Source organism: Solibacillus sp. FSL R7-0682, from assembly GCF_038005985.1.
Lineage (GTDB): Bacteria > Bacillota > Bacilli > Bacillales_A > Planococcaceae > Solibacillus.
The window spans coordinates 1,006,747-1,064,417 of the sequence record NZ_JBBOUI010000001.1 but is presented as its reverse complement, the minus strand read 5'-3'; the positions used below and the strand labels follow the sequence as shown (position 1 = coordinate 1,064,417).

At 36.0% G+C, this 57,671-nt stretch carries 53 protein-coding genes and 1 other annotated feature (2 of these 54 only partly in view); of the genes, 15 read left to right on the top strand and 38 right to left on the bottom strand.

Annotation, left to right across the window (positions count from 1 at the left end):
• Positions 1-1,065: the 5' portion of a DRTGG domain-containing protein gene (locus tag MKZ17_RS05475; protein ID WP_340725499.1), read on the bottom strand. It extends 243 nt beyond the left edge of the window; the window shows 1,065 of its 1,308 coding nt (coding positions 1-1,065); it begins with the start codon at positions 1,063-1,065; its stop codon lies beyond the left edge, outside the window.
• 168 nt (positions 1,066-1,233) lie between these two features.
• The gene (locus tag MKZ17_RS05470; RefSeq protein ID WP_340722752.1) at positions 1,234-1,914 is read right to left on the bottom strand and encodes a metal-dependent hydrolase; all 681 of its coding nucleotides are present in this window, start codon (positions 1,912-1,914) and stop codon (positions 1,234-1,236) included.
• A gap of 132 nt (positions 1,915-2,046) precedes the next feature.
• On the opposite strand from MKZ17_RS05470, the gene MKZ17_RS05465 reads away from it, so the two are divergent.
• Together MKZ17_RS05465 and MKZ17_RS05460 are read left to right on the top strand one after the other, a co-directional pair.
• Entirely contained in the window at positions 2,047-3,135 is a 1,089-nt protein-coding gene (locus MKZ17_RS05465; RefSeq protein ID WP_340722751.1) for a M24 family metallopeptidase, read from the top strand.
• A 495-nt stretch (positions 3,136-3,630) separates the two neighbouring features.
• Positions 3,631-4,398 carry an SH3 domain-containing protein gene (locus MKZ17_RS05460; protein WP_340722750.1) on the top strand — a complete coding sequence of 256 codons (768 nt, stop codon included), beginning with the start codon at positions 3,631-3,633 and terminating at the stop codon, positions 4,396-4,398.
• A gap of 83 nt (positions 4,399-4,481) precedes the next feature.
• On the opposite strand, the gene ald is transcribed toward MKZ17_RS05460, so the two are convergent.
• Positions 4,482-5,618, bottom strand: a complete 1,137-nt coding sequence (gene ald / locus MKZ17_RS05455) for an alanine dehydrogenase (protein WP_340722749.1) — start codon at positions 5,616-5,618, stop codon at positions 4,482-4,484.
• A 327-nt stretch (positions 5,619-5,945) separates the two neighbouring features.
• On the opposite strand from ald, the gene MKZ17_RS05450 reads away from it, so the two are divergent.
• The gene (locus MKZ17_RS05450) at positions 5,946-6,392 is read left to right on the top strand and encodes a universal stress protein (protein ID WP_340722748.1); all 447 of its coding nucleotides are present in this window, start codon (positions 5,946-5,948) and stop codon (positions 6,390-6,392) included.
• Positions 6,393-6,480: 88 nt separating this feature from the next.
• Here the strand turns inward: MKZ17_RS05450 and MKZ17_RS05445 are convergent, their stop codons facing one another.
• The 9 genes from MKZ17_RS05445 to ezrA all read right to left on the bottom strand — a co-directional run bounded on the left by MKZ17_RS05445 (position 6,481) and on the right by ezrA (position 16,436).
• Positions 6,481-7,410, bottom strand: coding sequence for a class I SAM-dependent methyltransferase (locus MKZ17_RS05445; RefSeq protein WP_340722747.1), 930 nt, complete (start codon positions 7,408-7,410; stop codon positions 6,481-6,483).
• Positions 7,411-7,552: 142 nt separating this feature from the next.
• Entirely contained in the window at positions 7,553-8,059 is a 507-nt protein-coding gene (gene tpx, locus MKZ17_RS05440; RefSeq protein WP_340722746.1) for a thiol peroxidase, read from the bottom strand.
• Between the two features lie 180 nt (positions 8,060-8,239).
• Positions 8,240-8,731 (bottom strand): RDD family protein, encoded by a 492-nt coding sequence (locus tag MKZ17_RS05435; protein ID WP_340722745.1) that lies wholly within the window; start codon positions 8,729-8,731, stop codon positions 8,240-8,242.
• Positions 8,732-8,745: 14 nt separating this feature from the next.
• Complete coding sequence (gene sppA, locus MKZ17_RS05430) at positions 8,746-9,756, bottom strand: signal peptide peptidase SppA (protein ID WP_340722744.1); 1,011 nt, start codon at positions 9,754-9,756, stop codon at positions 8,746-8,748.
• A 233-nt stretch (positions 9,757-9,989) separates the two neighbouring features.
• The gene (gene mbcS / locus MKZ17_RS05425; RefSeq protein WP_340722743.1) at positions 9,990-11,561 is read right to left on the bottom strand and encodes an acyl-CoA synthetase MbcS; all 1,572 of its coding nucleotides are present in this window, start codon (positions 11,559-11,561) and stop codon (positions 9,990-9,992) included.
• Positions 11,562-11,742: 181 nt separating this feature from the next.
• Positions 11,743-11,949, bottom strand: coding sequence for an alpha/beta-type small acid-soluble spore protein (locus MKZ17_RS05420; RefSeq protein WP_340722742.1), 207 nt, complete (start codon positions 11,947-11,949; stop codon positions 11,743-11,745).
• 113 nt (positions 11,950-12,062) lie between these two features.
• Complete coding sequence (gene thiI, locus MKZ17_RS05415; RefSeq protein ID WP_340722741.1) at positions 12,063-13,274, bottom strand: tRNA uracil 4-sulfurtransferase ThiI; 1,212 nt, start codon at positions 13,272-13,274, stop codon at positions 12,063-12,065.
• A gap of 3 nt (positions 13,275-13,277) precedes the next feature.
• Complete coding sequence (locus MKZ17_RS05410; protein WP_340722740.1) at positions 13,278-14,420, bottom strand: cysteine desulfurase family protein; 1,143 nt, start codon at positions 14,418-14,420, stop codon at positions 13,278-13,280.
• 309 nt (positions 14,421-14,729) lie between these two features.
• A complete protein-coding gene (gene ezrA, locus MKZ17_RS05405; RefSeq protein WP_340722739.1) occupies positions 14,730-16,436 on the bottom strand; it encodes a septation ring formation regulator EzrA in 1,707 nt (568 codons plus the stop codon).
• A 140-nt stretch (positions 16,437-16,576) separates the two neighbouring features.
• Between ezrA and hisJ the strand changes: the two genes are divergently transcribed.
• Both hisJ and MKZ17_RS05395 read left to right on the top strand, forming a co-directional pair.
• Positions 16,577-17,380, top strand: coding sequence for a histidinol-phosphatase HisJ (gene hisJ / locus MKZ17_RS05400; RefSeq protein ID WP_340722738.1), 804 nt, complete (start codon positions 16,577-16,579; stop codon positions 17,378-17,380).
• A gap of 13 nt (positions 17,381-17,393) precedes the next feature.
• The gene (locus MKZ17_RS05395; protein ID WP_340722737.1) at positions 17,394-17,873 is read left to right on the top strand and encodes a GAF domain-containing protein; all 480 of its coding nucleotides are present in this window, start codon (positions 17,394-17,396) and stop codon (positions 17,871-17,873) included.
• 59 nt (positions 17,874-17,932) lie between these two features.
• Here MKZ17_RS05395 and MKZ17_RS05390 read toward each other — a convergent pair whose 3' ends face one another.
• Positions 17,933-19,807 (bottom strand): sensor domain-containing diguanylate cyclase, encoded by a 1,875-nt coding sequence (locus MKZ17_RS05390; RefSeq protein ID WP_340722736.1) that lies wholly within the window; start codon positions 19,805-19,807, stop codon positions 17,933-17,935.
• A 470-nt stretch (positions 19,808-20,277) separates the two neighbouring features.
• On the opposite strand from MKZ17_RS05390, the gene rpsD reads away from it, so the two are divergent.
• Positions 20,278-20,880 carry a 30S ribosomal protein S4 gene (rpsD, locus tag MKZ17_RS05385; RefSeq protein WP_340722735.1) on the top strand — a complete coding sequence of 201 codons (603 nt, stop codon included), beginning with the start codon at positions 20,278-20,280 and terminating at the stop codon, positions 20,878-20,880.
• Between the two features lie 397 nt (positions 20,881-21,277).
• On the opposite strand, the gene MKZ17_RS05380 is transcribed toward rpsD, so the two are convergent.
• A complete protein-coding gene (locus MKZ17_RS05380; protein ID WP_340722734.1) occupies positions 21,278-21,706 on the bottom strand; it encodes a hypothetical protein in 429 nt (142 codons plus the stop codon).
• Between the two features lie 273 nt (positions 21,707-21,979).
• Between MKZ17_RS05380 and MKZ17_RS05375 the strand changes: the two genes are divergently transcribed.
• Entirely contained in the window at positions 21,980-22,321 is a 342-nt protein-coding gene (locus MKZ17_RS05375) for a hypothetical protein (protein WP_340722733.1), read from the top strand.
• A 207-nt stretch (positions 22,322-22,528) separates the two neighbouring features.
• On the opposite strand, the gene MKZ17_RS05370 is transcribed toward MKZ17_RS05375, so the two are convergent.
• The 5 genes from MKZ17_RS05370 to MKZ17_RS05350 form a co-directional block, all read right to left on the bottom strand.
• Positions 22,529-22,726, bottom strand: coding sequence for a hypothetical protein (locus MKZ17_RS05370; RefSeq protein ID WP_340722732.1), 198 nt, complete (start codon positions 22,724-22,726; stop codon positions 22,529-22,531).
• An 86-nt stretch (positions 22,727-22,812) separates the two neighbouring features.
• Positions 22,813-23,181 (bottom strand): hypothetical protein, encoded by a 369-nt coding sequence (locus MKZ17_RS05365; protein WP_340722731.1) that lies wholly within the window; start codon positions 23,179-23,181, stop codon positions 22,813-22,815.
• Position 23,182: 1 nt separating this feature from the next.
• Entirely contained in the window at positions 23,183-23,404 is a 222-nt protein-coding gene (locus MKZ17_RS05360) for a transcriptional regulator (protein WP_340722730.1), read from the bottom strand.
• Positions 23,405-23,635: 231 nt separating this feature from the next.
• Complete coding sequence (locus tag MKZ17_RS05355) at positions 23,636-23,980, bottom strand: hypothetical protein (RefSeq protein WP_340722729.1); 345 nt, start codon at positions 23,978-23,980, stop codon at positions 23,636-23,638.
• A gap of 313 nt (positions 23,981-24,293) precedes the next feature.
• A complete protein-coding gene (locus MKZ17_RS05350; protein WP_340722728.1) occupies positions 24,294-24,476 on the bottom strand; it encodes a hypothetical protein in 183 nt (60 codons plus the stop codon).
• Between the two features lie 460 nt (positions 24,477-24,936).
• On the opposite strand from MKZ17_RS05350, the gene MKZ17_RS05345 reads away from it, so the two are divergent.
• On the top strand, positions 24,937-25,833 hold the full coding sequence (locus tag MKZ17_RS05345) for a YncE family protein (protein ID WP_340722727.1): 897 nt from the start codon (positions 24,937-24,939) through the stop codon (positions 25,831-25,833).
• A gap of 737 nt (positions 25,834-26,570) precedes the next feature.
• Positions 26,571-27,821: a dicarboxylate/amino acid:cation symporter gene (locus MKZ17_RS05340; protein WP_340722726.1), complete on the top strand. Its 1,251-nt coding sequence runs from the start codon at positions 26,571-26,573 to the stop codon at positions 27,819-27,821.
• Positions 27,822-27,881: 60 nt separating this feature from the next.
• On the opposite strand, the gene MKZ17_RS05335 is transcribed toward MKZ17_RS05340, so the two are convergent.
• The 3 genes from MKZ17_RS05335 to tyrS all read right to left on the bottom strand — a co-directional run bounded on the left by MKZ17_RS05335 (position 27,882) and on the right by tyrS (position 31,214).
• Positions 27,882-28,514 carry a Yip1 family protein gene (locus MKZ17_RS05335; protein ID WP_340722725.1) on the bottom strand — a complete coding sequence of 211 codons (633 nt, stop codon included), beginning with the start codon at positions 28,512-28,514 and terminating at the stop codon, positions 27,882-27,884.
• 100 nt (positions 28,515-28,614) lie between these two features.
• Positions 28,615-29,784 (bottom strand): PstS family phosphate ABC transporter substrate-binding protein, encoded by a 1,170-nt coding sequence (locus MKZ17_RS05330; RefSeq protein ID WP_340722724.1) that lies wholly within the window; start codon positions 29,782-29,784, stop codon positions 28,615-28,617.
• Positions 29,785-29,945: 161 nt separating this feature from the next.
• The gene (tyrS, locus tag MKZ17_RS05325; protein ID WP_340722723.1) at positions 29,946-31,214 is read right to left on the bottom strand and encodes a tyrosine--tRNA ligase; all 1,269 of its coding nucleotides are present in this window, start codon (positions 31,212-31,214) and stop codon (positions 29,946-29,948) included.
• Between the two features lie 75 nt (positions 31,215-31,289).
• Positions 31,290-31,498 (bottom strand) — a binding site (T-box leader).
• A 101-nt stretch (positions 31,499-31,599) separates the two neighbouring features.
• On the opposite strand from tyrS, the gene MKZ17_RS05320 reads away from it, so the two are divergent.
• Complete coding sequence (locus tag MKZ17_RS05320; RefSeq protein ID WP_340722722.1) at positions 31,600-34,455, top strand: transglycosylase domain-containing protein; 2,856 nt, start codon at positions 31,600-31,602, stop codon at positions 34,453-34,455.
• Positions 34,456-34,504: 49 nt separating this feature from the next.
• Here the strand turns inward: MKZ17_RS05320 and MKZ17_RS05315 are convergent, their stop codons facing one another.
• From MKZ17_RS05315 to acsA, 5 genes are all read right to left on the bottom strand, one after another.
• Positions 34,505-35,638, bottom strand: a complete 1,134-nt coding sequence (locus MKZ17_RS05315; RefSeq protein ID WP_340722721.1) for an acetylornithine transaminase — start codon at positions 35,636-35,638, stop codon at positions 34,505-34,507.
• A complete protein-coding gene (gene argB, locus MKZ17_RS05310) occupies positions 35,635-36,411 on the bottom strand; it encodes an acetylglutamate kinase (protein WP_340722720.1) in 777 nt (258 codons plus the stop codon). The genes MKZ17_RS05315 and argB overlap by 4 nt, the downstream gene beginning before the upstream one ends.
• On the bottom strand, positions 36,374-37,597 hold the full coding sequence (argJ, locus tag MKZ17_RS05305; protein ID WP_340722719.1) for a bifunctional ornithine acetyltransferase/N-acetylglutamate synthase: 1,224 nt from the start codon (positions 37,595-37,597) through the stop codon (positions 36,374-36,376). The genes argB and argJ overlap by 38 nt, the downstream gene beginning before the upstream one ends.
• 45 nt (positions 37,598-37,642) lie before the next feature.
• Positions 37,643-38,677 carry an N-acetyl-gamma-glutamyl-phosphate reductase gene (gene argC, locus MKZ17_RS05300; RefSeq protein ID WP_340722718.1) on the bottom strand — a complete coding sequence of 345 codons (1,035 nt, stop codon included), beginning with the start codon at positions 38,675-38,677 and terminating at the stop codon, positions 37,643-37,645.
• A gap of 414 nt (positions 38,678-39,091) precedes the next feature.
• A complete protein-coding gene (acsA, locus tag MKZ17_RS05295) occupies positions 39,092-40,819 on the bottom strand; it encodes an acetate--CoA ligase (RefSeq protein ID WP_445326898.1) in 1,728 nt (575 codons plus the stop codon).
• 163 nt (positions 40,820-40,982) lie between these two features.
• Between acsA and MKZ17_RS05290 the strand changes: the two genes are divergently transcribed.
• The 4 genes from MKZ17_RS05290 to MKZ17_RS05275 all read left to right on the top strand — a co-directional run bounded on the left by MKZ17_RS05290 (position 40,983) and on the right by MKZ17_RS05275 (position 44,010).
• Complete coding sequence (locus MKZ17_RS05290) at positions 40,983-41,615, top strand: GNAT family N-acetyltransferase (RefSeq protein WP_340722716.1); 633 nt, start codon at positions 40,983-40,985, stop codon at positions 41,613-41,615.
• A gap of 25 nt (positions 41,616-41,640) precedes the next feature.
• Complete coding sequence (locus tag MKZ17_RS05285; protein ID WP_340722715.1) at positions 41,641-42,288, top strand: CBS and ACT domain-containing protein; 648 nt, start codon at positions 41,641-41,643, stop codon at positions 42,286-42,288.
• The gene (locus tag MKZ17_RS05280; protein WP_340722714.1) at positions 42,285-43,448 is read left to right on the top strand and encodes an acetoin utilization protein AcuC; all 1,164 of its coding nucleotides are present in this window, start codon (positions 42,285-42,287) and stop codon (positions 43,446-43,448) included. Before MKZ17_RS05285 ends, MKZ17_RS05280 begins: the two co-directional genes overlap by 4 nt.
• 148 nt (positions 43,449-43,596) lie before the next feature.
• The gene (locus MKZ17_RS05275; RefSeq protein WP_340722713.1) at positions 43,597-44,010 is read left to right on the top strand and encodes a universal stress protein; all 414 of its coding nucleotides are present in this window, start codon (positions 43,597-43,599) and stop codon (positions 44,008-44,010) included.
• 48 nt (positions 44,011-44,058) lie between these two features.
• Here MKZ17_RS05275 and ccpA read toward each other — a convergent pair whose 3' ends face one another.
• The 3 genes from ccpA to MKZ17_RS05260 all read right to left on the bottom strand — a co-directional run bounded on the left by ccpA (position 44,059) and on the right by MKZ17_RS05260 (position 47,003).
• Positions 44,059-45,060 (bottom strand): catabolite control protein A, encoded by a 1,002-nt coding sequence (gene ccpA, locus MKZ17_RS05270; protein ID WP_340722712.1) that lies wholly within the window; start codon positions 45,058-45,060, stop codon positions 44,059-44,061.
• A gap of 272 nt (positions 45,061-45,332) precedes the next feature.
• Positions 45,333-45,770: a MarR family winged helix-turn-helix transcriptional regulator gene (locus tag MKZ17_RS05265; RefSeq protein ID WP_340722711.1), complete on the bottom strand. Its 438-nt coding sequence runs from the start codon at positions 45,768-45,770 to the stop codon at positions 45,333-45,335.
• A 147-nt stretch (positions 45,771-45,917) separates the two neighbouring features.
• A complete protein-coding gene (locus MKZ17_RS05260) occupies positions 45,918-47,003 on the bottom strand; it encodes a bifunctional 3-deoxy-7-phosphoheptulonate synthase/chorismate mutase (protein WP_340722710.1) in 1,086 nt (361 codons plus the stop codon).
• Between the two features lie 176 nt (positions 47,004-47,179).
• Here MKZ17_RS05260 and MKZ17_RS05255 point away from each other — a divergent pair, with 176 nt between their 5' ends.
• A complete protein-coding gene (locus MKZ17_RS05255) occupies positions 47,180-49,339 on the top strand; it encodes a cell division protein FtsA (RefSeq protein ID WP_340722709.1) in 2,160 nt (719 codons plus the stop codon).
• Positions 49,340-49,386: 47 nt separating this feature from the next.
• On the opposite strand, the gene MKZ17_RS05250 is transcribed toward MKZ17_RS05255, so the two are convergent.
• The 8 genes from MKZ17_RS05250 to MKZ17_RS05215 all read right to left on the bottom strand — a co-directional run.
• On the bottom strand, positions 49,387-49,803 hold the full coding sequence (locus tag MKZ17_RS05250; protein ID WP_340722708.1) for a YtxH domain-containing protein: 417 nt from the start codon (positions 49,801-49,803) through the stop codon (positions 49,387-49,389).
• A 33-nt stretch (positions 49,804-49,836) separates the two neighbouring features.
• The gene (locus MKZ17_RS05245; protein ID WP_340722707.1) at positions 49,837-50,346 is read right to left on the bottom strand and encodes a DUF948 domain-containing protein; all 510 of its coding nucleotides are present in this window, start codon (positions 50,344-50,346) and stop codon (positions 49,837-49,839) included.
• A gap of 256 nt (positions 50,347-50,602) precedes the next feature.
• A complete protein-coding gene (murC, locus tag MKZ17_RS05240; RefSeq protein ID WP_340722706.1) occupies positions 50,603-51,904 on the bottom strand; it encodes a UDP-N-acetylmuramate--L-alanine ligase in 1,302 nt (433 codons plus the stop codon).
• A gap of 157 nt (positions 51,905-52,061) precedes the next feature.
• The gene (locus MKZ17_RS05235) at positions 52,062-55,331 is read right to left on the bottom strand and encodes a DNA translocase FtsK (protein ID WP_340722705.1); all 3,270 of its coding nucleotides are present in this window, start codon (positions 55,329-55,331) and stop codon (positions 52,062-52,064) included.
• A gap of 193 nt (positions 55,332-55,524) precedes the next feature.
• Positions 55,525-56,139 (bottom strand): YtpR family tRNA-binding protein, encoded by a 615-nt coding sequence (ytpR, locus tag MKZ17_RS05230; protein ID WP_340722704.1) that lies wholly within the window; start codon positions 56,137-56,139, stop codon positions 55,525-55,527.
• A complete protein-coding gene (locus tag MKZ17_RS05225; protein ID WP_340722703.1) occupies positions 56,136-56,951 on the bottom strand; it encodes a DUF1444 domain-containing protein in 816 nt (271 codons plus the stop codon). Before MKZ17_RS05225 ends, ytpR begins: the two co-directional genes overlap by 4 nt.
• Before the next feature lie 114 nt (positions 56,952-57,065).
• Positions 57,066-57,593, bottom strand: coding sequence for a hypothetical protein (locus MKZ17_RS05220; RefSeq protein WP_340722702.1), 528 nt, complete (start codon positions 57,591-57,593; stop codon positions 57,066-57,068).
• Between the two features lie 62 nt (positions 57,594-57,655).
• Positions 57,656-57,671 carry the 3' portion of a DUF84 family protein gene (locus MKZ17_RS05215; RefSeq protein ID WP_340722701.1) on the bottom strand. The gene runs 518 nt beyond the window's last position, so the window shows 16 of its 534 coding nt (coding positions 519-534); its start codon lies beyond the right edge, outside the window; it ends in the stop codon at positions 57,656-57,658.

Genomic DNA, 57,671 nt, shown 5'->3' with positions numbered 1-57,671 from the left:
CCCATAAGATATAGCCCCAAAATGGTTTGTCATTTGTGGCGTTACCGTAAATTCTACGACAATTTCCTCATCACCAAGCACACGCATTTCATTTTTGACTAAATCATCAATTGTTTCACCATGCTGTGGCTGACGTTGTGCTAGTTGTAACGCTTTTAATACATCTTGACGACTAATAACACCTTTTAAAATCCCATCCTCATCGATAACAGGGAGTAAATCGATTCCTTCCCAAATCATACGATGTCCCGCTGATGCAACACTTGTTTTCATTGATGCAGCAATTGGATTTTTCGTCATTACTTTATCGATCGGCTCCAATTCATCTTTACCAATAACATCTTTACTTGTAATCATTCCGACAAGCTTATTTTGAGCTGTAACAACTGGAAATGCTCCGTGCGTTGTACGTTGATTTTCTTTATGGAAATCTGCTAAAGTATGCGTATTTTTCAACACAGCCGTATCTTCCATTGGCACATAAATATCTTCAATTAACAAAATATCCTTCTTAATTAATTGGTCATATATTGCACGGTTAATCATTGTCGCTACAGTAAATGTATCATAGCTTGTTGAAATAATAGGTAAATCTAATTCATCTGCTAAATTTTTATTGTCATCTGTCGTATCGAACCCACCAGTAATTAATACAGCAGCCCCTGTTTTTAAAGCGTATTCATGAGCTTGTGTACGGTTCCCGACAATTAATAAACTTCCCGCGTCCGTATAACGCATCATATCGTCTAGCTTCATTGCGCCTATTACGAATTTTGTTAAAGTTTTATGTAAGCCCGATTTCCCACCTAAAACTTGACCATCGATAATATTTACAATTTCTGCAAATGTAAGACGTTCGATATTCTCTTTCTTTTTCTTTTCTATACGAATTGTACCTACACGTTCGATTGAGCTAACTAGTCGGCGATTTTCCGCTTCTTTAATTGCACGATAGGCTGTCCCTTCACTTACTTGCATTTCTTTAGCAATTTGACGGACAGATATTTTATCGCCTACTGGTAGGGATTCGATGTATTGTAATATTTTTTCATGTTTTGTTGACAACTTTATCACCTATTTCCCATCTTTCATTTCTGTATTTAGTGTAACACATTTAAGCCCCTAAATTATACAATTTTAACTATGTATTGCTTGCTTTACTCCATTCACTGTACGAAATTTAACATAAAACGGTCCAATAAGAAAAATCTTATTGGACCACATCATTTCGTATTAAAACTTCACTGTTTCTCCTGGACTTACTATTTGTACTTCTGCTTCCTGTACTAAGTCTGCAAATTGTTGTGGATCTTGCTCGATTGGTGGGAATGTATTGTAATGAATTGGGACTACAATTTTCGGCTTTAATAAGGATACCGCGTAAGCTGCATCCTCAGGACCCATTGTAAAATTATCACCGATTGGTAAAAAGGCAATATCAATTGGATGACGTTTCCCAATTAACTCCATATCACCAAACAATGCTGTATCTCCTGCATGATAAATTGTCTTTCCTTCTGCTGTAAATAAAATCCCAGCTGGCATACCTGTATAAATAATATCATTATTTTTGGTTACATAGGAGGAGCCATGGAATGCTTGTGTAAATTTCACTTTTCCAAACTCAAATTGTTTCGCACCACCGATATGCATATTGTGCACTTTACATCCTTGCCAGCCTAAATAATCTGCCAGTTCATTCGGTGCGATAACAAGTGCATCGTGTGCTTTTGCCAACGCTACTGTATCTCCAACGTGATCGTTATGACCATGAGTTAATAAAATGACATCTGGCTTTTCATTTTCTACTACTAAATCTGTTTGGCCATTTCCACTAATAAAAGGATCTATTAAAATTGTCGTCCCATTCGTGATGATTTTTACAACTGAATGCCCATGAAATGAAATTTGCATAATTTATACCTCCAAAAAAATTGCATTGTTACTTCATTTCGATAACTCTGCAGAAATCTCCTTTTTTTGATATGCTTAAAGGGAATATTATAAAATCGATTTATAATCTATAAATCAAAGGAGTTTTTCATTATGTCAAAACTAAACGAATTACAAAGCTTTCTAAAAGAAAATGCAATTGACGCTGCATTCATTACTACACCAGACAATGTTTTTTATTTTTCTGGCTTCAAAAGCGATCCTCATGAGCGTCTTTTAGGTGTAATGGTATTCAAGGATACCGAGCCATTTTTAATTTGCCCGAAAATGGAGATGCCAGATGTAGTTGCAGCAGGTTGGACATTTGAAGTTGTCGGTCATGAAGATACGGAAAATGCTTGGGATGTTGTCGCAAAAACAGTAGCAACTCGTAATGGAGACTTTGCTACTTTAGCGATTGAAAAATCACATTTAACAGTTGAGCGCTATGAAGCCATCCAACAACAATATCCTACTATTAAATTCGCAAATATTGATGAAAAAGTGAATGCACTTCGCATCCGTAAAGATGAGAAAGAGCTTGAAAAAATGCGAAAGGCAGCTGAATTAGCAGACTTCGCAATACAAGTTGGTTGCGACACAATTGCTGAAGGCATAACAGAAATGGAAATTCTAAATACAATTGAATCTGCAATTAAAGCAAAAGGTTATGCAATGAGCTTTGAAACGATGGTACTAGCAGGGGAAAAGGCTGCTTCTCCACATGGCACACCTGGGGACCGTAAAATTAAAAAGGGTGACCTTATTTTATTTGATTTAGGTGTTATTTACGAAGGTTATTGCTCAGATATTACACGAACAGTTGCATTTGGCGAACCATCTGAAGAACAAAAGAATATTTACAACACAGTGCGAAAAGCGAATGAAGATGCCATCGCTGCAGTAAAACCGGGCGTTCGCGCTATGGACTTAGACAAAATTGCACGAGATGTAATCACAGATGCTGGTTTTGGTGAATACTTTACCCACCGACTAGGTCATGGCCTTGGTATTTCAGTGCATGAATTCCCTTCGATTACAGGAGCAAACGAAATGGTATTAAATGAAGGTACTGTTTTCACAATTGAGCCAGGCATTTATAAAACAAATATCGCTGGTGTACGTATCGAGGATGATGTAGTTGTAACAAATGATGGTGTTGAAGTATTAACGAAATTCACTAAAGAGCTTGTAATTCTATAATTTAATTTTTGGGTGAGACTGGGACATAAGTAGAAAGCTTTTGTATTTTGCAAAATTTGAATAATAAAAACCGACTCCGGCGGGCAGCACGACGCCTGAGACTACAGGCTCAGGCCGTACCTGGAACGGAAACCAATTTTACGCGCATTAAAAAATACAATTTTTCTCCGGAAGAGAAAAATTGTATTTTTGTTTTGTCCCAGCCTCACCCCATTTTTATATATTGTAAACCTATAAAATCAAGGTTGTGTATTTATTTAGTATTGCCGAATTTCCTGACGATAGCTTCGAAACAGTTTACGCTTTAGCACAACTGGTACAAAAAATATATAGAGGAATCATTTCTAAATTAACAGCATAAAATGCAATGAAAAGTCGTCCTGTTCTAAAATGACGACTTTTTTATTTTGTATATAAAAATGACATTATTTTACTCGTTTTTTATTACCTATAAAGAGGAATAGATAATTATTAACACGCGGAAGGACGTGCATTATGAAAAAAAGAATATTACTACCGTTTATAGTATTACTCTCCTTGTTTACAATGAGCTTTTCTAATGAACAATTGACCCATGCCGCCTCAACAAAAACAATTCAGTTAAAAAATGATCTTATTATGCGTGATGCGCCTAAAGAAAATGCGAAAAAGATTCTCGTGATCAATAACCAATCAAAAATAATTGTTCATAGTCAAAAAAGGGACTGGTCTTACGTAGAATATAGTGGCAAAAAAGGATATATAAAATCTTCTTCATTCAAGAATGAAAAGCTGAAAGTAAAAAAGACTGTCTCTCCTGTTGTAACTAATGGATTAATGCCAAAGGTAGGACGCCAGTATACGTACGAGCCTTCATTTGAAGGACAAAAGAAAAAAACCTATACTGCTTCTATTAATCCGTATGTTAAAAATTCAGTGGAATTATTAGAAAGTGATTATATTGGCTACACATATATGGAAACAAATGAAAGCTTTCAATTTGGTGTTGCCTATTCTGATGTCTTTTTCTTCTCCCTTACTTATCCAATAAAAAAAAATACAACAATTTATGATGTAGATGAAAGTTCTAGCACAGTTCATAACACAAAGGTAGATGTTGAAAGTACTTCCTCAACAATCACAACGAAAGCAGGTACGTTTAATAATGTCGTCGTCTTAAAATATCCAAATGGATCAAAGCTTTACTTAGCTAAAGATTACGGAATTATCCGTATAACAGATATTAATGAAAATATTACTACAGAGTTAACCTCTGTAAAATAATTAGTTGTCTGTATGAATTTATTAAACAAAATACTGCATCATTTTGAATTTACAAAATGATGCAGTATTTTTTATTATCAATTTTATTCGTGTAAACCTGCTAATGATTCTAAAATATCATCCACTGCCACATATGGTAAACCTTGTGCATCAGCAACCGCTTCATAAACAACGTGACCATTTAATGTGTTTACACCTAATTTTAACGCATGGTTATCTAAACAAGCTTTTAGAAAGCCCTTATTTGCAATTTGTAAGGCATAAGGTACTGTATTGTTCGTTAATGCCATTGTTGAAGTACGTGGCACCGCTCCTGGCATATTAGCCACCGTATAGTGAACTACACCATGTTTCGTAAATGTTGGATTGTCATGTGTCGTTACCTTTTCTGATGTTTCGAAGCATCCACCTTGATCAATTGCAATATCAACAACTACTGAACCTGGTGACATCGAACGTATCATTTCTTCAGTTACAAGCTTCGGTGCCTTCGCCCCAGGAATTAATACAGAACCTATTACTAAGTCTGCGGAACGTACAGCATCTGCAATATTGTATGGATTCGAAATTAACGTTTGAACATCACGACCGAAAATGTCCTCTAATTGACGAAGTCGCTCTGGACTTAAATCAATAATCGTCACATCTGCCCCCATTCCTACTGCTACTTTTGCGGCATTTGTTCCTGCTATACCGCCCCCGATTACTGTCACCTTCCCGCGCGGAACACCTGAAACCCCACCAAGTAAAATCCCTTTCCCACCTGGTACTTTTTCTAAATAATGAGCGCCAATTTGAGTGGCCATTTTTCCTGCCACTTCGCTCATCGGTGTTAATAATGGTAAAGAACGATTTGGTAATTGCACTGTCTCATATGCAATACCTACTACACGATTTTCAAGTAATGCTTTTGTTAACTCTGGCTCTGGTGCTAAGTGTAAATATGTAAATAGAATTAATCCTTCACGGAAGTATCCATATTCACTTGAAATTGGTTCTTTTACTTTCATAACCATCTCAGCATTCCATGCCTCAGCTGCAGTGTTGACAATCTGTGCACCTGCTAATAAATAATCCTCATCTGTAAAAGCAGATCCTAACCCAGCACCTGTTTCAATATACACTTCATGTCCATTCGCGATTAACGATAATACTCCTGCTGGTGTCATCGCTACACGATTCTCATTATTTTTAATTTCCTTTGGTACCCCAATTTTCAACGTAAATTCCTCCCTGTCATTAAACATATGTTAAATCAAATCCATTCTACCAACTTTATTCAAAAAATAGTAGCTATATTTTTAATATATAATATTTTCAGAATTGTCAATCTAAACTACAAATAAACTACAACCCGAACATTAATTTATTTCAACTGATTTTTTGTATTTTAGTATAGCATTCTTACAAAAAAATTGTATGTCTACAAAAATAATTGGTAGAAATAATGAATTATTTAGTAATTAAATACATTTTTCGTTGTTAGCTATTTCCAATCAAAAAACATTTGCTATAATAACAGTATAGACAATTAGGAGGTAATGAAAATGGCAAATCATTATAAAAGCATTGTAGTAGCAGTTGATGGTTCAAAAGAAGCAGAATACGCATTCCGTAAATCAATCGATGTTGCAAAACGTAATGAAGGTGCAACAATCAATCTAGTAAATGTTATTGATACACGTTCATTTGCTGCAATTGAAGCGTATGATCGTTCAATCGCAGAGCGTGCTCAACAGCATTCTGAAGAATTATTAAATGGCTACAAAAAGCAAGCTGAAGAAGCTGGTATTACGAATGTAAACTTAGTTATCGAATATGGTTCACCAAAGAACATCATTACAAAAGAACTTTCAAAAGTTGTAGAAGCTGACTTAATTATTTGTGGAGCAACTGGATTAAACGCGGTAGAACGTTTCTTAATTGGGTCTGTATCAGAAGCAATTGTACGTTCAGCAAAATGTGACGTATTAGTTATCCGTACGCCAGAGTGATTTTAATGTCACTGTTTATGTAAACGTTTACTATTTAAAAACGGCTAGCTTCCAATTTTCGTTTGGAAGCTAGCCGTTTTTTATTGTATTATTTTCCTTCTTTCCACATGCTGACTTTCTCAAAGAACATTGCAAGTGCTTGTCGATTTGACATATTTGGTACCTTGGCAAGCAGCACTTCACGTGGCGCTTTTAATGCTGGACTTTGCTTTTGAAGAATTAAAATGCTCTTCTCATGAGCGCGTGAAGAAAATAGATTTTCTGGTAGCTGAATCACAGCTTGAATCCAAGCATGATCTTTAATAAATTTATGCAATTGTTTTGCTTGCTCCGACTCGAATAGATTAACTGGGATTAAGAAAAATGCAAAGCCACCTTCTTTAGTATAATTTAATGCTTGTTCGATAAATAAATGGTGGGCATAACTCATTCCTTCTGTCGCACATAGCTCATAATCTACCGCTACATCTTCGTTTGGATAGTAACCTACTGGTAAATCACAAATAACTGCATCGACAGGATCTACTAATAGTTTTTCTAATGCATCTTGACGGAACAATGTCACAGGTTGTTCAATTAAATCTCCTGTTGCGGCAGCTAAACGAATTAATAATTCATCAACCTCTACTCCTGTTGCTTGAATTTTTCCATTGAGAGCATTCATTAATGTGTACAGTAAATTACCAGTACCTAGTGCAGGGTCTACTACATTAATTGTACCTGCCGCTAGTTCTTTTTCAAAGCATTGCTCAACAAAATGACTAACTAGTAAGCCAAGTGTATCTGGTGTCATTTGATGATTTGGTTGAGAGCTTTTACGCATTCCTTTTAAAATAGCAATTTGGATTGCCTTTCGCATATCTTCTTTTGTTGCACCATCTACATGCCAGTCATATTTCCCATCAAGTGTATCTTCTAATGTTTGCAGGAGTGATTCTAAGTAGTCTATCTCTTGTGCATTTGATAGCTCCTCCGCACGACCATTTAAATAACTAAAAATTTGTTCAAACTTTTCCATTACGAAAACTCCTTCAATATTCCCTATATTCGTCTACAACAGTATACCTGTTTTTTTATGAAATGAATAACCCACTCAAAATGTATTGAGTGGGTCTACATTACTTCTTATTCACTTTACAACAAAATCAATAAAAACGAAATTATTTAGAAAGAGCCTTTACTGCTTCAATTGCAGCTTCGTAGTTCGGATGATTTGTCGCCTCTGGAACATACTCAACGTATGTTACTTTCCCATCTGCATCTACTACGAAAATTGAGCGCGTTAATAGGCGTAATTCTTTAATATGTACGCCATATGCTTCACCAAACGATGCATCACGGTGATCAGATACAGTCACCACATTGTCGATTCCTGCTGCTCCGCACCAACGCTTTTGAGCGAATGGTAAATCCATTGATACAGTATAAATAATAACGTTATCTCCAAGCTCAGCCGCAGCCTCATTGAATTTACGTGTTTGCTGATCGCATACACCTGTATCTAAAGACGGAACTACAGAAAATAAACGAATTTTACCTTCTGAATCTTTTAATGTTACTTCTGATAAATCTGTTGCTAACACTTTAAAGTCAGGTGCTGTATCTCCTACTTTTACTTCATTACCAATTAATGTTACTGGACCATTTTTAAATGTTACTTGTGCCATATGAACGCCTCCTTGTTATTCCCTTATATTACTAAAAACAAAATAATAATTGCAACTAAGTGAACTTGAAAATCTCATATCTATTGAAAGAAAAGAGCTGACCTGTAAGTATTCCTTACAAGTCAGCTCTTACTTCACTATGAAGGTGTCGATAATTACACATACCCCTTCAAACATACATTAAACATTCTCTACATAGATATTTTCATGTACTACTACGGTATCCGCAAAATAATCAGCTAAACTTTTGTTTTGTGGTGTAAATGCAACGATAATATATGGTAAATGCAATAGTGTACCATTAATAAATCGCCCAACACCTTCCCGGAATAACACCGTCATCCAATCTAATGGCTCTCCATTATCCTTTTCAACTTTTAATCCAAACACCATTTTTCCGATCGTTTGTTTTAAAAATTTCGTCATTAATACAAAATAGCCATAAAAAATGAGACCTGATAAAATCGTAATCGGTGCATACCAGTTTGACCCTACTATATCCCAGTCCATCACTGAAAAGAGAGGACGAATTGTAATTCCGACAATCGCACTAATTACAAGGGAATCCAGAATAAATGCCCAAAAGCGCATCCAAAAGCCTGCAGTTTTTAATTGTACAGAGGGGGCTACAATACTTGGTTTTGTATCTATTGTTTCGATTATCTCAGTCATCGTAATCCCTCCCCTTAGTATTCACCGTATAAATACATCATGCGTGGTGAATTAGTTGATGAAATAATTTTCGATAAATATTGTGACTCCGCTGAAGGCGTAAACATTGAACCTATTTTTACACCCAATAATGAAGCCCAGCTAGATGATTCCATCGTATATTCAAATAGTTGTGCATCTTCAAGACTAAAGTCTGATCGCATAGCATTAATTACATCATTTTCATTACCTATTTCATCTACTAATCCCGCTTTTAATGCTTGAGTTCCACCTAAAATTCGTCCATCCGCCACTTTTTTCACTTCAGCCTCTGACATACCTCGACCTTGTTCGATTATATCAACGAATTGTTCATACGATTCATCAATCATTTCTTGTAGCATCGCGATTTCCTCAGGTGTTGAAGGACGGACTCCACCAAACATATCCTTATGCTCGCCTGATTTAATTGTCTCAAACTCAATACCAATTTTTTCTGCTAGCTTTCCATAGTTAATTGATTGCATAATTACACCAATCGAACCTGTAAGTGTTTCTCGCTGAGCAAATATTTTGTCAGCAGGAGCAGAAATATAATAGCCTCCCGAAGCTGCTAACGATCCCATCGCTACATAAATTGGAATATTTTTCTTTTCTTTTATTTCAAGTAGCTTCTCATGAATTTCTGCAGATTCGATCACACCACCGCCAGGAGAGTTTACCGATAGCACTATCCCTTTAATCGTATCATCTTGTAGCACCGACTCTAATTGATTCATAAATAGGCGGTGATTATAATCTACCGTTTCCCATATGCTCGGTTCTCCAACATCTTGAATTACACCATTTACTTCTAAATGAGCAATACGACTAGTGAAATCGCCATTTTCTACTACATTTTCATAGGTTAAGTTTTCTGATTCCAACATACTATCGAAGCTACTAAAGAAATCTGTTTTAAATATAGTAATAATTGTGTTAATCCCAATTGAGAAAAACAATAACACAGCAGCAATAATTAGTGCTACCATTCTTTTTGTATTCATCCTTATTCCTCCTTTTCTTTCTGTACGATATTATTCTACAAAAAGTTTCATGTTGGTACAAATTAATACTTAAAATATGCTCTAGCTACCTATACATAGTACGTTATGTAGTTAATTTTCAAATTTACATTTTTCTACATTTGAAAAGGTGGCCAATAAGTTTAATCTTATGGACCACCTAATATTTTTCATTCCTCGAGGGCTTGCCTTTCCCGGGAAATATCGACAAATAATTATTTTCCTTCTTTTAAACGCAACTCTACTCGACGTATTTTGCCAGAAATAGTTTTTGGGAGTTCATCTAAAAATTCAATAATACGTGGATACTTATAAGGTGCTGTCAGTTCTTTCACATGATTTTGTAACTCTTCGATTATTGTCGGTTTTTCTTTTAATGACTTGTCTTTTAATACGACAAATGCCTTAACTACATTTCCGCGAATTTCATCCGGACTTGCAACAACCGCACATTCTTGAACTTCAGGATGTTTTGTTAATGCATCTTCCACTTCGAATGGACCAATTGTATACCCTGAAGAAATAATAATATCGTCATTTCTGCCTTCAAACCAGAAATAACCGTCTTTATCCTTCTTTGCACGATCTCCTGTTACATACCACTCACCACGAAATTGAATAGCAGTTCTTTCCGGATCTTTATAATAGCCTTTAAATAGCGCCGGTGTCGATCGATGAACAGCTATATCACCTACTTCGCCATCTGCCACAATTTCACCGTTTTCGTCTATTAATTCGATTTTATTCCCAGGTGTTGGTTTCCCCATCGAGCCTGGGCGTAAATCAGTGTTTAACATTGTACCAATAAGCAATGTATTTTCCGTTTGACCGTAGCCATCACGCACAACAATACGATGCTCCCTTTCAAATGTTTCAATCACTTCTCGATTTAACGGTTCCCCTGCAGAAACGGCACTACGTAATGAGCCTAAATTATAATCCCCTAATTGATCTAACTTGGCCATCATACGATATTCAGTTGGTGTGCAACATAGTACATTAATTTGCTGCTGTTCAATTAATTGCAAATACTTCGTTGCTTCAAATTTCCCTTTATATACGAAGGCTGTCGCGCCACTACCTAATACGGCTAAAAACGGACTCCAAATCCACTTTTGCCAACCTGGAGCTGCTGTCGCCCATACGATATCCCCATCCTTAACACCTAGCCACTCTGATGCGGTAGTACGTAAATGCGCATATCCCCAACCATGTGTATGCATAACACCTTTTGGATTACCGGTAGTACCAGATGTGTAAGCTAAAAATGCCAAGTCTGAAGCTTTTGTATTGGTATTAGGAAATTCTGTCGAATATTCTTCTGCTAGCTCCATAATCGGAAGCCAATTCCCTATTTTTCTTCCTATAATAAAAGATATTACATTTGTTATGCTTTTTACATGTTCAAATTCTTCAACTAAATCCTCCATTACAATAATTGCTTTTGCATTTGAATGAATTAGTCGATAATCAATATCTTTTGCACGCAGTAACTCCGAGCTAGGAATAATGACAAGACCTGCTTTTAATGCGGCAATATACGCAACATATGCTTCTACACATCGTGGAAGCATAATTAAAATGACATCCCCTTTTTGAAGACCTTGTGCATGAAATACATTGGCAACTTGATTTGCTTTTAAGAGCAATTCTTCATATGTATATGTCGATTGCTCACCATTTTCTTCTTGAATAATTAGTGCTGTTTTAATCCCCTTGTTCACATGCTTTTCAAACTCATGCACTATGTTATAACTTTCAGGTGCCACTAGTAGTTTGTCGTTCATTTCTTACTCTCCCCTTTGATAAAAAATGATACTTACCACTTTAGTATAATAATTCCACCCAATAATTTCAAAAGAACAGTCGTTTTATTTTTATATGTATGTTCCCTAATTGATATTGCCAAATTAAAAAAGGAACTGCAACCGGTTAAAGTCACAATTCCTCTTTCGGGGTTTTTTGTTGTTATTTTGAACCTCGAAGTTGTTGTTCCGCCATTTGAACAAGGCGTTTAGTAATTTCTCCACCTACTGAACCGTTTGCACGAGATGAAGCTTCTGGTCCTAGTTGTACGCCAAACTCTTGAGCAATTTCGTATTTCATTTGATCAAGTGCTTGTTGTGCACCAGGTACGCTTAATTTGTTTGAGCTACCATTGTTGTTTGATGCCATGTATCTCTCACCTCCTTGTGCAATTAGAATGTGCCGTCAGAGGAATATCATACATGCGATTTTATAGGTAAATGTTTCTTACATTAGGAAGTCATTTTCATTTTCGTAAAAGTTTATAGTAAATCCGCAAATTTATCTGCTTTCACTTCTTTTTGCGGGAAAATATGAACTTCACGGTTTTTTACGGCACGTTCGATTAATTCATCGAATTCAGTAAAGCTTTCAAAGTGTTGAACTTTTTCAAGCTTTGGCTTTGTTTTTGGACTTGCTGGCGTAAAAACGGTACAACAGTCTTCAAATGGTTGAATAGATGTTTCATACGTACCGATGTCTTTTGCAATTTTAATGATATCAAGCTTGTCTGCTGCAATTAATGGACGTAAAATTGGTGTACTTGTTACATCATTAATTGCCGTTAAGCTTTCTAATGTTTGTGATGCAACTTGTCCTAAACTTTCACCAGTAACAATACCTAATGCACCTACTTCTTCACGTACTTTATCAGCAACTTTCATCATCATGCGACGAGTAGATGTCATAGACATGTTATCAGGTACATTGTCTTTTACTGCAACTTGCAATTCTGTAAATGGAATTACATGCAAACGAATATTAGCGCCGAATTTTGTTAATTCATTGGCTAGCTCTTTTACTTTTTGTAATGCATTATCACTTGTATAAGGCGGACTAAAGAAGTGAATCGCATCGATACGTACACCGCGCTTCATCATTAAATAACCAGCAACTGGGCTATCAATACCACCTGAAAGCATGAGTAACGATTTACCGTTTGAGCCAATTGGCATCCCACCAGCTCCTGGAATAACTTGAGCCATCATGTAAATCGCATCTTCACGCACTTCAATTCGTAATGCAACATCTGGTTTTTTAACTTGAACTTTAAAATTCGAGAACTTCGGTAAAATCGTTGCACCCATTTCACGTTGTAATTCATGCGTATCTAATGGGAATGTTTTATCTGTTCGATGTACTTCTACTTTAAAAGTTAAATCACCTTTATCACGGTATTCTTCTAAAATTTCGAAGGCTAGAGCTTTCATTTCGTCTAAATCTTTACCACAAGATGCAACTGGACTAAACGATTGTATGCCAAATACATGTGGAAGTCGATCCATTAACACACTAAATTTTTCATCATTTTCTATTTCTATAAACATACGATCACGTTCAGCACGAATCTTTAATGGCATAATATCATTGAATGAATAACGTACATTATCTCGTAAACGGTTAATAAAATCCTTTTTGTTACGACCTTTTGTTGATAATTCACCGTAGCGAACTAAAATTTCTTTAAAAATCATTAGTTATTTTTCTCCTTTTAACTCTTTCATAACAGCTGTAAATTCTTTTTCAAATGCTGAGATTTCTTCATCTGTAGTATTAGCACCAAAGCTAATACGAAGTACACCATTTTTATATCGACTGTCTATATTAAGCGCTTCTACAACATGACTTGTTTTTGTCTGCTTTGAAGAACAAGCACTTGATGTAGATACAATAATGTTCCTTTTTTGCAGGGCATTAATTAAAATTTCACCTTTTAACCCACGTACACTAAAAGACAGGATGTGTGGTGCTCCATTTCGCGAGGAAAGTACATAAACTTCAGAGCCAAATTGCGCAAAAAAATCATGTAGCTGTGTAAACCATTTTTTAAACTTAGTTAGCTGTTCTGGCATCGCTTCAACAGCTAATCGGGCTGCTTTGGCCATTGCTACTGCTTGAGGAACTGCCACAGTACCACTTCGCAAACCAAATTCTTGTCCACCACCGACGATGAATGGTTTGAGCATTGGCTTTTTACGAAATGCTAAAACGCCAGTTCCTTTTAATGAGTGAATTTTGTGACCTGAAATCGAAATAACATCTGGTCCCTGTTCTCCATTAAATTTTACAGGTAATTTTCCAAAGCTTTGAATAGCGTCCACATGGAAAATGGCTTGACTATTTTCATGAATCACTTTCGCTGCCTGTTCTATTGGCTGAATAGCGCCCATTTCGTTATTGACGTGCATAATACTTACAATAACAGTATCTTTACGAACAAGTTGCTTCAACTCTTCAATCGAAATAACGCCTTCTCTATTTACTTTTAAATAGTCAATTTCATATCCTTCGTCTTGAAGACGCTTTACGGCTTCTAAGATTGAAGGATGTTCAATTTCCGTTGTTATAATATGTTTCCCTCTAAAACCTGTTGCTTTTGCAATGCCATACAGAGCAAAGTTATTTGATTCTGTGCCACCACCTGTAAACAATACATTGTTCGGTTCTGTATATAATAACTGTGCCATTTGCTCGCGTGCTTTCGTTAATAATGCGTTCGATTCGACACCTGCTCGGTGAATAGAAGATGGATTTGCATAGTACAAATCATTTACTTGCATAAAAGTTGCAAGTACTTCTTTATGTGGTTTTGTTGTAGCACTGTTATCTAAGTAAATCATTTACGCTCTACCTTCTTTTTTATCGATTCAAAATGGAATGATGTAGAAATTAATACAAAATTATTTCAAAACATTTCTTTTCACTATAGAAATAAATATTAATTAAAAATTTACTACATACTATAGGGCTGTAGGAAAAGTTATTGAACTTTTTCTACAGCCCTCCCATTTTGCTATTTTATCCCGTATTAACGGTCAGTAATTTATATGACCTAATAGTGAAGACTAAACATTCGCTGGCATATGACCATACTGATTAAAGTTTCACCCTATTATAACGCGAAACAGCTTAACATGTAACCGTTATGCTTATGATTTTATAAGCAACTGCTCCTGTACTAAATCTTCAATTCGTTTAATCGCATTAGGATCAACCGTTTCAACCGCTTTTGCCGCATCTTCAAGTGCTTTTACGTAACGGAATTTTTTAAATGCATCTTCCGCTTCGAGTAAACTTTCGTGTACTTGACGATTTGTTGCACGGTAGCGATTTCCAAATTGGATCAAGCGCTCAATAATTAATACATTCTCAATCATTTCTTGTGCACGATCATGCGTTTCTTCAATACATTGTTTCGCATTTAATAAATTTTGATTTACTTGTACAATATTTAACGGTACTTCCTGTAAACTTTGTACAACGACATAAATTTTCTCTGCTGATTCCTCTAAACGTGCATCCATCTCTTCAGGTATACCAGGGATGTTGGCACGACTAAGTAATCGCTCCGTATTTTGTAATAAACGTTTTAAATTTTCTAAATCTGCTCGCGCCTGATTTTCATCAATACGTAAATTTTTTAGCTTGTTTGAAAAGCTTTCCTGTTCTTCAGCAATACGCTCGATTTCCTCTGTAATGTTTAGAAGCTCTTCTTGTAAGCTTGAATACGCTGACTTTTCTTCCTGAACACGAGTTGATAATAATTCATAACGCTTTTGCAATACTTCCAAATGCTTTAGACCAACTTTCGGAATTTCAGCTTCCTTATCTTGCAAGCGATAGCTATGCTGTACATATGCTACTTCATCACTTATATCTTTTGTCGAACGTATCACTTCATTGATTGTACTAAACATTGCTGAGCAATTTCTTTCTACATAATTACGCGCTACTACCTCTTTTTCAAGTAAATCATAGTAATTATCAATTTCATCATTAATTTCTTGAATACGTGGCGCTACCGTTTGTAAATTTAATTCCGCAATTGCTGTTTTTAATGTCTCTAATTCTTTTTCAAGACCATCTAAATACTCTGTCAGCTCTAAATGACGTAAATAGTATTTTTGCTCTTCCATTTCACGCTGCCCATTTCTAAGTTCATGAATCGCTGTAGGTATTTTTGCTTGAATATCAGTTAATAACGTTGGTACTTCACTTAAATATTTAAAAATCGTTTGTGCTTCACTATTGAGTTGCAGGACAATTTCACGGGCTTGTAAATAATTCCCGTCTTTCGTCAATTCGTCAAATTCTTCAAATTTAGGTGTAAACTGCTCTAATCTCTTTTCAAGCTGTCCTAACGCAGGACCAAATGAATGTTGGTGAGCTAAAATCGTTTTTCGAGCTGAGCGGTAATATTCTTTTAATTGCTCCATCTCTATACGATTTTTTTCTTCACTCCCTATTAATTCGTCCAATTCAGCAATAATCTCTACTCGAACTTGCTCACATTTTGCAATTTCCTGTTCAATTTCCCGTTCAGTTAATGTTGCTTTTTTAAATTTAAAGCGGTCAATATATTCTTCCGCATCAAATAACATTTCATCTAGCTTTGGAACTTGAATATCCACTATGTCCAACCAACGATTACGCCAGTTTTCGAATAGTTCTTCAGTTTGTCCGTTCATATTTAATGCCTTCACTTTTGCTAACTCTTCAAAAATCGGATAATGCTGGATTTGCATCTTTTCTTTTTCTAATCGTCTTATCTCTGCATTATGCTTGCGTCTTACTACTAATCCAGCAATCAATAATGCTAATAGTATGACGACAACAATGATGATATAATTTATCATTGTAAGCCCCCTAATCCCAAATAAAATCAATAAACTGGCTATATATGTATTACTAATAATACCACGTTTTTATTAATTTGTTTAATTATTTCATGGTTTTTTTCACTTCTAGCATCATATAAAAAAAGGAGATTCGCGAAATGAAAAGAGACGGTCATATACATACACCTTTTTGCCCACACGGAAGCCCTGATTCTTTTGAACTATACATTGAAAAGGCAATAGTTAGTGGATTCGATGAAATCACCTTTACAGAACACGCACCATTGCCTAAAGGTTTTAATGATCCAACACCTGATCAAGATAGTGGCATGGATATGAAATATTTACTAAACTATTTTCAGCAGCTTCAACAATTGAAAGAAAAATACAAATCAGAAATAAAAATTAAAATTGGTTTAGAAGTTGACTATATTACAGGATATGAAGAAGAAACATGTAGTTTTTTGAATAAATTTGGAAAATATTTAGATGATGCTATACTATCTGTACACTTTTTACAACACGATAATACATATTACTGCATCGATTTCTCTAAAGAGGTTTATTTAAATTTCGCTAACCAAGTTGGTGGTATCCAAGCGATGTACAAGCAGTACTATGATACAGTCATTCAATCCATTGATGCCGATTTAGGTCCTTTTAAGCCAAAGCGAATCGGCCATCCAACGTTGATTCATAAATTTCAGCTAGCTCACGGTGAATATATTGATGACCAACAACAAATCGAAGCGGTTCTCAAGCATATGAAAGAGAACAATTATGCATTAGATTTAAATAGTGCAGGTTTAAGCAAGCCTTTCTGTAAAGAAACATATCCACCAGATGGATCAATTAAGTACGCTCAATCTATTCAGTTGCCGATCGTATTTGGATCAGATGCCCATACTGCTAAGGATTTACATCAGTATTACAATACTATTTCTGAAAAATATCATTTATAAGTGGAGGATTCTTATGTTTTCAAAATTAAATTACACTGGTACCATAACAGAACAATATCAATTAGTCTCAAAACAACTTGATGCGCTGCTTGATGGTGAAAAAGATATGATTGCTAACTTGAGCAATGCATCGGCCCTATTAAATCAGTTTTTAGATCAAATTAACTGGGTTGGATTTTATTTAATGAAGGACGGCGAGCTTGTTCTAGGGCCTTTCCAAGGACTACCTGCCTGTGTTCGAATCCCTGTTGGTCGTGGTGTATGTGGATCAGCTGTAGAACAGCAACATACTCTTGTTGTTGACGATGTTCATGCGTTCCCTGGACACATTGCCTGTGATGCAGCTTCGAAGTCTGAAATTGTCATTCCTTTAATTAAAAATAACGCAGTAATTGGTGTATTAGATATCGATAGTCCAATTGTAAGTCGCTTTACTGCTGAAGATCAAAAAGGTTTAGAGCTATTCGTTCACACGTTACTTCGACATATTTAAATCATTATGTATATAAGAAAAGGAGAATAACCCGTATTAAGGTCATTCTCCTTACTTTTTTAAAATTGTAATTGCATTCGTTCTTCAAATATACATACACGGTTTTTACCTGTATTTTTTGCACTGTATAAAGCTGTGTCTGCCTGTAAAAATATTTTTTGAAAATCCGGGCGCTTTTCCTTACTCCATGTAATCATACCCGCCGAAATAGTGACAGAAGGGCTTGTCACTTGTGGGACAACTTCTACCAGTTCCTTCGATACTTTTATTGCCTCATGGTCTAAAATATTTGGAATATAAATTGCTAATTCTTCACCACCCCAGCGCGAACAAATTCCCCTCGTTCCAATTTTCCGCTGTAGTTGCGTACTAATCTGCACTAGAATTTCATCCCCGACTTGGTGACCATACGTATCATTAACCTTTTTAAAATTATCGATATCGATTAACAAAAACATTCCCGAATCATCTTTTTCAATTGATTTTTCAACATATGCATCTGAATAACTTCGTGCATACAATTTTGTTAAATGATCACGGTCAACCATTTCTTGTAGCTGTTCACGCAATAGAGAATTTGAAATGGCCAGTGACGAATGATGTATAAGCGATTGCATTAGTTTAAAGCTATCAAACGAGAAGAAATAGGAGTCCCGATGCAGTACAATACTAAAGCCATTAATGTTCTCTTCAACAATCATTGGGATTGCCATAACGGATTTAAACTCAACTTCTTCTGATAGTAATCGACTAAAATCAGCAATAAACAATGGGTCCTGGGTTACTTCAAAATGCTGTTCAACATGTTGAATATATTTCTTACCTACGTCTGTTTTAAAAAAAGGTGTACATGCCTTTGTAAATTCAAACTTGTTACCATTTTTAAATAGGAACCCGATTTCCATCGGTTGAAATGACTTTAGTAGTTGTTTTTGTAAAAACAATAACATTTCATTGATTGTGAGTTTCATATTTAAACGATGGGAAGTTTCGTTAATTAATTGTAGATCACTAATTAATCGATGGGATTGGTGGTATAATTTGGCGTTTTCTAAAGAATTCCCCGATGCTTGTGCGAGCATGCGAATAAATTCTTTCTCGGTATTTGTAAATAAGTAGGAAGAGGGTGCCTTTACTTGTAGAATTCCGTATATCGCTTGACGACCTTTAATCGGAGCGTTAAGTAATCGACAATCCCCATCATCGGGCACAACTTCTTCTTTTAACTCGCCAGAAACAAAGGCTTCAATTGTAGATGGTCTTTCTGATAAGTAGTCAAACTGCTTTATTCGAATTCTTGTTTGACGATCTTGATCGTTTGATAAAATTAATTCGACCTCTAATTCAGGGAAATTTTCCTCAATTGAAACAAGCACATTTTCTAAAATGACATCAATATCCATTGTAGAATGAAATAAATCCGCCATATTATATAATTTACGGTACTTTTGCTCTTTCGACTGAATTTCATAGCTCTGTATTAAAAACTCAAACACAAACGAAACTTCATTAATTAAATTTTCTGCAAATTTATCATTCAGTGGGATAGACGTTTTGGCAGTCTTAAAAATAATCAAACCTACAAGTTGACCATCTACACGAAGTGGCATTAAACCTGTATGATTTTGTAGACAATCTATCTTTTTTAGTTCTGCTGGTAAAGCAATAATTTCTTTGTTTTTTACATAAGGTTCAATGATTGATATGGGTAGATGGGTGTTTAAAGACAAATTCTCAATCTTTTTGTTTAGAAGTTTAAATAGCCCATCTTCAACCTTAAATAAATAGCTATCTTCTATTCCAAAATAATTTTGTAAACCGTCCTTTAGAATAGAGAAGTATTCTATAAATTTATATAATTGTTCATTCGAATTTATACAAAGGCTCAAGACTTCAGATTTAAAACGATCAATTTTATGTTGATACTCTATCATTAAATCACCTATTCTTTCACTTACCGTATCAGTTACTTATACTTATTATATAGTATACACTTTTCATGCCTATTTGACTATTAATTTTTGTAATATTTTTCTAGTTAATTATGGATTTATATCTCATTTATTTCTATATTCAACGTTTGTCAAATTTATGACTAAATAAGGTTATAGGTATTTAGGATTAATATGAGTAAACTATACTAGATTCTTTTTCTAAAGCTGTAATTACTCATTGTTGACGAATGATATAAAAAAAGTTACAATAGCTTTTGTGTAAAATGAATGCAGTAGTTGTATAACTTAAATGTAGTATTTTATTCCTTCTGTATAGACAGAATGGTGTATTGTGTAACCCTTTCGGCTGCATGGGCGAAGATGCATGAAAATAAAATACCATTTAATGTCGGGTACAACTGGTTTTTTCTTTTACAACAAAAACCAAATTTAAAGGAGGAGACACAATTATGTCTCGTTATACAGGTCCATCTTGGAAACTTTCTCGTCGTCTTGGTATTTCATTAAGCGGCACAGGTAAAGAAATTGCTAAACGCCCTTACGCACCAGGTCAACACGGTCCAAACTCTCGTGGTAAAAAATCAGAGTACGGTCTACAATTAACTGAAAAACAAAAATTACGTCATATGTATGGTATGACTGAACGTCAATTCAAAAACGTTTACAACAAAGCTGGTAAATTAAAAGGTCTACACGGTGAAAACTTCATGATCTTACTTGAAACTCGCCTTGACAACCTAGTTTACCGTTTAGGTTTAGCTCGCACTCGTCGTGCAGCTCGTCAATTAGTAAACCATGGCCACATCTTAGTTGATGGTAAACGCCTTGACATCCCATCATACTCAGTAAAACCAGGTCAAACGATCTCTTTACGTGAGAAATCAGCTAACTTATCAGTAGTTGCTGAATCAATCGAAGTAAATAGCTTCGTACCAGAATATTTATCATTCGATGCTGACTCTAAAGTAGGTACTTTCGTACGTTTACCAGAGCGCTCTGAATTATCTTCTGAAATCAGCGAGCAATTAATCGTAGAGTACTACTCTCGTTAATTCTTTCGAGTTAATTATTCGAGATTTTTTAACCCTCGGAACATTTGGGAAACCTTATGTTACGGGGGTTTTCTTATATATTCATTTAATTTTTCAATACGACAATTTACGATTATTTTTGATTAAAATTGGGGGACCGCTGGGGGAACCTAAAATTTATAATATATATCGGGCAGATGTACATTTACATAAAAGAAAAACCCTTCACAAATTGTGTGAAAGGCTATATATATTTCACTCATTTTTCTTCTTTTTCTTCTTCTTTTTTGGCATTGTTGGGAAACCATATTTCTCGCTTTGTTTACGTAATAAAGATTGATGATACTAGAATCGAAATTTCAACTAGAGCTACCTGTTAGTTGAAGTGAATCTTTTTCAACATTCTCTTAACTGCGTGTTAATTAAGAATTTCCCCTTTTTCATATAAAATAGAGATGTGTTTCTCACTAAGCTTTGTGTTTTTTATGTCAGATACAGCGGTCATTATATTTTTTACTATGAGTTGTTCAGTTGTCTTATTAAGCTTGTTCTCTGTGGATAATAAAATTACACACGCTATTTCTGGGTATTCTCCTCCGGAAATAGGCATTAAATTAACCTTTATGGATTCTTCTTCAAAACCTGTTTCATTTGCAATATCTTTTTCTAACTCCATTTCTTCTGAAATTAAAAAGTTTGTATATTCCTGAATTGGAAGATTTGTGTGTTCTTGTTCAACAAACACTTCTGGTTTTACTTTTTCAACCTTCGAATCGCCATTATATGCTCCTACCATAATAGCGCTTAATGCAGCTCCAATAGTTAATAATTTTTTCATCATGATCATGATCTTGCCTCTTCCTTTCCTAACTAAATTTTAGCCTGTTTTAAGAACTTCTTTTCCTTACACATGCAGTTTTACCACAATAAAGACCAGTCATACCACTTAGTTAATAGTACTAACTTTTCCGTTTACGTAACCTAGTGAAAAAAATGTCATAATTTATCGGAATATTCATACTTTTTAAGCATTGAAGTAAATGGTGAGCGTTGTATAGTATATGTAAAGAAGGAGGAAGTATGAATTTTAGTAATTAATTATAAAGGAGAGTTGTTTATTATGAAAAAGTTAATCAGCTTAATCGGATTAGTGGGTCTATCATTAATAATGTCTTTTGGTTCATCAGTTAACCAAACATCTGCATCTTCTATCTCCGGCAGTACATTGAGCGACGAAGTTACACCATTAGCAATCAGTAGATATGTTGTACATGAAGTAGTATATGACGGATTTGTAAAGGGGGACGACTCATATTATTATAGTGATTCCCTCGGCTATAGTGGAAGAATACCAATGGTTTTTGCTATTTATGTCCCTGATGTTAATAAAACTTCTGTAAGGTACGCTGGTACAGTTTACTGTAGTGGAGTATGCGCTGCATCACAACCTACCTTGGAATAAATAGGCGGAATTAAAATTACCCATCAATTTATCTTTATTTTTTTGGTCTACTTTTTATTTAGGTAGATTGGTTAATAAGCGTATAATAAAGATAGATGCAGGCACCATTAATCTTTGATGAAGTAGGTCCAGTATCGAGAATTAAAACTCTATTAATGATTTCCTTCGGTAATAAAAGCGCCATCCACAATCGAGTATGTGGATGGCTTATCTATTATGACTGAACATACTTGTATTTTCTCCTGAAGTTAAAATTTGAACTGCATTATACCCCAAGTCTTTTACTATAGCGATGAGCGTTTCTTCAGATGTTTTTATAAATTCTTCTTCATTATTAAACATTAAGTAATTAACACTCAATTTAACTTCTTCACCACTTTTGTGTAAAAATACGATTGGTATCAAGATTATTATCACCTCCTAACAACAAAATACATTATTTGGAAGTGATTTTGAATGAAATGCCCGAAACTTTCTTTTTGGGCATTTTTTTACTTTCGGTCAGCAGGTGTATGATAACTCATATTCAATAATCGCTTTGTTTCTTCTCTTACCCAATTCCTTAATGCGATATTTGAGTACCTTTTCGTTTCGGTTTTCCCTCTAATTACTATGATGTACTCTGTAAATGCACCATCATTCTTACCTTTTTCAATCTTGCATCCTGCTTTATATAATTTGCTTTTTACATTTTTCAATTCTTCAAATGTTTCATTGTTTTTCAATGTGTACCATTCATTAAATACATCAGCCATTTTTAAATCATTCAAATGTTGTTGATCGCGCTCTAACGTTTTCAACAATACTTCAAGAATGATGAATCGATGTATATCGTTACTTAATTCTATGAGTGCATTCATATTAAATCACCACTCGTTCTCCGTAGATGACAGGCATTACTGCTAATACATTATCAATTTTAAATGTACGCTTGGCTTGGCGAACAAAACAATATGCTGCCAATGTATCTCCAGTCATAGCAATCACTTTGATACGACGTTTAGTAATCGACTTATCTTTCGCCATATACATAATATCCACTAATTGATTACGTTGCATTGCTTTTACTAATTGCTTTTTCATATTGCCACTCCCTTTTACGAACATTAGTTCTCATTATTATAGAACGAACGTTCGTATTTTGGCAATAAAAAAAGAGAGTGATTGCTCACCCTCTTACATCACGCAACGATGAATAGCCTTTCATCATATACATTATTATACAGTTTTAAATAATCGTCAATAAATTCAAAAAGTCCTCTACTAAAATGATTCTCCTGAATATCACGAGATTGACTAGTTTGGGTATAGGTACTAATGTTTTATAATTCGATTATCATCTTTATATATTGTGTATGTGCTTAATACATTTCCTTCACTATCAGTTAATACAGATGTAATTGATATAGCATTATGTTTTTTTATTTCTTCAATAATTCGAAGTTTTTGATGTTCTTCTAATTTCTTGATAAGTGTTTGTTTATCTAATATTTTATATGTGTGTAATCGCTTATCTACATTATCATTTAATAAAGATGCATCTGATAATGTGTTGTTTTTTTCCATTTCTATTTTGGTATCAGTTTTGTTTGCTGTAATCGAATTAGGAATTAAAAAAATAAAAGAACTAAAAAGAACTGCAATCAGTATTTTTTTCATTCAGATATTATCTCCTTTCGCTGAAATTCAAGTTTTCAGTTATATAAAGGTATGTTATTTAATTTAAAAGTATTAATTGTTTCAATTTTATTCTTAAATTGATTTTATAGACCCTTCAAGATATTTCATTAATTTATATTTTATTTTGAGCATTATAAATCATCGTAATAACTTCTTCTCTCGTTAATTATTCCGAGATAATTTCAACCCTCGAAACACTGGGAAATCCCTTTGTTTCGAGGGTTTTTCTTATCTATTCGTCAAAAAAGACAATGTAACATTTTGAGTTTATTATTAGGGACCGAAATTATGACTAACCATAGTTGTAATTTCTTCTATAGATAAAACCAGAACCGGTTTGTACCCCATTTTTTACGATTGCTAAAAGCTTTTCTTCCGATGCTTCAATAAACTCTTCTTCATTTTTAAACATCGAATAATTAACACTCCGTTCAACTTTTTCTCTATTTTTATGTAAAATCACGATTGTTATCACATTTATATCGCTTCCAACTGGAGGTAATTTTTATTAAAACGCATGTTCCTTTCTTTAGAATTTTCTATTTTATTAAAGCTAGTTTTTGGTAATTCTTACTTAATAATCGCTCGGTTTCTTCTCCAAAAACTAAAGTGCGATATTTTTATATTTCCTCTTACAATATATTAATGAGGGTGCTGAGAGTATACAATATTCCATTGGAAAATAGAAACATTCAATCGACACTATTCGTAGTATTTGTTTAGGTAATATGTACAAAAAGCATATTCTTTTTTGCATATAGTATTACTATATGATAGAAAGGATGTTCAATGTGGAAAAAGAACAAAGATATCTTAATAGATTCAAGTTCAAGTTTAAATCAAATCCATGTTATTGTTGTTGCCCTCGTTGCTGTCCTTGTTGTAGTAAGCTACCATATTTGCCAGTGCCTCCAACCCCACCCTGTCATTATTTAGTGTACGTTACCGACGCTGGTCAGATAACCAATCCTGATAATAGAGTATCGGTAATTGATACAGCGACAAATACAATAGTCGCGAGCATTCCAGTAGGATCCGCACCTTTAGAAATAGCGATTACACCAAATGGGGTATTTGGTTATGTTCCAGCTTACTTCTCGAATAATGTAACGGTTTTTAGTACTGCTACTAATACGCCAATTGCTACCATTCCAGTAGGGGTTAATCCCCTTGGTGTAGCTATTTCACCAAATGGAATACTTGCTTATGTATCCAATCACGGATCAAACACCATATCTGTCATAAATACCGCTACTAATACCGTAACTGCTACTATTCCGGTAGGACTCCAACCTCAAGGTATAGCTTTCACTCCGAATAGTGCGTTTGCTTATGTCGCCAATGAGAATTCAGGTACTGTATCTGTCATAAATACCACTACTAATACTGTAGTTGCAACAATCCCTGTTGGAATTCGCCCGAGGTCAATCGTTCTCACTCCAAACGGCCAATTTGCTTACGTTACAAACGAAAATAGTAACAATGTATCTGTCATTAATACAGTAACAAATACAGTTATTACTACAATCCCTGTAGGAACAGGTCCTGTAGGAACAGCAATTACACCTAATGGAACTCTTGTTTACATTGTAAATAAAGGGAGTAATACGGTATCCGTCATAAATACTATAACAAATATGGTAATTGCAACGATCCCTGTAGGATTATCACCAGATCAAGTAACAGTTTTGCCGAATGGAAAATTTGCTTATGTTACTAATCAAGCTGACAATACTGTATCCGTCGTAAAAATAGCAACTAATACAGTGATTGCAACTCTCCCAGGATTTAACGGACCTACCGGTATTGAAACCGGAACAATTTGTTATTAGAAGAGCTATCTCGATAAGTTAACTTCATAATCAACAATCATTGTCGTAAGTACTTCAACTTAATTTAAAATAGATACTCCCCATTTTCGGTATGGTAGTTACCAAAATAGAACGGGAAGAATACCCATGATTTATCTATTTGATAAAGTCACTTCAAAATTTTTTAAGGAAGAGTAAAAGTTCAGGCAACATTCTATAAGGTTATTGGAGAACTTTGCTCTTTCAATTTACATATTAAATTAAGCCCTTCTACTCGCATTTGATAATGCAAATGTTTATAGAAAGAAATACAACATGCTATCGAGCAATTTATCTATTTTCATCACTCCCAACTTCCCCAAAAGTGATTCAATCCCTAGCACCGAGAGTATATCGATTTCAGATGGATGCAAATTCTTTTTTGAACTTGCTACACGACTGGGATAAGTACAACAAATCTTCTTTATATTTTACAAAGTTGATTGATATTACCCTAATGAACAAAATGAACAAAATAGAATTTTACGATGTTTTTTTATATTCAAACGAGTTGTAATAGAACAGTTCATTACTAACACAGAACAGAAAATAAGTTTTATAAACAGAAATTCAGTATTTTCAACTAAATAAAACAGATTAAAAATTAAGTATTTTTTATGAACAAAATTACACAACTCATTTTTTTAGGTGTATTATAACAATCGTTCAGACACATAAAGCAGATTTTTATCATACATGAATAGGAAGAAGGATTGTCCATGAAGTACCTAAAAAATTTGACGGTACAAGTTATTGTAGCTATCATACTCGGTATTATTGTTGGTGCGATTTGGCCTGAATTTGGGGCTAGTTTAAAAATTTTAGCAGATCTATTTATTAAATTAATTAAAATGTTAATCGCCCCTATTATCTTTTTAACGGTTGTTATCGGTATTGGTAGTATGGGAGACATGAAAAAGGTTGGGAAAATCGGCGGCAAAGCGCTACTGTATTTTGAAATCGTTTCCACGATTGCTTTAGCGATTGGTATTTGTGTAGCAGTTATTATAAATGCTGGAGCAGGTATTGATACATCAAAAGCTGGTGATGCAGATATTTCGAAATACACTACAGCTGCTGAAGAAAATAGTGATGCGGGCTTAGGTGGATTTATCTATAATATTATTCCAGATAATTTTTTTGGTGCACTTGCGAATGGGGATCTATTACCTACTTTACTTTGCGCAGTTTTATTTGGGATTGCAGCTGCTGCACTTGGTGAAAAATCAAAACCAGTCATTTCGTTTTGTGAACAAGTATCTGAAATTTTCTTCAAAATTGTAGGAATGGTAATGAAAGTATCGCCAATCGGTGCTTTCGGAGCAATGGCCTATACAATAGGTAACTTCGGACTTGGTTCATTAAAATCCCTTGGCCTATTAATGGTCGCTGTGTACATTACTATGTTTTTATTCATCGTTGTTGTCCTTGGTTTAATCGCTCGTTTTTACGGCTTTAATATATTTAAATACATTGCTTACATTAAAGATGAGATTTTCCTAGTAATCGGGACATCTTCATCTGAATCCGCATTACCATCCATGATGCGGAAACTTGAAAACTTAGGCTGTTCTAAGCAAGTAGTAGGACTTGTTGTCCCAACCGGTTATTCATTTAACTTAGACGGTACCTCGATTTATTTATCAATGGCAGCATTATTTATTGCGCAAGCGTATGGCGTAGACCTATCTTGGATTGAAGTTATTACTTTATTAGGGGTACTGATGATTACTTCAAAAGGTGCCGCTGGTGTTACAGGTTCTGGCTTCATTACATTAGCTGCTACTTTAGCCGCCTTCCCAATGGTTCCAGTCGAAGGGATTGCATTACTTATTGGGGTAGACCGCTTCATGTCAGAAGCCCGTGCTGTTACGAATTTAATCGGTAACGGGGTAGCATGTGTCATTGTATCGAAATCTGAAAAGGAATTCCACGAAACAGAAGCAGGTCATGCAATTGCTATAAAATAATTAAAAGACATTTCCATTGGTGTAAAACACCATAAGGAATGTCTTTTTAGTTTAAATAACTTAAAAAGCAATACCATTAAGCAACGCAAATGCTACAACAATTCCTAAAACAATTACGACTAAAATTGAGGCAAAAAAGGCTTTCCATTTTGACAATTTATGTACCTCTGATATTCCAACAACCGTTAAAATAAATGTCCAAATACTTGCCACCATTACAAAGGTTCCACAAATAAATTGAATAATATAATCTGCAAGCGTACTTTCTATGTACGGAATTTCGAAGAAGGATTGTGGTGCAAATTGCATCCAAAATAGGATCACTGGTAAAAGCCAAATATAAGGCACCATTGTCATACTAATCATACGAAACATCTCTTTGAAAGTACCTTTTCCACCTAATACTTTCGCTGATAACAATAATACCCCAGCAACGAGCGCTGTCGAAAGAAAGTAGAACAATATTCCAGACATAAATGCTGAAAAAACAATATCACCTAATGAAGACTGTCCATAAATATCTGTTCCGATTAAGGTCACCAAATTGCTACCAAACATACCAATGATTCCAATAATCATAAAATATGAAAGTTTTTTCTCTTTTAAAACATATTGAAATGTATCACGAGGCTTTATCGCAATACTTAGAATTGCATGCCGATCATCTACATGCGTTAATTGTTGTCCACTCAAAATGTAAACCTCCTACAATAATGCATAACTTTTATTATACCTATATTAGGAGGTGAATCAAAGAGATTGCATAGGAATGTCTTATTTTTAGTAAGTAAAATTAATCTAGTTCCCTAATAGGTACATATCCTACATTTTCAAGCAATCGTTGCCCTTCATCTGACAGCATCCAATCAATAATTTCCTGACTTTTTGGATTACTGTTTTGTGTGGTTACAATATAAAACTCATTCGTAATCGGATAGGTATTTGACCGAATCATCTCTTTTGTTGGAGCCACACCATCGATTTCCAATAATTTAATCTCTTTATTTTGTACCATTTCATTCGAATAATAACGGAATGTATAACCAATTGCATTTTTATAATTACGATAGTTTGCAACTTCTTCAATAATACTTCCCATACCTTGTGCTACATTTTCAGTAGGTGCATCCATTATTGGTGTATCATCCATTAAGTTTTGCAGAGCTGTTTGAGAGCCACTGTCTTGCGGTCTCTGGAAGGCACGAATCGCATCACTTCCACCCCCAACTTGTGACCAGTTTGTAACTTCACCAGAATAAATATCCTTTATTTGTTGAAGTGAAAGCCCTTCAACTTTATTTTTTGCATGCACAAAAAAGACAAATGCTTCTTTGCCAATCGGCGTAAGCTTTAATTCTACACCTTGTATTTTCGCTCTATTTTTTTGCTGCTCAGAAGGCGCTAATACAAAAATGAGATCGACACGACCATCAATTAAATTTTGATATGCTGTAGGTGTTTTATTCACCATGACTTCGCTATCATAAGGGTTATATTCTTTTTCTGGATACAATGCTTCAGCCACCGCTGCGTATAAGGGATAAAAAGCTGTTGCCCCATCAATAATTGGCAACGATTCTGTTAGTTGAACGGTTGCCTGCTTCTCTAATTTAACAACTGAATCAACAGTCGAAAACGGTATATATTGATAAACATCAACATCTGCACCAACCGTTGGAATACGGTTTTTCAAATAATATTGAATGGGTTGAATTAATGCAATTGAAAGTGCTAACACACTTATACTAGCTACAATAAGATTCCGCTTTTTGGATGTAAAAAAACGAAATGTAAAGAGAATACAATTTATCAAAATTACTATACCGGCTGTAATCACAAAAGGAATCCATTGAATATTCCCATTCAATAATACAATTAATAATAAACCTATTGTAAAGTGAATAAAAACAATCAATAAAACAACAACAACTATTATATTGTAAATAGTTTTTGACCAATCCATTGTCTACACCCCCATAATAAAACCATTCGACAATAAAGGTCATTATCCTTTTTATTCCAAATAAAAAGGCTTCCCAAAAAGAAAAATAGTCATTTTCTTTAGGGAGCCTCTTTATCATAATGTCCATTCATTAACTACTTTGTTCTATTTAATGCAAAGAGTTATACAAACTTCACCATATGGTATTTTTTCTTACCACGGCGAATAATGGCAAATGCATCTTCCAAACGGTCAGTTGAATCAACAACGTATTCTAAATCCGTTATCTTTTCTCCGTTTACACTAATCGCGCCATTTGTGACATCTTCACGAGCTTGTCGTTTTGATGATGAAATGCCTGCTTCAACGATTAATTCCACAATGTTTTTATCATCTTTTGTAACCTCTATAGAAGGAACACCAGAGAACGCAACTTTCATTTCTTCTACTGATAACGCTTTTAAATCACCAGAGAATAATGCTTTTGTAATACGCTCAGCCGCTTCTAGCCCTTCTTCACCGTGAATTAAGCGTGTCATTTCTTCCGCTAATGCTTTCTGGGCTTTACGTAAATGTGGCTCTTCTTCCACACTAACAGCCAAGCTTTCAATTTCTTCTCGTGTTAAGAATGTAAAGATTTTTAAGTACTTAACTACGTCTGCATCTGCTGCGTTAATCCAGAACTGGTAAAACTCATATGGAGATGTTTTTTTCGCATCTAACCAAACGGCACCACCAGCTGTTTTACCAAACTTTGTACCATCCGCTTTCGTCACTAGTGGAATTGTAATACCAAAAGCTTTTGCGTTTTCATCATGCGTTTTACGAATCATTTCAAGACCAGTTGTAATATTCCCCCACTGGTCTGAACCACCTACTTGAATACGAACATTGTGGTGATCGTATAAATGATTGAAGTCGATCCCTTGGATTAATGTGTATGCAAATTCAGTAAATGAAATTCCTGAATCTAAACGTGAAGCAACCGTATCTTTATTTAAAATGTAATTTACATTAATTAATTTTCCGTAATCACGTAGGAAGTCGATTAATGTCATTGGGCCAACCCAATCATTGTTATTAACTAATTTTGCTGCATTTTCTGCACCCGATGAAAAGTCGAATAAACGCTCCATTTGACGTTTTAACCCTTGAACGTTTTGTTCTACTTGCTCCATCGTTTGTAATTGACGCTCTTCAGAACGACCAGATGGATCTCCTACTGTACCTGTCGCACCACCAACAAGTAAAATCGGTGTGTGACCCGCTTTTTGGAAGCGACGTAATGTTAATAAAGGTACGATATGACCGATATGCATTGAATCTGCAGTTGGATCTACCCCAACATATAACGACACCTTTTGCTCATTAAGTAATTTTTCCATACCTTCTGCGTCAGTTTGTTGGTACAACAATCCGCGCCATTGTAAATCTTGTAGTAATTCATTCATCTGTACTCTCTCCTTTTACATGTTTTATTGTTTACCATGTAAGGAAATAAAAAACGTCCCTACACGCAAACTGCATGCAGGGACGTCAAATTATCATCATTTAACGCGGTACCACCCGGCTTGAAGAAATGTAACCTTTCTTCCACTTTAAGCGTCTATATCGCGACGAAACGTTCAAGCTCCAAGTACGTAATTCATGAAAACACTTTGTCTAGCTTTCACCATCCGCTAGCTCTCTACATCAGGGAATGTCTCCACTACTTCAAACTCTTCTTTGCTTGAAATTATAAGTTCTATTCTACTCAATATATGAACGATGTCAATAACTATGTTCGTTTAGATATCAAATATGCTATAATAAACAAGATTTTAGGAGGTCGATGAAGTGAGAAAATGGCTCGATAAATTAAATGAAAAAATCGAAATCCTTGTTTCTTCAAAAAGGATGCGTCACTTCCGTATTGCTGGAGACGTATTTTGGAACTTATTCCTATTAGCTATAATCTTTATTGTCACAATCACAATTTTTGTTGGCAGTATCGGTGCAGGTTATTTTGCTTCTTTAGTTAAAGATGAACCTTTACGCTCAAAAGAAGATATGCGTGAACAAATTTTTAGTTACGACGAAACAAGTGAAATATATTTTGCAAACGATATTTACATAGGGAAAATCCGTACAGATTTAGATCGCCGAGAAACATCGCTTGCTAATATATCACCAACTGTTATTAATGCTGTTCTTGCGACAGAGGATGAATATTTCCGTGAACATACTGGTATTGTACCAAAAGCCGTATTACGCGGGTTGCTTCAAGACGTATCGAATTCATCTACACAAACAGGTGGTTCTACATTAACGCAACAATTAATTAAAAATCAAATTTTAACAAATGAAGTTTCATATGAACGTAAAGCGAAGGAAATTCTACTTGCTGTACGTTTGGAGCAATTTATGACGAAGGAAGAAATATTAGAGGCATACTTAAATATTATTCCGTATGGTCGTAATTCATCTGGTCGAAATATCGCCGGAATTGAAACAGCTGCCCAAGGTATATTCGGTATATCCGCAGCGAAATTAAATCTACCTCAAGCTGCCTATATCGCAGGAATTCCTCAAGCACCTTTTAAATATACGCCGTTTACAAATAAAGGCGAGCGGAAAAGTGCGGAAGGGATGAAGCCAGGCATCGATCGTATGAAAACTGTATTATACCGTATGCAAGAAGCCGGTTATATTACTGACAAAGAATATGAAGAGGCTCTCACTTACGATATTACGAAAGATTTAAAAGAATACGAAGAGCGACCTGAAGATAAGTATCCTTGGTTAACAGCTGAGCTAGAAATGCAAACAAAAGAAATTTTCGCAAAAATTCTAGCTGAAAAGGATGGCGTTGATCCAGCTCGTTTACAAGAAGAGTCCAATTTGAAGGATAAATACACGATTTTAGCAGACCGTACAATTCGTTCAGGTGGTTATCGCATTTACTCAACAATTAATAAAGACATGTATGATGCAATGCAAAAAGTAACGGACGAATTTACATTATACGGACAAACTTATAAGAAGAAAGAAAAGGACCCTGAAACGGGGGAAGAAATCGAAGTAGATGTTCCTGTACAAACTGGTAGTATTGTCATTGAAAATAGTACAGGAAAAATTTTAAGCTTCGTTGGTGGCCGTGATCACCAATTAGAGCAATTAAATCACGCAACACGAGCATATCGTTCTAATGGTTCTACGATGAAACCATTACTCGCTTATGCACCTGCACTAGAATATGGTGTCATTGGCGCAGGTAGCCCGGTTGTTGATGTGAAGTTTGTTCGTGAATATGATGACTATAAACCAGTAAACTATAACCCTAATCAAGAGTTAGGAATTATACCTGCTCGTCAAGCAGTTGCATCTTCACAAAACTTGCCGGTACTACGTCTATATAATTCAATTTTAGACCGTCGCCCTGCCACGTATCTTGAAAAAATGGGCTTCTCTAAATTAACGGCAGGTGATTATGTTAACCTTTCAACTTCTATTGGTGGGTTAACTTATGGTGCATCAGTAGAAGAAAATGTAAATGCATACGCTACATTCGCAAATAAGGGACAATTTATTGATGCCTACATGATTGAACGCATTGAAGATTTAGATGGTAATATCATTTATGAGCATAAAGTTGAGCCAGTAGAAGTATTCTCAGAAGAAACAGCCTATATGATGACAGATATGTTACGTGATGTATTACAGCAAGGTGGTACAGCAACACGTGCTCAAAGCTTATTAAAATTCTCATCTGACTTTGCGGCTAAAACAGGTACTACGCAGGACCATAATGACGTATGGTTAGTTGGCTACAACCCAAATATCTCTTTAGGTGTATGGTTAGGTTATGACGTACCTCGTTCGTTAAATGCATTTAACAATCGTTATCAGCACCCAAGTTATCGTGTCAATACACTATGGGCAACCTACATGAATTCGTTATATGATATAAATCCAGAATTCATCGGCACAAAAGAACCATTTAAAAAGCCTGAAAATGTAGTAACAGAATCGTTCTGTGGTATTTCAGGTATGGCACCTTCAGCATCTTGCTCAGATGCAGGACTCGTTATTTCCGATTTATTTAATAGAAATGTTCTATTACCGACACAGCCAGATGATAGTTTTGTATCTTCTACATCTGTTGTTATTAATGGCAATACGTATGCTGCCTTACCTACAACACCAACTGAGTTTGTAGAAATGAAAGGGTACGGTTTGAATCAAACATTTATTGATCGCATGCTCGGCTCTCTTGGCGGTGATGCATCGAAATTATTATCATTTAGCTCAGGTAAAGGGGTAGTTTCTGGTGTCCCATTTAATGCAGATAATGTTTCACCTAGTTCTGTCCATGCATCCTTAGCAAATGGTTCACTAACATGGACTGCTTCAGGATCAAATGATATTGTTGGGTACCGCGTATACAGTATTACGAACGGGGGAATCTCTCTCGTTAAATCAGTAAAATCATATGAAAGTTATCAAATGAATGTATCTCCAGGAGTTCACTATGTTGTTGTAGCAGTTGACATTACAGGCTTAGAGTCACAATACTCAAATGAAGTTGGCGAAATAATTGTTGCACCGCCACCACCTACTGAGGAAATTGAAGAGCCTGAAGATGAAATCGGTGATATCATTGATGAGGATATTATCGACATCGAACCAATTGAGCCACCACCTGTAGAATAATTAAAAAAAGTGCGATACTCCTAATTGTTCAGGAGTATCGCACTTTTTACTATTTAATAACTGTTTTTAAAATGGCAACAGCTTCATCTATCTCTTGTTCTGTCACCGTTAATGGTGGTAACAGACGAATTACTTTAGGTCCTGCCGCTACTGTTAATAACCCCGCTTCGTCTAAAGCAGCTACAAACGAAGCCACATCCTCGCCACCAAGTCCTAATCCAAGCATTAAGCCCTTACCTTGAATCGTATATTGTTCCTCAGGGAATGCTTCTTTTAATTTTGTAACGAAGTATGTAGATTTTTGTTGTACGTTCTGTAAAAAAGCTTCATCAAAAATAAGCTCGATTACTTTTTGTGCTACTGCTACCCCTAATGGATTGCCTCCAAATGTCGTACCATGTGTACCTGCACTAAATGTATCGAATAACTCAGATGTTCCTAAAATGCCTCCAATTGGGAAGCCGCCTCCAAGCCCTTTAGCCATTGACACAATGTTAGGTTTAATAACTGTTTGCTCAAAAGCAAAGCGAGTACCAGTACGCCCAATTCCTGTTTGTACTTCGTCAACAATGACTAAAATATCCGATGACTGTTGAATGTCATGAATTGCTTGTGCAAATTCATCCGTTACAGCATTTACACCACCTTCGCCTTGAATTAGCTCTAGCATAATCGCAGCTGTTTCACCGTCAACTGCGGCCTTCAAAGCAGCTACGTCATTGAATGGTAATGTAATAAATTCACTAACTAACGGACCAAATCCGCTACGTACTTTATCTTGACCTGTTGCGCTCATTGCACCAAAAGTACGACCATGGAAGCTTTGTTGGAATACGATAATTTTATGCTTACCTGTATGTTTACGAGCAATTTTTATGGCTGCTTCATTTGCTTCAGCACCACTATTACAGAAAAATGCATAAGATAAATGCAAGTCCTTTACTAACGATGCCGCTAATTGCTCTTGACCAGGGCTTTCAAACAAATTACTAATATGCCAAAGCTTCTCACTTTGCTTTTGAATCGCTTCAACAATTGCCGGGTGCGCATGACCTAAACTACAAACGGCAATACCACTTGTAAAATCTAAATAACGCTTCCCTGTCGTATCAAAAACTTCTGTCCCTTTTCCTTCAACAATCGCAAAAGGTCTTCTTGCGTAATTTCGAAATAATGCACTCATTTAACAAGCTCCTCACTTAAAATAGTCGTTCCTGTTAGCGTTTCATTAACAATTTGAACAGATGGAATTCCTGCGGCTAAACAGTTTAAAGCACCTTGTACTTTAGGGATCATGCCACCATAAATATTCCCTTCCTCAATCCATTGATTAATTTGAGATGGTGTCACTTCCGTTTGAAACATATCATCTATACGAATACCTGCTACATCGGTTACTAAAAACAAACAATCTGCTCCTACTGCCAATGCTACTTCACTCGCAACAGTATCACCATTAATATTAAGCCCTTGTCCGTCTTTTGTCGCCCCTATACAAGCAATTACCGGAACAATATTTAACTTTAATAATGACTCAACTAGCTCGACATTGACCTTATCTACTTGCCCTACATACCCATAGGTAGAAGCATCAATAAAATTACTTTGTAAAAGCCCTCCATCAAAGCCATTTAAACCAATTGCTGAAATGCCAGCAGCAGTTAGCTCATGGACAAGTGCTGGATTTACTTTACCAATTAACGTCGATTGTACAATATCAATCATTTCTTCACTCGTTACGCGTAAGCCATTGATCGTGTAAGAGGTAATACCTGCAGCAGCTAATGCACGATTAATGGCAGGGCCACCTCCATGAGTAATAATTAATTGAACTCCCTGCTCCTGTAACGCTTTGAAATTATGAAAGAACGTCTCATTCAAACCTTCTAATGTACTGCCTCCTAGCTTGATGACCATTTTACGAGCGGTATGATGCATTGATTTGAACATAGTCATAAGTTAAATCACACCCCCATGCAAATCCGTGTCCTTCACCAACATCTAAAGAAACAAAAATTTTCACTTCAGGCTGCTTTAAAATTTCAATAAGCGCTTCTTCCGAAAACTTGATTGGCTCGCCATTTTCAACCATCGTTGCGCCACCGATTTTAATCGTAATTTTATCTGGATCAACGATAGCCCCAGAATAACCAACAGCGGCTATAATACGTCCCCAGTTTGCATCACAGCCAAATACCGCAGTTTTAACCAGGGGTGAACCGACAACTGTTTTTGCTATTTTACGTGCTTCTTCATCTGAAACGGCACCAGCAACTTCCACTTCAATTAATTTTGTAGCTCCTTCTCCATCTCGTGCAATTGATTTTGCTAAATCTTCTGCAACGAGACGTAGTGCTGTATAAAAATTATCCCAATCTGGATGCGTAGGGGTTAATGGATTATTACCTGCTAAACCATTTGCCATGACAATTACTGTATCATTCGTTGACGTATCACCGTCTACCGTGATTGAGTTAAATGTACAATCTGTTACACTTGACAACGCTTTTTGTAATTCATCCGATTCGATCTTAGCATCTGTTGTAATGAAGCCTAACATCGTTGCCATATTAGGTTCAATCATACCTGAGCCCTTTGCTGCGCCTGATACAATGACTTCTTTACCATCAACAATCGTTGCATAAGTTGTGTTTTTCATGACAGTATCTGTTGTCATAATGGCTTGCGCAAAATCAATGCCATTTTCCAATTTGGATTCAGGTTGTAGCATTTTTACGCCTTTTTCCACTGGCTCCATCTTCATGATTTCACCGATAACACCAGTTGATGCCACTCCTATTAAATGACTATCAATCCCTAATTTTTGTGCAGCTAATCGTTGCATTTCATAGGCGTCCGCTAATCCTTGCTTGCCCGTACAAGCATTCGCATTTCCTGAGTTAACAATAATTGCCTGCATTTTCTTTGCTTCATAAACTACTTCTTTTGTTACTTTAATTGGTGCCGCCTGTATAGCATTTGTTGTGAATACACCTGCAACACTAGCTGGTACTTCACTAACGAGTATTGCTAAATCTTTTTTCTTATGTTTAATACCGCAATGAACACCTGCTGCTGTAAATCCTTTTGGAGAAACAATATTTTTACTAGATAATTTTTTCATTTCAATTGTTGAAGCCATTTTAAATCCTCCCTTTGTTATGTAAGTTCTGTAGGATGAAATTATTTAAATGAAATAAGGTACAAGTTGTAACCCTGTTTGTTGCGGTAATCCAAACTGAACATTCATATTTTGAATTGCCTGACCTGCTGCACCCTTTACTAAATTATCAATCACACTAATAATTGTGGCACGGTTTGTTCGTTCATCGAGCTTTACATAAATATCACAGTAATTGGAGCCTTTCACACGATTTGTTCCAATCGATGTAGCATCTTGAATGACACGTACAAATGGGTTATTCACATATGTCGAAGCTAAGCAATCAACTAATTGTTGCTGTGTCACACCTGATGTCACCTGAGCGTATGAAGTTGCCAGTATTCCACGTGTCATTGGTACTAAATGTGTATTAAATGTTATATTTGCCTCCACATTAGCGAACATCGAAATCGCCTGCTCAATTTCAGGGATATGCTGATGCTCATTAATTTTATAAATCGAAAAACTTTCATTCGCCTCACTATAATGCGTACTTTGTGAAGGCTTATTTCCTGCACCTGAAATGCCGCTCTTTGCATCAATTATTAAAAAACTCGGATCGATTAAACTTTCTTTTAATAATGGCAATAATGAAAGTAGGACGGCAGTTGGATAGCATCCAGGGTTTGCAATTAATTCGGCTTGAGAGATTGCCTCTTCGTTCCATTCGGTTAAACCGTATACACTTTTTTCAACAGCCTCCTTTGGAGCAGGGTTTTTTTTGTACCAAAATTCATAGCTCGATAAATCTTTCAAACGAAAATCACCTGATAAATCGATGAGTTTTGGACCTAAGCCAATAAGTGGTGGAAATAAGTTACTTGATACTCCAGAAGGCGTGCTTGCAAAAACAACATCAAAATTTGCCAGCACATCATAATCTATTTTTTGTAACGGCTGATTATACAAATCAACTAAATGTGGAAACTTATTTGAAAAAATAGTCCCTTCTTCCGAAGAAGTGAACAGCTCAATTGCTTCAACCTCTTTATGATTATGCAAGAACCTTAATAATTCTAATCCCCCATAACCAGTTGCCCCTATAATACCTACCTTCATCATGTCACCTCAATTTATGTTTAAAAACAATGTCTTATTTTAATTACTTAATTCTTTTCTAAAGATAAAAATAAGTATAGATATGTATAATTATTTAGTCAACTGTATTTTTATATAAAAACAAATTATTCTAAATTTTTTATTTAGAAACAGAGAATCGTAAAAAAATGAGGCTCGGACAGAAGTGAAAATTTCTCTATTTATGGTAAAGTACAGTATTAAAAAAAGGATACTTAATAAATTGGTTGTAGTGGAGGGGCGACTCCTGGGGGAATAGCGTTACGTTTAGACAACAGGCTCAGACCACGCCGCCGGAAAGCGTCCCCGCAACGGAAACCAATTACAAAAAAACATCATTTTTCTCACTCGAGAAAAATGATGTTTTTGTTTTGTCCCAGCAACATTGCATTTAGATTAATCTTCCATCGTCGACAAATCCCCTGTTGGAAGTTCTAGCTCCCATGCCTTTAATACACGTCTCATTATTTTGCCGCTACGGGTTTTTGGAAGTTTATCTTTGAATTCTATTTCTCTCGGAGCTACGTGAGCTGATAAACCATGTTTTACAAATTCACGAATTTCAACTTCTAATTGTTCAGAAGGCTCGACACCTTCACGTAATGAAATGAACGCCTTAATAATCTCACCACGCACTGGATCTGGTTTCCCTATTACGCCAGCTTCTAAAATATCTGGATGTTCCAGCAGTTTACTTTCAACTTCAAATGGTCCAACACGCTCCCCTGCAGTCATAATGACATCGTCTACACGCCCTTGGAACCAGAAGTAGCCTTCATCATCCATATAAGCAGAGTCACCAGAAACATACCACTCTCCTTTTATGAAGTATGATTCATAGCGCTCTTGATTGCCCCAAATTTGCCGCATCATAGCTGGCCATCCTTTTCGTATTGCTAAATTTCCCATCGTAAATGGGGGCAGTTCATTTCCATCGTCATCAACAATTGTTGCATAAATACCGGGTATTGGTTTCCCCATTGACCCTGGTTTAATTTCCATTGATGGATAGTTACAAATCATATGGCCACCCGTTTCCGTCATCCACCACGTATCATGTATGCGATGATTTAATGCTTCTATTCCCCAACGGATAACTTCTGGATTTAACGGCTCCCCAACTGATAAAACGTGTCGCAATGAAGATAAATTGTACTGTTTTAAAATATTTGGTCCAGCGCCCATTAACATTCTGAATGCAGTTGGTGCACTATACCACACTGTAACACCATACTGTTCTATTGCAGCATACCAAGCTTGGGGACTAAAACGTCCGCCAATAATAACGTTCGTAACGCCATTTAACCAAGGGCCGAAAATCCCATAAGCTGTTCCCGTTACCCATCCTGGATCAGCTGTACACCAATAAATATCATCTTCTTTTAAGTCTAATACCCATTTGGCTGTTTCGTATTGCTGTACCATTGCATAATGTACATGTAAAACACCCTTAGGTGCCCCTGTTGATCCAGATGTATAATGTAAAATGGAGCCATCTTCTTTATCCATCCATTCAATCTCAAAGTGAACAGATGCCTCATCAAAATACTTATTAAAGTCAACAATCACATCTGTCTCCACAATGTTTTCACCAACAACGAATACTGTTTTTAAGTTAGGTAGTTGATCAATCGGAATTCGTCCAAGTAATGCAGGCGTTGTTACAACTGCTGTTGCCTCACTATCCGCTAATCTGTCATAAACTGCACCTTCCATAAATGCTTCAAATAGTGGACCTACAATGACCCCCATTTTTAAAGCGCCTAAAAGACTAAAATACAATTCTGGTGTTCTCGGCATAAAGATAAATAGACGGTCACCTTTTTTCAAATTCGCTTTATCCTGAAATACATTCGCTGCTTTGTTTGAATTTTGCTTCATGTCATGAAATGTGTATGTTTCTTTACGAACACCATCCGAATAATGAAGGGCATCTTTGTCCTTTAGCGGTGTTTCAACATGTCTGTCGATTGCTTCATATGCAATATTAACTTTCCCCGTTTCATACCAAGTAAAAGCTTTCTCAGTATTTGTCCAATTGTGAGTAGCTACTGTTTCCTCATAGTTTTTTAAACAATGCTCCCCTGGAACTATAGCTAATTTCTCCATTATTTTCATCCCCATGAATCCCCCTTTTTCTTCAAACATATCACCATTTTACAGGAAAAATATTATTATTAGCAAAACATTTTTAATTTTCTAATAATTTAGTTATTTTTTGTAAGAATTAGCGTATTTTCGCATAAAATCTTGTATAATGGAAATATTACAAGCAGGTGGTGTGATTATGAATCATGTGAAAAAATACTATTGTGTTGAATTCGAGACGAGGAATGGTAAAGTTTTAGTGGAAGGTCCCGTTCCGTCTGAGCAACTTGCTTCGTATACTTTACACGAAGATTTAAAAGCTTTTAGACCTTCACACCAACAACATGCAGCACTTGTTGATATTGCTAAGTTAGAAGAAGGAAGAATTATACTTGTTCGGCAGGGAAACATTGTAATGGGCTATGTCACTTATCTTTATCCTGACCCGTTAGAGCGTTGGGCTGAGGATCGTATTCCGAATATGATTGAGCTAGGGGCAATTGAAGTCATACCTTCTTTCCGTGGAACAGGTATAGGAAAAAAATTATTAGAAGTATCTTTAATGGATGATGGAATGGAAGATTATTTAATTATTACAACTGAATATTACTGGCATTGGGATTTGAAAGGGACAGGACTCAATGTTTGGGATTATCGTAATATGATGGAGCGTATGATGACATCGGCCAATTTTGAATATTACGCGACAGATGACCCTGAAATCACTTCCCATCCCGCAAATTGTTTAATGGCACGCGTTGGTTCACGAGTTCAAGCTGATACGCTTGAACGATTTGACAGGCTTCGCTTTAGAAGTCGCTTCATGTATTAATTCTTATCACAAAGGGGATTGAATAATGATCGTCGAAGAAATTATGAATACCGAAATACATACACTTTTACCTCATAACACAGTTCGTGATGCTGTTCTACTCATGCGCGAGAAGAAAATCAGGCATCTTCCAATCGTCAATGATGAGAATTACGTCATAGGTATTGTTACAGAGCATGATATAAAAAATGCGCTCCCTTCATGCTTACGTGAGGAACCAAACTCTTCTATTTATGATGCGCCAATTGAAAATGTGATGACGAAAAATCCAATGGTAGGCCACCCTTTAGATTCAGTAGAAGAAATTGCTTTAACCTTTTATGAATCAAAAATAAGCTGCCTTCCGATTGTATCTGCTGGTGCGTTAGTCGGAATTGTTACAACAACTGATTTATTGTATACGTATATTGAGTTAACTGGTACAAATAAGCCTGCTTCGAGAGTCGACATTCGTGTCTCAGATCGTCCTGGTATGCTCTATGAAATTACGAAAGTATTCCACGAAAACAATGCCAATGTACTAAGTGTTCTTGTCTATCCTGATGGTAATAATGACAAATCTCGCATTTTAAGTGTCCGTCTACAAGTAATTAATCCTTTACTAGTTATTGAAGACTTGCGCCAGCGTGGATATAACGTCCTCTGGCCAAATGTACCTGGCGTAACGTTATGAAAAAAGCTGTTTTTGTTTATTCGCCAGATCAACTTAATTACAAATTTTCGGACACTCACCCGTTTAACCATAAACGACTACACTTAACAATTGATCTACTAAAAAACATTGGTGCTTTACAAGATGAAGATATCATACCTGCGCGTGTAGCAACAGATGAAGAAATTGCCCTTGCGCATGATCCTCAATATATTGAAATTGTTAAAAAGGCGGGACACGGTAAATTAACTAAACAGCAAGGCGAACCATATGGAATAGGGACAGAAGATACACCCATGTTTCCAAATATGCATGAAGCAAGTGCGCTGCTCGTTGGTGGTACTCTACAGGCGGTAGATCATGTACTCCAAGGAAAATCAGAGCATGCAATTAATCTTGGTGGAGGGCTACATCACGGGTTCCGAGGAAGAGCATCGGGCTTTTGCATATACAATGATAGCAGTGTCGCCATTAAATATATACAAGAAAAATACGGATTACGCGTGTTGTATGTCGATACAGATGCACATCATGGGGATGGTGTGCAGTGGTCCTTTTATGATGATCCAAATGTGTGTACATTATCAATTCACGAAACTGGTCGTTATTTATTTCCTGGTACCGGCAATATTACCGAACGAGGAAATGGTGAAGGCTATGGTACATCGTTTAATTTCCCTATCGATGCCTTTACAGAAGATGAAAGTTTTTTAGAAATATATGAGCAATCGATGCGTGAAGTATTTGAATTTTTTAAACCGGACGTTGTGTTTACACAAAATGGAGCAGATGCTCATTATTTTGATCCTTTAACACATTTATACGGTACGATGAATATTTATAGAGAAATCCCAAAACTTGCTCATAAGCTTGCCCATGAATATTGTAATGGGCGCTGGATTGCCGTTGGGGGTGGCGGCTACGATATTTGGCGTGTCGTACCACGCGCATGGTCTCTCATTTGGACTGAAATGACAGATCAAATTGCGCCAACTGGTCCATTACCACAAGCTTGGCTCGATAAATGGCAGCCTGAATCACCTGTACCATTTATTCCTACATGGGATGATCCAAAGTCACTTTATGAGGCAATTCCTCGTAAAATTGAAATTCAAGAAAAAAATGCACAAATGCTCCAAAAAGCATTACATATTATTCGAACTGAAAAAAATCGTTCCTAATATTAATTTACCAACATAAAGAAAGACACATCCTAACTATTTAAAGGATGTGTCTTTTTGGTGAAAATTTTATAAAACAACCTATCCATTTAATTTTGTAATATAATGGTTATATTATCAAACATTATCTTTAAATGGAGGTTTTATAATGTATAAACATATTCTATTAGCAGTTGATGGCTCAGAAAACTCTTTCCGCGCTGCACAAGATGCAGTGAAAATCGCTTCAGAAGAATCTTTAATTGAGATTATTTCCGTACTATCTACTGAAGGCATTACATCTGAAGCAGTTAAAGCCGGTACGCTAGATAATTTAGAAGCGGAGTACCGACAAAAATTTGCACGAGAAGAAAATCACATTAAAGAAAATCATTCAAACTACAAAGTGACAATTTCTCATGGGTCAGCCGGACGAATGATTTCCAATTATGCAAATGACAAAAATGTTGATTTAGTAGTTATTGGCTGTCGTGGACTAAACCCCATGCTTGAAATGGTATTTGGAAGTGTAAGTACATATGTATCAAAAAATGCAAATTGCTCTACTTTATTAGTGAAGTAATTTAGAAATGAAAACGCCTCTTCCGCTAATTGGAAGGGGCGTTTTTGCTTATTTTTCACTTGAGTCTCGTAGTTCAATTCGGTGTGGTAAAATTACATTTTGCTCATCCACTTCTTCTTTGTTCATATACTTTGTCAACAAGCGCATTGCTACTGCACCAATATCATAAAGCGGTAATACGACACTTGTTAATTGTGGGCGGACCATACGAGCTAGTTTAGAATTTTCAAAGCTAATTATTTCAATATCGTTTGGTACATGTTTTCCACTATCTTGTGCACCATGTACTAAACCAATTGCTAATTCATCGTTTCCGACAAAAATAGCAGTAGGTGGTTGATCAATCTCACTTAATGTCGTCCAACTTTCTAGTCCGTCATCATATGAGCCATCACCAGCAACAATTAACGCTTCATCGAGTTCAATCCCTGCAAGTTCAAGAGCGTCCTTATACGCCTTTAACTTATACTGTCCATTAACAGTATATTGAAGTGGACCCGATACAAAGGCTATGCGCTTATGACCATTTTGAATAAACAACTGAACAGCCTCTAATGCAGCATTGTAATAATCAATATTAACGGAAGCAACCTTTTCTGTGGAGCTAATCGAGCCAGCTAGTACGATCGGAACAGAACATGCTTCTACTGCTCGTTGAATATTTTCAGTAACTTCTTCACTCATCATCACGATACCATCGACTTGCTTCCCTAGCATCGTATTTAACAATGTTAATTCTTTTTCTTCGTTTTGATCTGAATTAGCTAAAATAATATTGTAGCGGTACATTGTCGCAATGTCTTCAATACCACGTGCAAGCTCAGCGTTTAAATTATTCGAAATATCAGGGATGATGACTCCTACCGATGTCGTTTTTTTACTTGCTAAACCACGTGCTACTGCATTTGGTCGGTATTCCAGTCGTTCGATGACTTCTAATACCTTTTTTCTCGTTGCTGGCTTTACATTTTGGTTACCATTTACTACTCGTGATACCGTTGCCATTGATACATTTGCTTCACGCGCAACATCATATATTGTGACAGTCAAAAAATCTCCCCCTTTTTAGCATTCGTCTACACATTGATTGTGAATACGTTATTCGTGTATTCGAAGTTATGTATATTGTTATGATATAATACTTTCATTTCCATTTTCAATTGAAAACCTAGTGAATCACTCGAATTGTCATGAATAGAGCAAAATTTGGTCAAAAGTTGCCCTTATTCCAATAAAAATTTATAATTACTGCCAATTGAATGACTAATATTAATACATTAAGCAAAGGGTTTGCCTGAACATAGTGTTTCAGACAAACCCTTTCATCCATTATTTTTTTGCTGTAATCCTGTTAATAATTTTTCCTGTAAATTTAAATAGGTCGTTAGCTCATCTTTTGATAAAACAGAAAAAATATCAACATAAATTTGTTCGCCAATTTGTTGTGCTACATTTAATGCTTCCATGCCTTTTTCTGTAATACAAAGTTGAATGATTCTACGATCATTTTCGTCATATACACGTTTTGCTAGACCAGTTGCCACTAATTTATTTGCGATATTTGTCATAGCACCTTTCGTATAGCCAAGAAGTTCAGCAAGCTCTACTTGCTTTTTTGCACCTTCTAGTTTGAGCTCCGATAATACTAAAATAGGTGATATTCCTATTGGATAAGGAAACTGCCTTGTAAAACGGACAATGTTCTCATTATTCATTTGTTCTAGCATATGAATCAAATGAAAAAGGTTATTTTGTTCCATTATAAATCGTACCTTTACTTAATTATTTCAAAATAGATTGTAAAGCTTAGCTTAGCATAATTAAGTTTACTCGTAAACTTAACACCTTATTACAACAAAAAAAGCCCTCTAAAATCATTCAGACTTAGAGGGACTTCCGATAGAAAGTTATTTTGACACTTCATATTGCTTCATGAATTTTAAAATTTCATCGTAGAAAGCATTGAAAGTAGGAATATCCATTTGTTGCTGCTGATCTGATAATGCGATTGATGGATCAGGGTGAACTTCTGCCATTACTCCATCTGCACCAATTGCAATTGCTGCTTTTGCACATGGTAACAATAAATCACGACGTCCAGTTGAATGCGTCACGTCTACCATTACTGGTAAATGCGTTTCCTGTTTTAAAATTGGAACAGCTGAAATATCTAATGTATTACGTGTTGCTTTTTCGTAAGTACGAATACCGCGCTCACATAGAATAATATTCTCATTACCTTTTGACATAATGTATTCTGCAGCATGGATAAATTCATCGATTGTTGCTGCTAAACCTCGTTTTAATAAGACGGGTTTATTAGTAGCACCCGCCGCTTTTAATAATTCGAAGTTTTGCATGTTACGTGCACCAATTTGAATGACATCGATGTAATCTAACGCATGCTCTAAATCTGCTGGAGTAACAATTTCTGTTATTACGCCTAAGCCGTACTCCTTAGAAACATCTTTTAAAATTTTTAAGCCATCTAATCCTAGTCCTTGGAAATCGTATGGTGATGTACGAGGTTTATAAGCTCCTCCACGGATTAATTTTAATCCTTTTTCCTGGATTGATGCTGCAACTGCCGCTACTTGCTCATAAGACTCAACTGCGCATGGTCCGAAGACAAAGGAAGGTGTTCCTGTACCAATTAGCTCACCATTGACATTAATGACAGTATCTTCTGACTTTTCTTTTCGTGAAACAAGTAATTCCTTTTTCTTTTCTGCTTCAAGTTGTTTCAGAGCCGTTTTGAAGATTTGTTTAAAAATAAAATCAACCGTCATCTGATTTAATGGACCATTGTTATGTTTCTTAATTAAATCCAGCATATGACGCTCACGTAATGGGTCATAGCGATTAACGCCTTGCTTTTCTTTGATTTTTCCAATTTCTTCAACAACTGCTGCACGTTCATTTATTAAATTCAAAATTTCTAAATTTAAACGATCGATTTCACTACGTAAGCTTTCTAAATCCTGTTGACTCATCTTTCTTTCCCCTCTTCCTCGTATCCGGCACTTTCAGATAACTTAAAAGTATGATACATTTTTAAGTAATAAATTCATTATAATCAACTCAAGATAGAATGTCACGCATTTTTAATTTAGCGCTTCAACTCGCTAAAGTATAGTATGATAATTTTTTTGAAAGGAAGCGTTTTCATATGACGAATAAATTGTTTGCGCTAGATATCGGCACGCGTTCCGTTGTTGGTATCATTCTTGAGCAGCAAGGCGACCAATATCATGTTGCAGATATTTTAGTGAAAGAACATAAAGAACGTGCCATGGTTGATGGACAAATACATAATGTTATATACGTAGCTGAACTCATTCAAGAAATAAAGAAGGAATTAGAACAAAAGCACGGTCCACTAAAAAAAGTAAGTGTTGCAGCTGCTGGACGCGCATTAAAAACCGAGCAAGCTAGCGTTACCGTCGAAATTAAAAATCGCCCAATTTTTACTGAAGAAGATATTAGCCGGTTAGAATTACAAGCAGTGCAGCAGGCACAGCAACAACTGCTCCAGCAAAAGGAAGACTCAAAAAACAATCATTATTATTGCGTTGGTTATTCTGTACTTTACTTCCGTTTAGATGGTGAAGAAATTGGTAGCTTAGTTGACCAACAAGGTGATGAAGCATCAGTTGAAGTAATCGCTACTTTCTTACCGCGTGTCGTTGTAGAATCTTTACTAGCAGCATTAAAGCGTGCAGATTTAGAAATGGAGGCTTTAACATTAGAGCCTATTGCTGCAATTAATGTTTTAATTCCTCCTTCTATGCGCCGTTTAAATGTTGCTTTAGTCGATATTGGGGCAGGTACTTCTGATATTGCTATAACAGATAAAAGTACGATTGTAGCATATGGAATGGTACCAACAGCTGGCGATGAAATTACAGAAGCACTAAGTGATCATTACTTACTAGACTTCCCAGTAGCTGAAATTGCAAAACGTCAAATGCATTCAAATGATGAAATTTTAATTCAAGACATTTTAGGCTTCGATCAGTACTTCCCTCGAGAAGAAGTCATTCAATCGATTTATCCTGCTATTCAAAATTTGGCCAAATCAATTGGCGAAGAAATATTACGTTTAAACAACTCAGTTCCCCCAAAAGCAGTTATGTTAGTCGGTGGGGGGAGTTTAACACCAAACTTAACGGATGAATTAGGGAAAATTTTAGAGCTTCCTGCAAATCGTGTCGCAGTTCGCGGTATTGACGCAATCCAAAATTTAACACGGGCAGAAGGGATTGCTGCTACTCCTGAGCTTGTTACACCTATTGGAATTGCTATAGCAGCACAAAAGGCGCCTATTCATTACATGTCCATTACAGTGAATGACCAAATTGTACGTTTATTTGAATTAAAGGAAATGACAGTAGGAGATGCTTTTTTAGCTGCCAACATACGAGCAAAGCAACTCTACGGAAAACCAGGTCACGGTATATCTTTAACAGTAAATGGCCAAAGTATTTTCGTTCCTGGTGAACATGGGCAACCTGCGCAAATTTTACTTAATGGAAAAGCCGCTACAACGAAAACGCAAATCATCAATGGCGATAAGATTGAGCTTGTCCCAGGGATTAATGGAGCAGATGCAACTGTAAGCGTACGCGATATTATTGACGATGCCGCAGTTAAAACTATTACGATTCAAGACACTACCTATAAGATGGAGCCGCACGTATATGTCAATGGTAACCCCATTAAGCTCGATACACCTTTAAAGGACCGTGACGTGATTGAATTTAAAACGATCGAAACGATTGTGGATGCTTTAAATTTTACAAATAACCTATCCAAGTATGAGCAATTTAACGCCTATAGTATTCATCTAGATGGTAAACCTATGTACTTTCCTGAATTCTCATCGCAATTATTCATAAACGGTAAGCCTGGAAAACTACAATATCCAATACAGAATGGGGATCTTATTACTTTCGCGCAAGGCTCGTTACCGACTGCGGAAGCTATTGCAAATCAGCTGAATTACGTATTAGAGGATAAAATCGTTGTTACGTTCCAAAATGAACAGGTAGAGCTTATTAAAACTGCCCATGATTTTTTTGTAAACGGTCGTATTACAGAAGGAAAATCAACCGTTCCAAATGGAGCAACGATAAAAATTGTAGAAAAAGAGTCAGGTAAATGGATTTACCAGGATGTTTTCCGCTTTTCTAGTTGGCAGTTACCAGTTGCATTTAAAGGATCTTTTACTATTTTACGTAACGGTCAGCCTACAACCTTTGATGCAGATATTTTTGGTGGCGATCAATTAGAAATTCAATTGACCGAATATCCTATCGCGCAACCTTAAGATTACATATAAAAACGGCACCCATAAATTTGGGATGCCGTTATTTTTTATTCGATGGAAGAGTGGCGTGTTGAGTTTGCCAATTCTACTTTCTCTTCCTTGTCATTCATACTTTCTGTCAAATCCTTTAGTACCTCTTCTACTGCATCCTCTAAAGGTTCTTCTCCTTCAGAAGAAACTGTACCATCATCCATTGCAGGTGGTTGTTTTGCAGTTTTCGCCTTCACTTTTTCAACTAAAGTTGAAGACTGTTCCTTTAACGTAACAGCTTGAACCGCCACATCATTACGTAATTCACTACCTGCTTTTGGTGCGAGCAGCAGCGCTACAGCGGCACCAACAATTCCGCCAACAAAAGCGCCAATGACAAAATCTTTCACATGAACCGTCTCCTCTCCATAAATTGCATCATTAATCTTTGTATAATCTTGAGGTGTTTGATATGTTACCGGCTTTTCTGTCATACTTAGCTCTCCCTTTGCTTAAGTGCTTAGTCTTTACTTTTTCTTTAAAAAACTAAATTTTGATTTCGGTGTAAGCCCAGGTGGTGTTTCGTTTGTTTTTGTACTTGTATATACAACATCTTCTTGATTAATTGGCTTACGCTGTTTCCATTGATCTGCAATGCCCATTGCTACATTGCTCCATTGCACTACTTGCGCAATTTTTTCTTCGTTTTTTTGAACTTCAGTTGTAATCGAAGAAGTGATTCGTTGTATAGATGTATTTAACCCATTAACTGAATCACCTACACCTTTTACAGCATGAACAACAGAATTAAGTTTTTCCGATTTATCTGAAATGTCATCAGCTAGTGCGTTTGTTTTTGTTAAAAGACTTGTCGTCTCACGCGTGATGCCTTCCATTTGTCCTTCAATGCCTGCCACTGTCCCCGCGATTGAATTTAATGTGTTCTTAAGCGAGAACATTGTCATACCAATACTAACACATAACACTAAAAAGCCCACTGCTGCAATTAATGCCGCAATATAAAGTACTACTTCCATCTGATGACCTCCTATATCTAATTCACTTTTAATATTCGACAAAAAGAGTAACAATCCTTTTAAAAATCAATTACATTTTCGTCCATAGTTACATAATTCCCATTCATCAATCTGATAAAACACTAAATTCAATATGTACAGTATTGTTATGTATAATAGTTTGAAGAAAAACAGCTTATCCATGGCGGACTAAGCTGTTTTATTCGTCAAAAAGAGATAATTGCTTAACTAAAGAAATTGTGCAAAATTTGTCTTATTATTTTTTCAAAAGCTTTTCAAAAGCGTCTTGATATTTGTGAACATCACCAGCACCCATAAATAGGAATACTGCATGTTGATGTTTTTGCAAATGTTCAATTGTTTCAAGCTGCAACACTTCACAACCTTCAATTAAATTACATAAATCGTGAATTGACAGCTCCCCTTGTTTCTCACGTGCTGAACCAAAAATATCACATAAATAAATCGCGTCTGCACCACTTAAGCTATCAGCAAAATTTTGTAAAAATGCCTTTGTTCTCGTAAACGTATGAGGTTGGAAAATTGCTACGAGTTCACGTTCTGGATACTTTTGACGTGCTGATTGTAACGTTGCTGCAATTTCTGTTGGATGGTGTGCATAGTCATCCACTAACACTTCATCTCCAATAATTGTCTCTGTAAAGCGACGTTTAACGCCACCATACGTATGAAAACGCTCTTGAATTAAGTTTGCAGGAATCCCTTCGTAGTGACAAAGAGAAATTACTGCTAATGAATTTAATACAGTATGATCCCCAAATAATGGAATGAAGAACTTGCTATAAAATTCATTACGTACATATACTTCGAACTCCGTGCCTTCCGTTGTTTTTACAACATTGCGTGCAGCAAAGTCATTTTCTTGTCCAAAGCCGTAGTAAACAACTGGGACATTTGCTTGAATTTTTTGTAATTGCTCATCATCACCGCAAGCAATAATTGCTTTATTCACTTGTAAGGCTAACGATTGGAAAGCATTATATACATCGTCAATATTCGCAAAATAGTCTGGGTGATCAAAATCAATATTCGTCATAACTGCATAATCAGGATGATATGCTAAGAAATGTCTGCGATATTCGCATGCTTCCATTACGAAATAAGAAGCGTCAGGTTTTCCTGCCCCTGTACCATCACCGATCAGGAATGAAGTTGGCATAAAGCCGTCAATAACATGACTCATTAAACCTGTTGTAGATGTTTTACCATGCGCTCCTGTAATCGCAATTGATGTATATCGATTCATATAATCGCCTAAAAATTTGTGGTATCGAATCACTTCTACACCTAATTCACGTGCACGTACTAATTCAGGATGGTCATCCGGAAAGGCATTCCCTGCAATGACTGTTAATCCTTCTTTTATATTGTTTTCATCAAATGTTAAAATCTCAATTCCGCGGTCACGCAAAGGTTGCTCTGTAAAATAATATGTGTCGACATCCGAACCTTGCACTTGCTCTCCTGAATCAAATAGAATTTGTGCAAGTGGACTCATTCCTGAACCTTTAATACCTGTAAAATGATAGCGTGTCATTATTGTTAAAACCCTCCTAGGATACCAAGATCCCATTGAATTATCAATTTTTTATCAATTATTAATTGAAATGTATGCCTACATTATAGCACTAATTACTCTGAACGATAAATGAACGACAATTCTAAAAATTGAATTCATTCAAATTAGTAGTACTTTAGTCACCAAATTGTACGGCTAAATCTTCTTCTGTAATAAACACATCTCTCGGTTTGCTTCCTTTTGGCTCAGAAACATAGCCTTGACGCTCTAACATATCAATCAATCGTGCTGCACGATTGTACCCGATATGGTAGCGACGTTGTAATAATGATGTTGAGGCAGAACCTTGTTCATAAACGAAACGGCATACTTCTTCAAAAAGTTCATCTTGGTCTTCTGCCGCTTCTGTGCGCTTTAAAAGCTCCTCTTGTTTGAAAATATACTCTGGTTCGCCTTGTTCACGTACGAATTCGATAATTTCTTCAATTTCATCATCGGTTACAAATGTACCTTGAATACGTGTTGGTGCAGACATTCCGTTCCCTAAATATAGCATATCTCCACGCCCAAGTAATCGTTCCGCTCCTTGTGTATCTAAAATTGTACGAGAGTCAATTTGAGAGGACACTGAAAAGGCAATACGTGTTGGAATATTTGACTTAATTAAACCTGTAATAACATCTACAGAGGGACGCTGTGTAGCAACAATTAAATGAATTCCTGCTGCACGTGCTTTTTGTGTAATACGACAAATGCTATCCTCTACATCTTGTGGTGACATCATCATTAAATCCGCTAACTCATCAATAACAATTAACAAGTATGGAAGCTTTTGTGCATACATCCCATTTTCATCACACATTTTATTGTACGCTTCAATTTTACGCGCACCACTATGCATAAATAACTGATAACGCCTTTCCATTTCTTCAACAGCCCATTTTAATGCTGCTGTTGCCGCCTTTACATCGGTAATTACTGGACTTACTAAGTGCGGAATATGGTTAAATGGTGCAAGCTCCACCATTTTAGGATCAATTAACATTAACTTCAGTTCATTCGGATCGGCTTTATATAAAAGACTTACTAAAATCGAGTTAATACACACAGATTTACCAGAGCCTGTTGCACCAGCAATTAATCCATGTGGCATTTTTCGTAGGTCAATCGTGACAGGTTTCCCTGTTAAATCTAAGCCCAGCGCTGCCTCCAATGGGGAATCTGAGTTTAGAAACGACTCGGAATCTGTTACTTCGGAAAGACGAACAGATCGTGAAATTCGGTTCGGAATCTCAATTCCAATCGAACGTTTCCCCGGAATTGGTGCATCAATTCGAATATCCTTAGCTGCAAGGGCTAATTTGATATCATCTGCTAAATTACGGACTTTGCTTACTTTCGTTCCTTGCCCAACAGTAATTTCGAATTGAGTAACAGCTGGACCTTGCACAATTGATTCTATATGGGCTTGAATTTGGAAATAAGATAATGTTTCGACTAGATTATCTCCTTGCTCATCCATCCAGTCCCGATCTTCTACCATTTCCTCTGGTGGTACTAAATATTCAAGCGGAGGCTTCACATAAGGGATACGCTTTTTCACAGGCTGTACTTCGATCACTTCCTGTACTTCCTCTGACTCTAACACTTGAGTGTTTTGATCATCCTTTTGTTCAGCATCAACCGGTGCATCTGCATAATCATTATCGTTTATTTTGAGTATTTCATCAGTTGCTTCATATTCAGGTTCAATCAAACGTTCAGTCTCAATTTCCTCAAATTGCCCATCTTCAGCTTTCTTTTCTTCATCAATCGTTTCATTTACCTGTTCTGTTTGAATAGTTTGAAGCTTATTTTCTGCTTCTACTTCTACTTCTAGTTCAGTCTCGGTTGGCTGTTGCTCATGTAATACATTATTATATGTAGCTAAATCCTTTTCTGCATGTTGTGTTACGATTGGCTGTTCGACACGCGTATGAACTTCTTTGTTTTTTATAGCTGTATCTAGCTCCTCAATCAGTTCAATTTCCTGTTCTTTATGACGATGTTCGTTTAGATCCGTATTTTCCATTACAATCGGATCCGTTTGTTGCTCTTCATCATTCTGAGCATTAGCTTCAGGCAATTGAATACTTCTTGTTTCATCATTTTCCAGTTGTGCTTCCACCGTTTCAACACGCTCATTTATTTGTGATTGCTGCATTTGTTCATAAACAAATTTTTTCGTCTGTAACTTTTCCTTATCTGATTTCAGCATAACAACGTTAAACGGCACACGACTCCCTCTGTTTTCACGTGGGAATTGTGTTGAGACAGGAGGCTCTTCACCTTCTTGGTCAGATTCTACTTGAGGATTTTGCTCAACATTTAGCTGTCCAATATGAATTGTTGAGTTTTCAATCGTTACATGTTGTACTTGTACTTCATTTAATACTTCGTTTGCTGATTGTTCCTTTATCTCTAAAGAATCATTTTCAGATTGCTGTAATTCTTCGGTTAGAATCGGTGGAGCATCAATATTTTCATAACGCATTGGATCTGTTATTACTTTTTCGTCAACTTCAGTAACCTCTGCTTCAAACGTTATAGGCTCGATTGATGTAGATTCTTCTAGTTGATTTTCAATTGCGATCACCGAATGAATATTCTCTACTTGTTCAATTGGTATTGGCTCGGATTGTGTTAGAATCCCTTCATTTTCATGCGCTAATTTTCCAGAATTTAACGCGACTTCTTTCATCACAACATCATTTTGAAGTGCTAATTCATCAAATTCAGCTACATTATTCTCAGCTGTACTCGCAGCCACTTCTTCTGTAGCGTCATGTTTTTCCATGAGCTGTTCAATTGGCGTTGGCTTTAAAAATCCATGTACAGGAGATGGTACCTCTGTCGGCACAAAACGTTTACGATTTTCTAAAGGGTTAATAAACTCTTTATTAATTTTACGCTCTTCTCGCATCGGTTTTGATGTTAAAACTTCCCGTTCTTCTTTTGTAACGACTACCTTTCGTGAAATGTCATCAGAGCTACGAATCACGTTCGAATAACCACGCCCTTTGCGGCGACGCTCTAATAACTCTCGAATGCCAGATACCTCTCCATCATAGCTAACATTCGTTTCTTGTTTTTGTAAATGATTCGGTAGTTTTAAGGGTGCGTCATCATCGTTGTAATATTCTTTTCTTGATACAGGCTGATTACGCTGCACATACTGAACTTGTGGCTCCGCCTCTACATATACCTCATCTTCAATTAATGGGAAGCGGAATGACTGACTTCTTGAACTTTCATTACTTTGAACTGCTTTTAGTCCACCATATTGTCCCTTCTGACGATCAATAGTCTCCTCTTCTTCCTCATAATAATATGTTCTATCATCTTCATATTCTTCAATTTCATCCATTTTAAATAATTTATTAAATTGATGCTTAATCCAACTCATTTTCGTCACTTCTTTCCTAAAAAACATTGCCCTACAAATTTAGTTTGTAATGGTCTTCTTGCATACTAAAAATACGTATACCCCCAAAGCATATCATATTTAACATGTAATTTGCGCGTTCCGACTGATGTTTTTCGACATAATAAAAAGTCAGCCATCGAGACTTAACTCTGATGACTGACTTTCGTTCAAATTAACGATTTGGAATTTCGAACGGACTACCTACTTCTGCTGATTCGTCTAATACTAAAATCCCTTTTACTTCTGGAGCACCAGGAATTGCTAGTTCACGAGCAGAGCAAAGCATACCAAATGAATCTTCCCCGCGTAAATTGCCCTCTTTAATTAATAAACCAGATGGCATAACAGCGCCAACTTTTGCAACAACAACTTTTTGGCCTGCTTCAACATTTGGTGCGCCACATACAATTTGTAATGTTTCTTCACCGACATTCACTTTACATACACTTAATTTATCAGCATTTGGATGCTTGTCCTTTGTTTCTACATAACCCACAACGAACTTTGGTGAGAAATCTACATCTAATGAAATTTCAGCACCGTTTGCTTTAATTGCAGCTTCCAACTTTTCTACTAACTCTTTTGTAACTTCAACGTTTCCAGCAACATTTAACTCGATGTATCGGCTCGCGTTAAATAGATTGAATGCTTTAATTTCACCCGTTGCTTCTTCTTTTAAAATGGCGATATCGCCTACACGTTCCATTTGAGTTTTTACGATTTTCTCCATTGATAATTGGACTAATAATACGTCTCCTACGTACTCTTTGTTGTAAGCTACTTTCATGAATCTTCTTGCTCCTTTTTTACTTTGTTTTTCGCTAAAATAAATATTGGTTCAAAATGACCGTCTTCATAAACGAACGAAAGCGATGTAATTGGTACCGCTCCTACGGTAAAGAAGTGCATCGTCATCTGTGCTAATACATCATAACCTACTTCATTACGAATATCACCAATAATTAATACATCTTGGTGTGGTACAGATACGGTCATCTCACCTTCAATCTGACTTGCCATATCCTTTAAAAAGCCATCATTTAAAATTCGACTCGCATCGTAACCATCGTTATGATTTAAAAAATAATAAATATTGCCTGAAACTTCATCACGTTTGACAGAAGTCGGTAGTTTTTTGACAGAAAAACGTGCGGCTTCACGTACTTGTTCGGCTGTCACATTTAATTTTCCTAGCATCGATTCATCGATAAGGCGATATGTTGTTCCTAAATCTAGTGCATAATAAATACGTGTTTCGGCTGTATGGTCCGTTGTAATAAATGCATGTCCTTCATTTGATGCAGTCGGAAATGACGTAGAACGGATGATTGGGTACACAGCAGCTAGTCCTTCAAATCCTTGCTTGTGTTCCCGCTCCATTGCTAAAAATGTCTCCTCTATCGTATAGACAACTTCATCAATAGCTTTTTCTTTCTTTGTATTATATTTTGTTAAAATTTCAGGTAATGAAACTTCCATTCCACGTCCCAATATTTTGTGATCTAATCGCAATTTATCGTGCTTTTCATCAAATGTGAATATGTAGTTGGCTTCACCTAATTTGGCTTTCAACTGTGCAACTAATTGTGGCGATTCCATACCATCACTCCTATTCCATTAACAATATAAAACGGCTCACCGTTTAGTGAACCGCAAAAGTTTTACAATTGGTATAATGATTGTATCAAAAAAATGTGGAAATTGCCTTGTTCGTTACTTTTGTTCTTTAATCATTTGAACACTTTGGACAATTTGCATCATTATTTGTAATTTATCATCTATTTTTTTATCCGCTGAAATAGTTGTTAATTTTATTCCGCCTACACTGACTACTAGTTCATATTGTTCATCTTCTAGCTCCACTACAGCTGAAAAACCAAAAACTCCATCAGTTTTGAATGTCTTATCCTGTAAAATTTTGCTTTTAGGGTCATCTTTTAAAATATTATAATGTAGCTGACTATCTTCTGTTTCATTTGGATTTACAAATAAAATATAGGAGTCACTGCCATTTATAATTGTATAGTTTGATTCATTGATGCCTTTTTCAATACCATAACCTTTTGGTATATATAACTCAATATGACCAATCGATTTATTTGTTTCGCTAGGTTCATTACTAAACGTTGTCTCTGCATTGTTCATCCCTGCGAGTGCTTGTTCTTCAACAGTTTGATTACAGCCTGCTAATACAATGATTGAAAAAACGAACACAACTGAATGAATCCACTTTCGACTCATTTCATTTCCCTCTCTTTCGAACGATATATTCCATCATAATAAGTTACTCTATGAAATTGCAACTAATGTGAATTCTGT

What these genes read in the sequence shown, in the direction of transcription:
- MKZ17_RS05330 (WP_340722724.1), bottom strand. Translation starts at nt 29,784, where the DNA reads ATGGATTGGTCAAAAACTATTTACAATATAATAGTTGTTGTTGTTTTA.
- ytpR (WP_340722704.1), bottom strand. Translation starts at nt 56,139, where the DNA reads ATGAAAGTAGCTTACAACAAAGAGTACGTAGGAGACGTATTATTAGTC.
- MKZ17_RS05275 (WP_340722713.1), top strand. Translation starts at nt 43,597, where the DNA reads ATGTATAAACATATTCTATTAGCAGTTGATGGCTCAGAAAACTCTTTC.
- MKZ17_RS05315 (WP_340722721.1), bottom strand. Translation starts at nt 35,638, where the DNA reads ATGAGTGCATTATTTCGAAATTACGCAAGAAGACCTTTTGCGATTGTT.
- MKZ17_RS05340 (WP_340722726.1), top strand. Translation starts at nt 26,571, where the DNA reads ATGAAGTACCTAAAAAATTTGACGGTACAAGTTATTGTAGCTATCATA.
- MKZ17_RS05380 (WP_340722734.1), bottom strand. Translation starts at nt 21,706, where the DNA reads ATGATCATGATGAAAAAATTATTAACTATTGGAGCTGCATTAAGCGCT.
- ezrA (WP_340722739.1), bottom strand. Translation starts at nt 16,436, where the DNA reads ATGATAAATTATATCATCATTGTTGTCGTCATACTATTAGCATTATTG.
- MKZ17_RS05245 (WP_340722707.1), bottom strand. Translation starts at nt 50,346, where the DNA reads ATGGAAGTAGTACTTTATATTGCGGCATTAATTGCAGCAGTGGGCTTT.
- acsA (WP_445326898.1), bottom strand. Translation starts at nt 40,819, where the DNA reads ATGGGGATGAAAATAATGGAGAAATTAGCTATAGTTCCAGGGGAGCAT.
- MKZ17_RS05235 (WP_340722705.1), bottom strand. Translation starts at nt 55,331, where the DNA reads ATGAGTTGGATTAAGCATCAATTTAATAAATTATTTAAAATGGATGAA.
- thiI (WP_340722741.1), bottom strand. Translation starts at nt 13,274, where the DNA reads ATGATTTTTAAAGAAATTTTAGTTCGCTACGGTGAATTATCAACAAAA.
- rpsD (WP_340722735.1), top strand. Translation starts at nt 20,278, where the DNA reads ATGTCTCGTTATACAGGTCCATCTTGGAAACTTTCTCGTCGTCTTGGT.
- MKZ17_RS05255 (WP_340722709.1), top strand. Translation starts at nt 47,180, where the DNA reads ATGACGAATAAATTGTTTGCGCTAGATATCGGCACGCGTTCCGTTGTT.
- MKZ17_RS05450 (WP_340722748.1), top strand. Translation starts at nt 5,946, where the DNA reads ATGGCAAATCATTATAAAAGCATTGTAGTAGCAGTTGATGGTTCAAAA.
- argC (WP_340722718.1), bottom strand. Translation starts at nt 38,677, where the DNA reads ATGAAGGTAGGTATTATAGGGGCAACTGGTTATGGGGGATTAGAATTA.
- MKZ17_RS05360 (WP_340722730.1), bottom strand. Translation starts at nt 23,404, where the DNA reads ATGAAAAAGCAATTAGTAAAAGCAATGCAACGTAATCAATTAGTGGAT.
- MKZ17_RS05290 (WP_340722716.1), top strand. Translation starts at nt 40,983, where the DNA reads ATGAATCATGTGAAAAAATACTATTGTGTTGAATTCGAGACGAGGAAT.
- MKZ17_RS05420 (WP_340722742.1), bottom strand. Translation starts at nt 11,949, where the DNA reads ATGGCATCAAACAACAATGGTAGCTCAAACAAATTAAGCGTACCTGGT.
- MKZ17_RS05250 (WP_340722708.1), bottom strand. Translation starts at nt 49,803, where the DNA reads ATGACAGAAAAGCCGGTAACATATCAAACACCTCAAGATTATACAAAG.
- tyrS (WP_340722723.1), bottom strand. Translation starts at nt 31,214, where the DNA reads ATGAATGAATTACTACAAGATTTACAATGGCGCGGATTGTTGTACCAA.
- argJ (WP_340722719.1), bottom strand. Translation starts at nt 37,597, where the DNA reads ATGGCTTCAACAATTGAAATGAAAAAATTATCTAGTAAAAATATTGTT.
- tpx (WP_340722746.1), bottom strand. Translation starts at nt 8,059, where the DNA reads ATGGCACAAGTAACATTTAAAAATGGTCCAGTAACATTAATTGGTAAT.
- mbcS (WP_340722743.1), bottom strand. Translation starts at nt 11,561, where the DNA reads ATGAACGACAAACTACTAGTGGCACCTGAAAGTTATAACATAGTGCAT.
- MKZ17_RS05220 (WP_340722702.1), bottom strand. Translation starts at nt 57,593, where the DNA reads ATGAGTCGAAAGTGGATTCATTCAGTTGTGTTCGTTTTTTCAATCATT.
- sppA (WP_340722744.1), bottom strand. Translation starts at nt 9,756, where the DNA reads ATGAATACAAAAAGAATGGTAGCACTAATTATTGCTGCTGTGTTATTG.
- MKZ17_RS05460 (WP_340722750.1), top strand. Translation starts at nt 3,631, where the DNA reads ATGAAAAAAAGAATATTACTACCGTTTATAGTATTACTCTCCTTGTTT.
- MKZ17_RS05355 (WP_340722729.1), bottom strand. Translation starts at nt 23,980, where the DNA reads ATGAAAAAAATACTGATTGCAGTTCTTTTTAGTTCTTTTATTTTTTTA.
- argB (WP_340722720.1), bottom strand. Translation starts at nt 36,411, where the DNA reads ATGACTATGTTCAAATCAATGCATCATACCGCTCGTAAAATGGTCATC.
- MKZ17_RS05435 (WP_340722745.1), bottom strand. Translation starts at nt 8,731, where the DNA reads ATGACTGAGATAATCGAAACAATAGATACAAAACCAAGTATTGTAGCC.
- MKZ17_RS05285 (WP_340722715.1), top strand. Translation starts at nt 41,641, where the DNA reads ATGATCGTCGAAGAAATTATGAATACCGAAATACATACACTTTTACCT.
- MKZ17_RS05375 (WP_340722733.1), top strand. Translation starts at nt 21,980, where the DNA reads ATGAAAAAGTTAATCAGCTTAATCGGATTAGTGGGTCTATCATTAATA.
- MKZ17_RS05470 (WP_340722752.1), bottom strand. Translation starts at nt 1,914, where the DNA reads ATGCAAATTTCATTTCATGGGCATTCAGTTGTAAAAATCATCACGAAT.
- MKZ17_RS05225 (WP_340722703.1), bottom strand. Translation starts at nt 56,951, where the DNA reads ATGGAATCGCCACAATTAGTTGCACAGTTGAAAGCCAAATTAGGTGAA.
- MKZ17_RS05365 (WP_340722731.1), bottom strand. Translation starts at nt 23,181, where the DNA reads ATGAATGCACTCATAGAATTAAGTAACGATATACATCGATTCATCATT.
- MKZ17_RS05390 (WP_340722736.1), bottom strand. Translation starts at nt 19,807, where the DNA reads ATGATAGAGTATCAACATAAAATTGATCGTTTTAAATCTGAAGTCTTG.
- MKZ17_RS05260 (WP_340722710.1), bottom strand. Translation starts at nt 47,003, where the DNA reads ATGAGTCAACAGGATTTAGAAAGCTTACGTAGTGAAATCGATCGTTTA.
- MKZ17_RS05410 (WP_340722740.1), bottom strand. Translation starts at nt 14,420, where the DNA reads ATGATTTACTTAGATAACAGTGCTACAACAAAACCACATAAAGAAGTA.
- MKZ17_RS05465 (WP_340722751.1), top strand. Translation starts at nt 2,047, where the DNA reads ATGTCAAAACTAAACGAATTACAAAGCTTTCTAAAAGAAAATGCAATT.
- hisJ (WP_340722738.1), top strand. Translation starts at nt 16,577, where the DNA reads ATGAAAAGAGACGGTCATATACATACACCTTTTTGCCCACACGGAAGC.
- murC (WP_340722706.1), bottom strand. Translation starts at nt 51,904, where the DNA reads ATGACACGCTATCATTTTACAGGTATTAAAGGTTCAGGAATGAGTCCA.
- MKZ17_RS05265 (WP_340722711.1), bottom strand. Translation starts at nt 45,770, where the DNA reads ATGGAACAAAATAACCTTTTTCATTTGATTCATATGCTAGAACAAATG.
- MKZ17_RS05280 (WP_340722714.1), top strand. Translation starts at nt 42,285, where the DNA reads ATGAAAAAAGCTGTTTTTGTTTATTCGCCAGATCAACTTAATTACAAA.
- MKZ17_RS05445 (WP_340722747.1), bottom strand. Translation starts at nt 7,410, where the DNA reads ATGGAAAAGTTTGAACAAATTTTTAGTTATTTAAATGGTCGTGCGGAG.
- MKZ17_RS05395 (WP_340722737.1), top strand. Translation starts at nt 17,394, where the DNA reads ATGTTTTCAAAATTAAATTACACTGGTACCATAACAGAACAATATCAA.